Source organism: Bacilliculturomica massiliensis (genome assembly GCF_900605495.1).
Lineage (GTDB): Bacteria > Bacillota > Clostridia > Peptostreptococcales > Anaerovoracaceae > Bacilliculturomica > Bacilliculturomica massiliensis.
Genome location: NZ_LR027598.1, coordinates 1 through 57,671, shown reverse-complemented (window position 1 = coordinate 57,671; position 57,671 = coordinate 1). Strand labels below are relative to the sequence as shown.

General features: G+C 55.2%; 50 protein-coding genes and 1 riboswitch (1 of these 51 running past the window's edge). Of the genes, 25 read left to right on the top strand and 25 right to left on the bottom strand.

Annotated features, from left to right (window positions below):
* Both E0E37_RS02000 and ftsH read left to right on the top strand, forming a co-directional pair.
* Positions 1-426, top strand: partial view of a MarR family winged helix-turn-helix transcriptional regulator gene (locus E0E37_RS02000; RefSeq protein WP_154939488.1) — the 3' portion only. The gene continues 18 nt to the left of window position 1, outside the view; the window shows 426 of its 444 coding nt (coding positions 19-444); the start codon falls outside the window, past its left edge; its stop codon occupies positions 424-426.
* 206 nt (positions 427-632) lie between these two features.
* On the top strand, positions 633-2,678 hold the full coding sequence (ftsH, locus tag E0E37_RS01995) for an ATP-dependent zinc metalloprotease FtsH (RefSeq protein ID WP_130861406.1): 2,046 nt from the start codon (positions 633-635) through the stop codon (positions 2,676-2,678).
* 100 nt (positions 2,679-2,778) lie between these two features.
* On the opposite strand, the gene nhaC is transcribed toward ftsH, so the two are convergent.
* Complete coding sequence (nhaC, locus tag E0E37_RS01990; RefSeq protein ID WP_130861306.1) at positions 2,779-4,230, bottom strand: Na+/H+ antiporter NhaC; 1,452 nt, start codon at positions 4,228-4,230, stop codon at positions 2,779-2,781.
* 30 nt (positions 4,231-4,260) lie between these two features.
* The gene (locus E0E37_RS01985; RefSeq protein WP_165445157.1) at positions 4,261-5,430 is read right to left on the bottom strand and encodes a pyridoxal phosphate-dependent aminotransferase; all 1,170 of its coding nucleotides are present in this window, start codon (positions 5,428-5,430) and stop codon (positions 4,261-4,263) included.
* A gap of 265 nt (positions 5,431-5,695) precedes the next feature.
* Here E0E37_RS01985 and E0E37_RS01980 point away from each other — a divergent pair, with 265 nt between their 5' ends.
* From E0E37_RS01980 to E0E37_RS01965, 4 genes are all read left to right on the top strand, one after another.
* A complete protein-coding gene (locus E0E37_RS01980) occupies positions 5,696-7,771 on the top strand; it encodes a sigma-54 interaction domain-containing protein (RefSeq protein ID WP_130861304.1) in 2,076 nt (691 codons plus the stop codon).
* 77 nt (positions 7,772-7,848) lie between these two features.
* On the top strand, positions 7,849-8,769 hold the full coding sequence (locus E0E37_RS01975; protein WP_165445156.1) for a dihydrodipicolinate synthase family protein: 921 nt from the start codon (positions 7,849-7,851) through the stop codon (positions 8,767-8,769).
* A gap of 56 nt (positions 8,770-8,825) precedes the next feature.
* A complete protein-coding gene (locus E0E37_RS01970; RefSeq protein WP_130861302.1) occupies positions 8,826-9,770 on the top strand; it encodes a hydroxyacid dehydrogenase in 945 nt (314 codons plus the stop codon).
* A 172-nt stretch (positions 9,771-9,942) separates the two neighbouring features.
* Positions 9,943-10,722, top strand: a complete 780-nt coding sequence (locus E0E37_RS01965; RefSeq protein WP_130861301.1) for an SDR family NAD(P)-dependent oxidoreductase — start codon at positions 9,943-9,945, stop codon at positions 10,720-10,722.
* A 24-nt stretch (positions 10,723-10,746) separates the two neighbouring features.
* On the opposite strand, the gene E0E37_RS01960 is transcribed toward E0E37_RS01965, so the two are convergent.
* The 5 genes from E0E37_RS01960 to E0E37_RS01940 all read right to left on the bottom strand — a co-directional run bounded on the left by E0E37_RS01960 (position 10,747) and on the right by E0E37_RS01940 (position 15,493).
* A complete protein-coding gene (locus E0E37_RS01960) occupies positions 10,747-11,784 on the bottom strand; it encodes a lysylphosphatidylglycerol synthase transmembrane domain-containing protein (protein ID WP_130861300.1) in 1,038 nt (345 codons plus the stop codon).
* Positions 11,785-11,872: 88 nt separating this feature from the next.
* A complete protein-coding gene (locus E0E37_RS01955; protein WP_130861299.1) occupies positions 11,873-12,979 on the bottom strand; it encodes an MGDG synthase family glycosyltransferase in 1,107 nt (368 codons plus the stop codon).
* A 555-nt stretch (positions 12,980-13,534) separates the two neighbouring features.
* Entirely contained in the window at positions 13,535-14,467 is a 933-nt protein-coding gene (locus E0E37_RS01950; RefSeq protein WP_130861298.1) for a DUF4097 family beta strand repeat-containing protein, read from the bottom strand.
* Entirely contained in the window at positions 14,460-15,062 is a 603-nt protein-coding gene (locus E0E37_RS01945; protein ID WP_130861297.1) for a DUF1700 domain-containing protein, read from the bottom strand. The genes E0E37_RS01950 and E0E37_RS01945 overlap by 8 nt, the downstream gene beginning before the upstream one ends.
* Positions 15,059-15,493 (bottom strand): PadR family transcriptional regulator, encoded by a 435-nt coding sequence (locus tag E0E37_RS01940; RefSeq protein ID WP_130861296.1) that lies wholly within the window; start codon positions 15,491-15,493, stop codon positions 15,059-15,061. The genes E0E37_RS01945 and E0E37_RS01940 overlap by 4 nt, the downstream gene beginning before the upstream one ends.
* A gap of 272 nt (positions 15,494-15,765) precedes the next feature.
* Here E0E37_RS01940 and E0E37_RS01935 point away from each other — a divergent pair, with 272 nt between their 5' ends.
* Together E0E37_RS01935 and E0E37_RS01930 are read left to right on the top strand one after the other, a co-directional pair.
* Positions 15,766-16,539 carry a nitroreductase family protein gene (locus E0E37_RS01935; RefSeq protein ID WP_130861295.1) on the top strand — a complete coding sequence of 258 codons (774 nt, stop codon included), beginning with the start codon at positions 15,766-15,768 and terminating at the stop codon, positions 16,537-16,539.
* Positions 16,540-16,550: 11 nt separating this feature from the next.
* Positions 16,551-16,901, top strand: a complete 351-nt coding sequence (locus tag E0E37_RS01930; RefSeq protein WP_130861294.1) for an ArsR/SmtB family transcription factor — start codon at positions 16,551-16,553, stop codon at positions 16,899-16,901.
* A gap of 653 nt (positions 16,902-17,554) precedes the next feature.
* Here the strand turns inward: E0E37_RS01930 and E0E37_RS01925 are convergent.
* A complete protein-coding gene (locus E0E37_RS01925) occupies positions 17,555-17,911 on the bottom strand; it encodes a GIY-YIG nuclease family protein (RefSeq protein ID WP_130861293.1) in 357 nt (118 codons plus the stop codon).
* A 46-nt stretch (positions 17,912-17,957) separates the two neighbouring features.
* The gene (locus E0E37_RS01920) at positions 17,958-18,455 is read right to left on the bottom strand and encodes a DUF6530 family protein (protein ID WP_130861292.1); all 498 of its coding nucleotides are present in this window, start codon (positions 18,453-18,455) and stop codon (positions 17,958-17,960) included.
* A 280-nt stretch (positions 18,456-18,735) separates the two neighbouring features.
* On the opposite strand from E0E37_RS01920, the gene E0E37_RS01915 reads away from it, so the two are divergent.
* The 3 genes from E0E37_RS01915 to E0E37_RS01905 are packed head-to-tail and all read left to right on the top strand — an operon-like array spanning position 18,736 to position 20,207.
* Positions 18,736-19,194, top strand: a complete 459-nt coding sequence (locus E0E37_RS01915; protein WP_130861291.1) for a VOC family protein — start codon at positions 18,736-18,738, stop codon at positions 19,192-19,194.
* 21 nt (positions 19,195-19,215) lie between these two features.
* On the top strand, positions 19,216-19,845 hold the full coding sequence (locus E0E37_RS01910; protein WP_130861290.1) for an SET domain-containing protein: 630 nt from the start codon (positions 19,216-19,218) through the stop codon (positions 19,843-19,845).
* A 38-nt stretch (positions 19,846-19,883) separates the two neighbouring features.
* Complete coding sequence (locus tag E0E37_RS01905; protein WP_130861289.1) at positions 19,884-20,207, top strand: hypothetical protein; 324 nt, start codon at positions 19,884-19,886, stop codon at positions 20,205-20,207.
* A gap of 181 nt (positions 20,208-20,388) precedes the next feature.
* Here E0E37_RS01905 and E0E37_RS01900 read toward each other — a convergent pair whose 3' ends face one another.
* A complete protein-coding gene (locus E0E37_RS01900) occupies positions 20,389-21,153 on the bottom strand; it encodes a nucleoside phosphorylase (RefSeq protein WP_130861288.1) in 765 nt (254 codons plus the stop codon).
* Between the two features lie 503 nt (positions 21,154-21,656).
* On the opposite strand from E0E37_RS01900, the gene E0E37_RS01895 reads away from it, so the two are divergent.
* Positions 21,657-22,859 (top strand): PucR family transcriptional regulator, encoded by a 1,203-nt coding sequence (locus tag E0E37_RS01895; RefSeq protein ID WP_130861287.1) that lies wholly within the window; start codon positions 21,657-21,659, stop codon positions 22,857-22,859.
* 85 nt (positions 22,860-22,944) lie between these two features.
* On the top strand, positions 22,945-23,874 hold the full coding sequence (locus E0E37_RS01890) for a DMT family transporter (RefSeq protein ID WP_130861286.1): 930 nt from the start codon (positions 22,945-22,947) through the stop codon (positions 23,872-23,874).
* Between the two features lie 132 nt (positions 23,875-24,006).
* Here E0E37_RS01890 and mgtA read toward each other — a convergent pair whose 3' ends face one another.
* Both mgtA and E0E37_RS01880 read right to left on the bottom strand, forming a co-directional pair.
* Positions 24,007-26,685, bottom strand: coding sequence for a magnesium-translocating P-type ATPase (mgtA, locus tag E0E37_RS01885; RefSeq protein ID WP_408608639.1), 2,679 nt, complete (start codon positions 26,683-26,685; stop codon positions 24,007-24,009).
* Positions 26,686-27,074: 389 nt separating this feature from the next.
* Positions 27,075-27,234, bottom strand: a riboswitch (M-box (ykoK) riboswitch).
* A 70-nt stretch (positions 27,235-27,304) separates the two neighbouring features.
* Positions 27,305-28,081, bottom strand: coding sequence for a hypothetical protein (locus E0E37_RS01880; RefSeq protein WP_130861284.1), 777 nt, complete (start codon positions 28,079-28,081; stop codon positions 27,305-27,307).
* Positions 28,082-28,523: 442 nt separating this feature from the next.
* Here E0E37_RS01880 and E0E37_RS01875 point away from each other — a divergent pair, with 442 nt between their 5' ends.
* Positions 28,524-29,168 (top strand): GNAT family N-acetyltransferase, encoded by a 645-nt coding sequence (locus E0E37_RS01875; protein ID WP_130861283.1) that lies wholly within the window; start codon positions 28,524-28,526, stop codon positions 29,166-29,168.
* A 194-nt stretch (positions 29,169-29,362) separates the two neighbouring features.
* Positions 29,363-30,199 (top strand): hypothetical protein, encoded by an 837-nt coding sequence (locus E0E37_RS01870; protein WP_130861282.1) that lies wholly within the window; start codon positions 29,363-29,365, stop codon positions 30,197-30,199.
* Positions 30,200-30,247: 48 nt separating this feature from the next.
* Here E0E37_RS01870 and E0E37_RS01865 read toward each other — a convergent pair whose 3' ends face one another.
* From E0E37_RS01865 to E0E37_RS01840, 5 genes are all read right to left on the bottom strand, one after another.
* Entirely contained in the window at positions 30,248-30,580 is a 333-nt protein-coding gene (locus E0E37_RS01865) for a CGGC domain-containing protein (RefSeq protein WP_130861281.1), read from the bottom strand.
* 191 nt (positions 30,581-30,771) lie between these two features.
* Positions 30,772-32,163: an MATE family efflux transporter gene (locus E0E37_RS01860; protein ID WP_130861280.1), complete on the bottom strand. Its 1,392-nt coding sequence runs from the start codon at positions 32,161-32,163 to the stop codon at positions 30,772-30,774.
* A gap of 9 nt (positions 32,164-32,172) precedes the next feature.
* On the bottom strand, positions 32,173-32,442 hold the full coding sequence (locus tag E0E37_RS01855; protein WP_130861279.1) for a metal-sensing transcriptional repressor: 270 nt from the start codon (positions 32,440-32,442) through the stop codon (positions 32,173-32,175).
* A gap of 645 nt (positions 32,443-33,087) precedes the next feature.
* Complete coding sequence (locus E0E37_RS01845; protein ID WP_130861278.1) at positions 33,088-33,723, bottom strand: thioester domain-containing protein; 636 nt, start codon at positions 33,721-33,723, stop codon at positions 33,088-33,090.
* Between the two features lie 136 nt (positions 33,724-33,859).
* Positions 33,860-35,695, bottom strand: coding sequence for a glycerophosphodiester phosphodiesterase family protein (locus E0E37_RS01840; protein WP_130861277.1), 1,836 nt, complete (start codon positions 35,693-35,695; stop codon positions 33,860-33,862).
* 227 nt (positions 35,696-35,922) lie between these two features.
* Between E0E37_RS01840 and E0E37_RS01835 the strand changes: the two genes are divergently transcribed.
* The 7 genes from E0E37_RS01835 to mnhG all read left to right on the top strand — a co-directional run bounded on the left by E0E37_RS01835 (position 35,923) and on the right by mnhG (position 43,198).
* On the top strand, positions 35,923-36,945 hold the full coding sequence (locus E0E37_RS01835) for a GGDEF domain-containing protein (RefSeq protein ID WP_130861276.1): 1,023 nt from the start codon (positions 35,923-35,925) through the stop codon (positions 36,943-36,945).
* 129 nt (positions 36,946-37,074) lie between these two features.
* Positions 37,075-39,900, top strand: a complete 2,826-nt coding sequence (mbhE, locus tag E0E37_RS01830) for a hydrogen gas-evolving membrane-bound hydrogenase subunit E (protein ID WP_130861275.1) — start codon at positions 37,075-37,077, stop codon at positions 39,898-39,900.
* A gap of 19 nt (positions 39,901-39,919) precedes the next feature.
* Entirely contained in the window at positions 39,920-40,273 is a 354-nt protein-coding gene (locus E0E37_RS01825; protein ID WP_130861274.1) for a Na(+)/H(+) antiporter subunit C, read from the top strand.
* Positions 40,263-41,789 (top strand): proton-conducting transporter transmembrane domain-containing protein, encoded by a 1,527-nt coding sequence (locus tag E0E37_RS01820; RefSeq protein WP_130861273.1) that lies wholly within the window; start codon positions 40,263-40,265, stop codon positions 41,787-41,789. The genes E0E37_RS01825 and E0E37_RS01820 overlap by 11 nt, the downstream gene beginning before the upstream one ends.
* A gap of 14 nt (positions 41,790-41,803) precedes the next feature.
* Positions 41,804-42,283, top strand: a complete 480-nt coding sequence (locus E0E37_RS01815) for a Na+/H+ antiporter subunit E (RefSeq protein ID WP_130861272.1) — start codon at positions 41,804-41,806, stop codon at positions 42,281-42,283.
* A complete protein-coding gene (locus tag E0E37_RS01810) occupies positions 42,280-42,690 on the top strand; it encodes a monovalent cation/H+ antiporter complex subunit F (RefSeq protein ID WP_130861271.1) in 411 nt (136 codons plus the stop codon). The genes E0E37_RS01815 and E0E37_RS01810 overlap by 4 nt, the downstream gene beginning before the upstream one ends.
* Entirely contained in the window at positions 42,683-43,198 is a 516-nt protein-coding gene (gene mnhG / locus E0E37_RS01805) for a monovalent cation/H(+) antiporter subunit G (RefSeq protein ID WP_130861270.1), read from the top strand. Before E0E37_RS01810 ends, mnhG begins: the two co-directional genes overlap by 8 nt.
* A 49-nt stretch (positions 43,199-43,247) precedes the next feature.
* On the opposite strand, the gene E0E37_RS01800 is transcribed toward mnhG, so the two are convergent.
* Positions 43,248-43,616, bottom strand: a complete 369-nt coding sequence (locus E0E37_RS01800; protein WP_130861269.1) for a VOC family protein — start codon at positions 43,614-43,616, stop codon at positions 43,248-43,250.
* 426 nt (positions 43,617-44,042) lie between these two features.
* Here E0E37_RS01800 and gap point away from each other — a divergent pair, with 426 nt between their 5' ends.
* Entirely contained in the window at positions 44,043-45,062 is a 1,020-nt protein-coding gene (gap, locus tag E0E37_RS01795) for a type I glyceraldehyde-3-phosphate dehydrogenase (protein WP_130861268.1), read from the top strand.
* A gap of 156 nt (positions 45,063-45,218) precedes the next feature.
* On the opposite strand, the gene E0E37_RS01790 is transcribed toward gap, so the two are convergent.
* Entirely contained in the window at positions 45,219-46,157 is a 939-nt protein-coding gene (locus E0E37_RS01790; RefSeq protein ID WP_130861267.1) for a hypothetical protein, read from the bottom strand.
* Positions 46,158-46,384: 227 nt separating this feature from the next.
* Here E0E37_RS01790 and E0E37_RS01785 point away from each other — a divergent pair, with 227 nt between their 5' ends.
* Entirely contained in the window at positions 46,385-48,142 is a 1,758-nt protein-coding gene (locus E0E37_RS01785; protein ID WP_130861266.1) for an ABC-ATPase domain-containing protein, read from the top strand.
* 24 nt (positions 48,143-48,166) lie between these two features.
* On the opposite strand, the gene E0E37_RS01780 is transcribed toward E0E37_RS01785, so the two are convergent.
* The 4 genes from E0E37_RS01780 to E0E37_RS01765 form a co-directional block, all read right to left on the bottom strand.
* On the bottom strand, positions 48,167-49,564 hold the full coding sequence (locus E0E37_RS01780) for a YfcC family protein (RefSeq protein WP_130861265.1): 1,398 nt from the start codon (positions 49,562-49,564) through the stop codon (positions 48,167-48,169).
* Between the two features lies 1 nt (position 49,565).
* The gene (locus E0E37_RS01775; RefSeq protein WP_130861264.1) at positions 49,566-50,561 is read right to left on the bottom strand and encodes a succinylglutamate desuccinylase/aspartoacylase family protein; all 996 of its coding nucleotides are present in this window, start codon (positions 50,559-50,561) and stop codon (positions 49,566-49,568) included.
* Between the two features lie 358 nt (positions 50,562-50,919).
* Positions 50,920-52,950: a sigma-54 interaction domain-containing protein gene (locus E0E37_RS01770; RefSeq protein ID WP_165445155.1), complete on the bottom strand. Its 2,031-nt coding sequence runs from the start codon at positions 52,948-52,950 to the stop codon at positions 50,920-50,922.
* A gap of 110 nt (positions 52,951-53,060) precedes the next feature.
* The gene (locus E0E37_RS01765) at positions 53,061-54,557 is read right to left on the bottom strand and encodes a sigma-54 interaction domain-containing protein (protein ID WP_165445154.1); all 1,497 of its coding nucleotides are present in this window, start codon (positions 54,555-54,557) and stop codon (positions 53,061-53,063) included.
* 413 nt (positions 54,558-54,970) lie between these two features.
* Between E0E37_RS01765 and E0E37_RS01760 the strand changes: the two genes are divergently transcribed.
* Positions 54,971-56,053, top strand: a complete 1,083-nt coding sequence (locus tag E0E37_RS01760) for an Ldh family oxidoreductase (RefSeq protein WP_130861261.1) — start codon at positions 54,971-54,973, stop codon at positions 56,051-56,053.
* Between the two features lie 151 nt (positions 56,054-56,204).
* Here E0E37_RS01760 and rpsI read toward each other — a convergent pair whose 3' ends face one another.
* Both rpsI and rplM read right to left on the bottom strand, forming a co-directional pair.
* Entirely contained in the window at positions 56,205-56,597 is a 393-nt protein-coding gene (rpsI, locus tag E0E37_RS01755; RefSeq protein WP_130861260.1) for a 30S ribosomal protein S9, read from the bottom strand.
* A 20-nt stretch (positions 56,598-56,617) separates the two neighbouring features.
* Complete coding sequence (gene rplM, locus E0E37_RS01750; RefSeq protein WP_130861259.1) at positions 56,618-57,046, bottom strand: 50S ribosomal protein L13; 429 nt, start codon at positions 57,044-57,046, stop codon at positions 56,618-56,620.
* Positions 57,047-57,671: the final 625 nt, after the last annotated feature.

The following is a 57,671-nucleotide window of genomic DNA, read 5'->3' as shown; positions in this document are numbered from 1 at the left end:
AAAAACGAGGTGGAATGTTTGTTCAAAAGCATTTCCGACAAGCTTTCCTGTATTTTGAAGGATTTTTATGAGCCCTACGGTCTCACCGCCCCGCAGGCCATGATCCTCATCGCATTATACCGCGGCGGTCCGGGTAAGATAAGCGATATGGCCAAGGCTCTGAATATGACCAACAGCAATCTTTCCGTCATATGCCGGCGGCTGGAAAAGTCCAACTTTGTCATCCGCAAACGGGATGATCTGGATCAGCGGGTCGTCTACCTCTATCTGACCGAGAGTTCCAAACAACTCATGACGGAAATGGAAGCCCGTATCAGCACCGATTATCTCTGCTCGCTGGGAGGCGCCTCCGACGAGGATAAGGCCCTTATCATAGCCGGCATGACAAAGCTGAATGAGCTTCTCACACAAAATCACGAAAAATAAAGCAAATGCGCAACAGTTTGTATAAACGAAAACAGAAAGGGGTTTTCCATATGACACAGCAGCAATCAGATCAAAACAACAGCGGCCTGGGCCGAAACAGCGCCGGCAGCCAAAGCCGGCCCACCGACCCCGCAGGCGGCAGATCAGGCATGGGTCCGGCGGGCGGCGGCCCCCGGATGGATCCGGGCAACATGCGCCCGGGAGGTATGGGGCCGGGCGTTCCCGGCGGACCAAACGCAGGCCAAAACGGCGCGGGAAACCAGCCGAATAAGCCGAAACGGTCCATCCTGTATTATTATGGCATCATCATGCTGGTGGTCCTGTGTTTCAACGCCTTCATCGTTCCTATGCTCAGCGATCACAGCGACACCATCAAAAAAACGGATTACACCACATTCCTGACGATGGTAGAAAAAGGTCAGGTGGACAAGGTGGAGGTCAACGATACCATGATCGCCTTCACCCCCACGGCCAAAGCCGCGGCCTCCTCGGGAAACAGCATCAAGATCTATACCACCGGAAAACCTGACGATCCGGAACTCTATCCCACGCTGAAGGCCGCTGGCGTCACCATCGACCGGGTCATGCCCAAGGAGACTTCGCCTCTGGCCACGTTCCTGCTGTCCTGGGTGTTCCCCATTCTGCTCTTCGTCTTTATCGGCAATCTGCTGATGCGCAGCATGCAGAAGCGCATGGGCGGTATGGGCGGCATGGGTCCCATGGGAATGGGAAAGAGCAACGCCAAGGTCTACATGGAAACAGAAACCGGAAAGACCTTCGAGGATGTGGCAGGCGAAGACGAGGCCAAGGAATCCCTGCAGGAGATCGTGGACTTTCTCCACAATCCTGAAAAATACAGCGAGATCGGCGCTCAGATGCCCAAGGGCGCTCTGCTGGTAGGGCCTCCCGGAACAGGCAAGACCCTGCTGGCCAAGGCTGTGGCCGGCGAGGCGAAGGTGCCCTTCTTCTCCATCTCCGGCTCCGAATTCGTGGAAATGTTCGTGGGTATGGGCGCCGCCCGGGTCCGCGATCTGTTCAAGCAGGCGGAGGAAAAAGCGCCCTGTATCATCTTTATCGACGAGATCGACACCATCGGCAAAAAGCGGGACAGCGGCAACGGCTTCGGCGGCAACGACGAGCGGGAGCAGACGCTGAATCAGCTGCTGGCGGAGATGGACGGCTTTGACGGCAGCAAGGGCGTGGTCGTTCTGGCGGCCACCAACCGGCCTGAGACCCTGGACAAAGCCCTTCTGCGCCCAGGCCGCTTCGACCGCAGGATCCCCGTAGAACTGCCGGATCTGAAGGGCCGCGAGGCGATCTTACAGGTCCACTCTCAGGATGTAAAGGTCAGTGAAAACGTTGACTATAACGCCGTGGCCAGAGCCACCGCAGGGGCTTCCGGCGCGGAGCTGGCCAACATTATAAACGAAGCCGCCCTGCTGGCGGTCAAATCCGGGCGCAGGGAAGTGGCTCAATGCGATCTGGAGGAGGCGGTGGAGACCGTCATCGCAGGCTACCAGAGAAAGAACGCGGTGGTCTCTGAAAACGAGCGCCGGATCATCGCTTACCACGAGGTCGGACACGCGCTGGTAGCGGCCATGCAGAAGCATTCCGCTCCGGTCCACAAGATCACCATCATTCCCCGCACCTCCGGCGCGCTGGGCTACACCATGCAGGTGGACGAAACGGAAAAGGTCCTCATGTCCAAGGAAGAAGCCTTTGACAAGATAACCACCTTCACCGGAGGACGGGCGGCGGAGGAACTGATCTTCCACACCTGCACCTCCGGCGCTTCCAACGACATCGAGCAGGCCACGAAGATCGCCCGGGCCATGGTCACCCGCTTCGGCATGAGCGACACCTTCGACATGATGGCTCTTGAGACAGTCACCAACCAGTATCTGGGCGGCGACGCCTCCCTGGCCTGCTCTGCGGAGACCGCGGCGAAGATCGACCAGGAGGTCCTGAATCTCATCCGTTCGGCCCACAGCCGCGCCCAGCAGATCCTGCGCGACAACGAAGAGAAGCTGCACGAGATCTCCGGCTATCTGCTGGAAAAGGAGACCATCACCGGCGAGGAATTCATGCGCATCCTCAACGCCAAACCGGCTCTGGAAGGAACGTCTTCCGGGCAGGAACCCGAATCCGCCGCTGCAGACTCAAACGCAGATACGAGCGCAGATGCAAACGCGGATACGGCAGCCGGCGCCGCTCCTTCTGCAGACATTAAAAAGACCGAAGTCTCCCTGTGATCAGGAAAACTCCGGTCCCCTTCTTTCCGAAGGCATCGGCCAGCCGCCGCACCAGTTTAAGAAACCTGGCGCGGCGGCTTTTTATTTGGTTTAAAACGGATCAGCATGCCTTTTTAAAGGGCTTAAATTTATATTCCTCCGTCTCTCCATATTCTTCGCCTTCATCCAGCTTGGCGATGGTGAAGCCTGTAAACGCGTAGATGAGCGTGAAGACCGGCGTTATGAAAGCGAGAAAGATATAGGGAATAAAGGCCCCGGCGCTGATGCCGAGAACGCCGGCCGTATAGACGGCCGCGGTATTCCAGGGAATGATCGGCGCGCTCATGGTGCACACGTCCTCGATGGTCCTGGACAGGTTTTCGGGACGGAGACGCATTTTTCTGTAGAGCGGCTGCATGAGGGTCCCGGTCATGACGATGGCAAAGCTCAGAGTGCCGCCCACCATGTTTGAAATATAACCCACCAGCATGGTGACGATGATCAGATGTCTGGAAGTCTTGATCCTGGCTGCGATCCTCTGCAGGAGCGCTTCCAGTACGCCGATCCCGTTCAGCATGCCGCCCAGACCGCAGGAGAAGATGAAAATTCCCACCGTATCCCACATGCTGGCGATGCCGCCCCGGTTCAGCAGCTTATCGAGAAATTCCATTCCGCTGTCCAATTTGAAGCCGTTGTACAGCGAGACCAGCGACGTGGTAATATCCGCGCCCTGATACAGCATTGCGACTGCCAGACCCGCCAGCGCGCCGATCAGGATCGAAACGACCGGCGGCTTGTTTTTCAGCAGAAGAACGAGAACGATGATGGCGGGGATCAGCGGTATGATACCGATGTGGAACAGGCTGTTCAGCCCGTCGGTCACCTCGTTGATCTGTGTGTAATCAATGTCGGAAGATCCGAATTTGAGACCCATGACGAGGAAAATGGCCAGCGTGATCACGTATGACGGTATGGTCGTCCACAGCATATGCTTGATGTGGTTCATCACTTTCCCGCCGGATACGGCCGGAGATAAATTCGTAGTGTCGGACAGCGGCGAAAGCTTGTCTCCGAAATAGGAGCCGCAGACCACCGCGCCGGCGATCACGCCGCCGTCAAAGCCCATGCTGGTTCCGATCCCCACCATAGCCAGACCCGCCGTGCCGATGGTTCCCCAGGAGGTTCCGGTGAACAGGGAGCAGATGGAGCACAAAAGCACGGTAGTCACCAGAAAGAGCGAGGGCGTGATGATCTTGAGACCGTAAAAGATGAGCGTAGGCACGGTCCCCGACAGGATCCACGCGCCCACCATGGCTCCCACCGCCAGAAGTATCATGATCGGCTGGAGGACCCGGCGGATCATGTCGTAGGCCATGCCTTCTATTTCGCTGAACTTAAAGCCCAGATGCAGGCCGGCGGGAATTACGATCAGCCAGCTTAGAAACAAGAGCGTCTGCAGTTTTCCGCCGAATACCAGCAGACCGAGCGAGAGGAAAATAACGACTAATGCAAAGACCGTTAAGGAGAATGAGAAGGACGGTTTTCTGATGTTGTCTTCAGATATCTGTTTCATAGTCTTTCCTTTCTTGATGCCATTGAGATATCATACGTTTTCGACAAATTCCCTGATGAGCGCCGCCGCGGCTTTCAGGTTTTCCATGGAGCTTGCATAGGATAAACGGATATAACCCGCCCCATTGGCGCCAAAACTTTCACCCGGGACCGTCACTACGCCGTAATCCTGCAGCAGGCGGTGGGCGGCCTCGAATCCGGTAAGGCCCAATTCTCTGACGGACACGAAAAGATAAAAGGCGCCCTGAGGCTTAACGCAGGAAAGCCCTTCGATGCCGTTCAGCTCGTTATAGATGTACTCCTTTCTGGCCTCAAATTCTTTCAGCATATCCGCCACGGGCTGCTGCGTTCCGGATACGGCCTCCAGCGCTCCCCACTGGGCAAAGGTGTTGGTCGAGGTAAGCGTGTACTGATGCAGCCGAAGCATGGCGTTGATATATTCGGCCGGTCCCAGGGCGTAGCCCATTCTCCATCCTGTCATGGAATAGGACTTGCTGAAACCGTTGAGGACGATGGTGCGTTCTTTCAGAGCCTCCAGCGTGGCCATACAGGTAAAAGACGCGGGGGCGTACACGATGTCTTCATATATTTCGTCGGACACGATGACCAGATCGTGTTTGACCGCCAGCTCTCCCAGTTCCTTCAGGATCTCAGCGGGGATCACCATGCCCGTGGGATTGGATGGATTGACGATAAAGATCATTTTTGTTCTGGGCGTGATCAGCTTTTCCAGCTCGGCGGCGTCGGGAAGAAAGTTATTCTCTTTCTTCAGAGAATAACTGACAGGCTCGGCCAGATTCAGCAGAGGAACGATCTCGTAGTTGATCCACGCAGGATCCGGGATGAGGACCTGATCGCCGGGATCGAGCAGCGCTCCCATGGCCAGATAGATCCCTTCCGCAACGCCGTTCGTCACGATGACTTCTTTTGCGTAATCGTAGGAAAGCTGATAGCGTTCCTGGTATTTCCGGGCGATGGCCTTTCGCAGCTCCGGTATACCGGCGTTGGCGGAATAGTGGACCTTGCCGGCCTTTAACGCGTCGATGGCCGCGTTTACGATATTGTCCGGAGTGGTAAAATCCGGTCTTCCGATCTCCAGGTGGATGACCTTGCGGCCCTCGGATTCCATTTTCTGAGCAGCGTCGGACATGACGCGGATCTGAGAATATGGAATGCGTTGTGAAATAATGGATTCTTTCATGTTGCTCTCCTTTAACTGTAACCGCGCCGGCGGCATGCAGGGATTCGCCGGCAGCGGATAAGGGTAATTGAATGTGTTTCATCCGGATGATAATAAAAAAACAAAGCAAATTACGTGCCAATCAGAAAAATGAGTCAATTCGGAACCTTCCCCTCCTCGATCAAAGAAGAAAAGCTAAATTATACGAATTTGGACGAAATATATTAATACAAATTCGTATAATTGTGTTAAACTTATAACAGATACTTACCGAAAGGAGAGCGCAATGGAAAAACCATCTGTTTTTATCCTGGCTTCCACCCACGATACGGCGGAACACACGGAACAGCAGCTGCGGGAGATCTTCCGGGATCACGCGGTCATTTCAAAGGGGATCATATCAGAACAGAAGCAAAAGGTAGGCGATATGACTGTGCTGATCACCAACAAGCTGATCGAGGTGGAAGCGCTGACCGTGCTGAAGCCTGGCACGCCCTATCTGGTGGCTGACCGGGTCATCAACGTAGACACCATCAGCCTGCTGTACGGCATCCCCGAGGGCAGCGACGTGCTCATCATGAACGTGACTCAGTCCATTACCAGCGAGACCATCCGGCAGATAAAAGAATGGGGGATCGATCATATCACCCTGCACCCCTATTATCCGGGGATCGCGTCGTATCAGAAGGGCTGCGAGTACGCCGTGGCCTTCGGCGAAGGGTATCTGAAGCCGGATCCCCAGGCCCGTCTCATCGACCTGGGAACAAGGCCGCTGAACGTCACCACCTGCGTTAAGCTGGCCATGGAGATCGGCATCTACGAGCAGGTCAAAGACACGGTGGCAAATTCCTTTATGCGCCCGGGGATCCAGTTATCTTACAGCTACGCCAGACAGTATAAGGAAAACCGCATTTTGACCAGCAACCTGCGCCGGTTGATCGACCGCGTAAACCGCGGCGCGGTAATGCTGAACGAGGACGGGGAAGTGCTTTTTTCAAATGAAAAAGCCAAGAAGATCCTGAAGCTGCGGGAATCATCTCCGGGGCCGCTGGCTCAGATCCGGGAAAGGATACGCAGCGGCGACAATCAGTTCTTCGAGGAGATAGAGGGAGAAAGCTACTACGTCGAGGCGGCCTCCGACTGGCAGGGCGAGGATCAGCGCGTGATCGTCACCATCGACGATGTGCAGAAGATCAAGCGCATCGAGGATAACTACCGCAAGATGCTGCAGGCAGACGGACTGGTGGCAAAATACACGTTCAAGGATATTATATATCGGTCGCCATCCATGGAAAAGCTGATCATGAAGTGCAGGCAGTTTGCCAAGAGCCATTCCACAGTGGCCATCTACGGCGAGAGCGGCTGCGGAAAGGAACTGCTGGCTCAGGCGATCCACAACGCCTCCGATCGAAAAAACGAGGCCTTCGTGGCCGTCAACTTCGCCGCCCTCTCGTCGTCGCTGTGCGAGGCGGAACTCTTCGGGTATGAGGAAGGCGCCTTCACCGGCGCGAAAAAGGGCGGAAAAAAGGGACTCTTTGAGCTGGCACATAAAGGTACGATCTTCTTAGACGAGATCGGCGACGCGTCCCTGGATATCCAGAAAAAGATCCTGCGCGTCATCCAGGAGCGCCAGGTCATGCGCATCGGCGGCAGCAAGCTCATTTCTGTGGACATCCGTATCGTGGCGGCGACCAATCAGGATCTGCTGGAAATGGTCCGGCGGAAGGAATTTCGGGAGGATCTCTACTATCGGATCAACGTGCTGCCCCTGCGGGTCCCCCCGGTCCGGGACCGGCGGGAAGATATCATACCTCTGTTCCTCTATTTTCTGACCGAAGAGTTCGGAATGTCCATGGACCGCCCGCCGAAGGCGATCGCCGACGCTCTCATGAGACATCCTTTCTTCGGAAATGTGAGAGAACTTCACAATCTGGCCGAATACACCGCCAACTGCATGCAGTCCGGCGCAGACTGGATCGAACAGGTCCTGGAAGTCTTTCTCGACATTGAAAAAAGACCGGCGGAGAGGACGGCTGCAGGACCGGCGGCCCCGGCGCAGCGCACGGCAGAGGATCTGGTCAGACAGATCGAAAACCAGTGCGCTCTGGAGCCGGTGATCGATCTGCTGAAAATATTGGGAAGCCCCCCGGGCATCTGGACAAGGGAAAAAATAATTCGTGCAAGGACCCAGGGAGACTGGAGAGAAAGCCAGGTCAAGCGGTATCTGGCCGTGCTGAAGGATCTGGATCTTATCTGCAGCAAAACGAGAACGGGCACCTTCCTGAAGCAGGAAGGGAAAGAACTTTTGGAATACGTCACGAAACAGGGGCATCAGGATGAAGCAGACAAAAGTGTGTCATGAAGATGGCACACTTTTTGCTTGAATATAAAACTGTCCCAGGACGATCCGATAACACAAGCAGAACAAGGAGGTTAAGTATGTCAAAGAAGTATCACGGTGTGATCCCGCCGATCCTGACTCCCATAGACGAACAGGAACGGGTGGACGAAGAAAGCTTCCGCCGGCTGATCGACAGATGTATCGACGGAGGACTTCACGGAATTTTCGTGGCGGGCACAAACGGAGAGACCATGGCCCTGACTCAGAAGGAGCGGAATCGCGCGATCAAGATCGCCATCGACCAGGCGGCGGGCAGAGTACCGGTGATCAGCGGCGTCATGGACAGCAGCACAAAACGGGTGATCGAAAATATAAAGGAACTGGAGCAGATGGGCGGGACCTGCGCCGCGGTCACTTCCATTTTCTACGACCGGCACACATCTCAGGACGAGACCATCCGCCACTTTGAAAAGATCGCGGGCTCCACGGAACTGGACCTGATGATCTATAATATTCCCCCGTTCACCGGCCTGAAGCTCAGCGCGGCCACCGTGACAGAGATCGCCGGACTGGACCGCGTAGTGGGCTACAAGGACAGTTCCGGATCGTTTACGGAGTTTCTTCAGCTCGTGGATCACTTTGAAGGAAGTGATTTCGTATGCCTGCAGGGGATCACGCCCCACGCCCTCCCCTCTCTGCTGCTGGGCGCCGACGGCTTTGTCCCGGCCCTGGGACCTCTGTTCCCCGAACTGTTCGTCGAGGCTTATGAAGCAGGGATCAGCGGAAATATTCCACTGGCAAAAAAATATAACCGCCTGATCCGGGAATCCTCCCGCATACTTGGAATGACAAAAAACGGCACTGCGGCGGCAAAATACGCCGTATCGCTGACCGGTCTCATGGACAAACGGGTGATCATGCCCCAGGACTTCATCCTGCCGGAGGAGGAAGAACGGGTAAAGGCACAGGTAGAACGCGTGAGCGCACTTCATGAAGAATTGAAAAGATCGCTGTCATAAGAGAGAAAGCATAACCATAGATCTACATCAGATCCAACCCACACGGAGGTAAAAAAATGAAAAAAGTGCTGTATATCCAGCCCATCCACCCTGCAGGGATGGAACGGCTGGCAGAGAGATATGAGGTGATCGTCGCGCCGGATGCATCCAGAGAGACCATAGAAAGTCTGATCCCTGAAGCGGCAGCCATCGTCACCAGGCTGACGACTATCGACGCGGGGCTGATCGAAAAAGGAGTAAAACTTGAGGCCGTCGCCAAACACGGCGTGGGCGTGGACAATATCGACGTGGCTGCGGCAAGCGCCAGAGGGATCCGGGTGCTCACCACAGGAGACGCCAATTCTCTGTCCGTGGCTGAACACGCCTTTTTCGCCATCGGCGCGCTGTGCAAAGGCATCACCGGACTGGACAGCGAGTTTCACCGAGGCAACTGGGCCTGCCGGGATCAGGTGAAAGCCGTGGAGGTGACGGGAAAAACCCTTGGCATCGCCGGGCTGGGCAAGATCGGAAGCAGACTTGCCCACATGGCCAAAAACGGCTTTTCCATGGATGTAGCCGTTTACGATCCCTACCTGACGAAGGAGGAGATCATAAGTCAGGGCTGCCGGCCTGTGGACAGCATCGAAGAACTGTGCCGGTCCGCAGATGTACTGAGCGTGCATGTGCCCCTTTCCGACGCCACGAGAAACCTTATCGACAAGAAACGGCTTGCCCTTATGAAGCCGGGCGCCTTTGTGATCAACTTCGCCAGAGGCGGGATCGTCAATGAGCGGGACCTGTGCGAGGCGCTGAACAGCAAAACGATCGCCGGCGCCGCTGTGGATGTATTTGAACAGGAGCCTCCCGCTCCCGATCACCCCTACTTTTCAACGGAACGACTCATCCTCTCCCCTCACTGCTCTACCTTCACCGAGGAATCCAGAGCAAGAATGTCTCTGAATCTAGCAGAGGGGATCGAAGCCGTGCTGGAAGGCCGCGAGCCGCGCTTTTCAGCCAATTAGCTCCCCGGTCAGCTCGACTGCCGCGCTGCGGCCCGGGAGGAAGCCCGAGACCCGAAAGGCTTGAGAGCGCCGGACCGGCAGCCGGCGGACGGCAGACGCCCCGTTCCCGGTCCGGCGCACAAGACAGATGATCTCACTTGAGGGATGAAAAAGCGAAAAGAAGGAGAATAACATGAAATTAGGATTAAAAGGAAAGGTGGTAGCCATCACAGGCGGAACGACCGGCATCGGAAGGGAAGCCGCGGCGGCATTTCTGGAAGAGGGATGCCGGGTGGCGGTGTGCGGCCGTTCGACGGATAAACTGGAGGAATTTCGTGATCACTTCGCGCAGGCCGGAAACGACGTTCTGGCGGTCCGGGCGGACGTATCGAAAGTGGATGAGATCCGCGGCTTCGCCCGGGAGGTGGAAGACCGATGGCACACGATCCACGTCTGGATCAACAACGCGGGTACCAACGTAAGAAAGCCCTTCGATCAAGTTACGGAGGAGGAGTGGAGCCGACTCATCGACACGAATTTCAAATCGGTCTTTTTTGGAACCGCTGCAGCGGCGGAGATCATGAAGAAAAGAGCAGGCGGCGGAGTCGTACTCAATACCGGTTCCTTTACCTCTGTCATACCCACAGGCGGGATCGCCTTGTACTCCGCTATAAAAGCCGGGGTGGACAGTCTGACCAGAACGACGGCGGCCGAACTGGCCGTTCACGGCATCCGCGTGCTGTCTGTGATCCCCGGCTATATTGAGACGCCGCTGACTTCAAAGAACGTGGCGGCAAATTTTGAAGAACTGGTAAACAATATTCCTTTGAAAAGGCTGGGAAAACCACAGGACCTGGCCTCCGCCTATGTGTTTCTGGCCTCGGAAGCCGCGGATTATATCGACGGAACCAGCCTGATCGTAAGCGGGGCCAAGTTCTCGACGCAAAATCCCATGTGGTGCTGGCAGAAATAAGGAGAAGATCCGGTCCACACCGCTTTACATCAGCTGGGGCTGTTTTCCCTTGTTCGGAAAAAGGGGCGAGGAAAGCAGCACCAGCCCGCTGGTGCCCAGCACGGCGTAGAAACTGATCCCCCTGACCAGCAGCACGGCGGGAAGCAGCAGGCCGGAAGAAAACATCATGCCGAACAGAAGCAGCGACGTTCCCTCGCTGATCCCCACAGAACCCGGGAAGGGCAGAGAAGACACTGCCAGCGTCAGCATGGCCTGCAGTCCGATCATGTGAAAGGCGGTCTGGTCAGACACGCCGAAAGCCAGCGCCACAAAGAAGGGCATCAGGTACAGAATGGTCAGGCGAAGCAGCGTGATGACAAAGAGCCCCGCTACCAGTGCCGGGTTCCTCTTGATGTGCTCCGCTCCCGCCGCATAGTCCTCCGTCAGCGCCCGCACCCGGCTCTCCATGGCGGCAGTCTTCGGACGCAGCCGCCGGAAACGTCCCGCCAGCCTGACACAAAACAGCGCGGTCCTCTCCACCAGCGCCGGCGAGAACATAAGAGCCAGAATACCGCCCACCAGAAGCACGTTCAGTCCCGCTCCCAGAAACAGCAGCTTCTTCACCTGGGACACCGCCTCGTTGAGAAACGAATGCTGGGCGGCGTACACCCCTGCGCCGTAGACCAGCATGCCGATCTGATAAACGCTGCTGATAAGCAGCAGGCACAGCGTGGACTTTGGCAGACTGAACCGGTCCTTTCCCATGCAGTACACTTGAGCCGGCTGTCCCCCGGAGGCAGACGGCGTGATCCCGCTGAAATAAAAACCTACAAAGGCGTACCGCACGCAGTTCCACAGCGAGGGCCGTTCTTCCATCGTCTCCATGGTGATCTTGATGCAGACCCCTTCAAGGGCAACGTACAGCAGCATGAGACTGAAGCCTCCCGCCAGCCAGCGCAGCTTTGCCCCGGCCACCGCCGCGGTCAGCTGGGAGACCGGCATGCCCTTCAGCAGTACGGCCAGAGTAACTGCAGTCAAAAGCGCTGTGATCCCTGTAAATATCATTCCCCTGTTTTTCGTCATCTCTCTACCCTCATCTATCTGTGATCCTGTATCCACAGGTTCTCTCTGCGGCGCAGCCAGTGCCGCTCCCTCACCCGCGGCGGTCCTTCTACGCGACGGCGCCTGCCGTTGTCAGTACCTGTCTCAGACCGTCCTTCCGGTATTGATCTCTCAGCCGCTGCACACAGCACGTCATTTGCTCTACTGCGCGATCATCATTCATGAGCTTCCGGATCTCATCAGCCCAGGAACGCTGTTTCTTCGACAGGACTCGTCCAATATTGTGGTACAGCGCAAAGTGCATGTTGTTGACCTCCTGCTGCAGGAACGGCGTGAACATGAGGATCGGTTTGCCGGAAAAGATCGTCTCGAACAGCGTGATCCCGCCGGGCTTGGTCAGCACCACGTCCGCCCGACGCATGTACAGATCCACTCGCTCCGTATAGGTCACCGCCTCGATATTTTCATAGCGGCCGGAAAGCATCTGAAACAGCTTTTCATTTTTCCCGGTGATCACCGTGGTCTTCATTCCGGGAATCGCGTTGATCTGCTCGTAAAACTCCGGATTTCTGGGCAGCAGGCCCAGACCGCCGCCCATGATGAGCAGGCGCTTTTCCCTGACCGGCGCTTCAGCCCCGGACTCGCCCGCTTCCGTAAAGGCGCGTCTCACCGGAATTCCCGTCACGATGATACGGCTTCCCTCCACTCCCTTGCTCATCAGCTGCCGCTTCACCAGATCGCCGCCCACCAGATAAAAGTCCGTGTTGGGCTGGATCCACTCCGAATGGCTGCTGATGTCTGTGATGCAGGTGGCCAGAGTGATGCTCTCCCCGCCCGGAGTTTTTTTCGCCATTCTCTCTTTATATTTGGAGACCAGCAGAGAGCTCAGCGGAAGGGTGGAGATCACCACATCCGGCCGCGAAGTCTCCATAAGTCCCGTCAGCCTGCTCATGGACAGCGCCGTAAACGCAGTCCACTCGTTTTCGTCCCGCTTCCCCGCCTGCTTATAAAGAAAATTATACAGCGACCGGCCGTGTCTGGCAAGGAAGCCGAAGGCTTTGTAAATGAATCCCGCCGTCTTCGGCGCCGTATACTCCATCAGATCCACCACTTCCACGGACACGTCGCCGTACTCGCTCAGGATCTGTTCCTCCAGAGATCTGGCCACGGAAACGTGGCCCATGCCAAAACGCCCTGTTAAGATCAATACTTTCATGTTTTCATCCCCTGTTCTGATTCTTTCCTTACTATATCCCTGAAATCCCGGCGGCCCCCCGGCCGCCTGCGCACTGTGGTTTCACAGTTCTGCGTCATTTTCGTCTTTTTCTGTCCCCTGCGGCTTCTTCTCTGCTTTCGGTAATTCTATTATGAACGACAAAAGTTACCATAGTATTACCGAATTATTAAGAATTTCTAAACAGAGTCTTTCAGTCCCCTTTCATTGTTCCCTGTCCGTCAAAATTCTCCGCACTGCAGGTGTTTTTCCCCCTTTCTTTTATAAAAACGAATCTGGACCCCGTTTTTCTTCACGCCGGCAAAAGTAATGCGCCCCGTCAGCGGTCCGGCAGCAGGAGATCAGCCGCAGCACCATCCGGCAACTGGCGGCGGCTGACGGAGACTGACGAAGACTGACGGAGTACGACCATGAACTCAAGCAGCCGGGCCGATGCTGCAAAAAAGCCTCCGGCACGCCGGGCTGGATGCCGGGCGTGCCGGAGGCCTGTCAGGTCTCGATCCATGTTCTGATATCCCATGGAGTTCCCCCGCGGCGTTAATCGCCGAAGTTTACTTCAATGTCCCCGGCGCTGGTCCGGATCCTGAGATGATCTTCCCCAGGCCCCTGCGCCGTGGCGCGGCCGCCCATATCGGACCCGTCTACCTCCACTCCGCCCAGGGACGCGTCCAGATCATAGCCGTACTCCGCGGCTTTTCCCGCCAGATCCAAAGAGACGCTGCCCAGATCGCAGTCCAGTATGGTCTCTCCCCGTAGATCCCCGGACAGTTCGATGCTGCCCATATCCGCTTCGCACTCAAATCTGGCGCGGCAGACGAAGTTGTCTGTCTCCACGCTTCCCATTCTGCACGAAAGTTTCACGGTGTCCACGCTGCTGTCCTCCAGATCGATGTTTCCCATGGCCGCGTCCACTTCCAGACTACCCACGGCTGTGTCGGTCAGTTCAACGGAACCCATGGCCGCGTCCACCTTCAGCGACTGGATCTGACCGCGTGTGACGTAGACTCCTGCGGCGTCGCTGTCCACTGAGACCATCGAGAGCTCCGTTCCCTCTGGGAACGTGATCGTCAGCGTCCCCGACTGACGGTTCCGGCGGATCATATCCCAGGGAATTCCCCGGTTTTTGTTCTCCCTGCCCAGGATGGACTCACTCACAGAGAGCACGCCGTCCGTCACTTCCCATGAGATCTGACTATAGCGCTGATCGTATCTGCTGCTGATGTGGAAGGAATCCCCCTTCTCGATGTACACTTCCTGATACTCCACATCTATATCTATCCCTGTAAACGCCCCTACGTCCTCACTTTTTTCCGCCATGTAAGCGGCATCCCGCCGGTCGAAATCGCTGTTCCACGGGCCGTACCCCATGTGAGTCTTCGCTCCCAGCAGCCAGGCGGAACCCGCCATGGCGATCCCCAAAACCATCAGGCACGCGGCGAAGAGGCACAGTCCTTTCGTCACCTTATTCATCTCTCAATCCCTCCTTTTGCCTTTTGCTCAGCCCCCTGCCCAGCAGCCTGGCCAGCAGGCGGAAGAAAGCCGCCATTCCCACCACGGCCAGCACCGCCGCCAGCAGCGTTCCTCCCATCATCGCAAGACCGCTGCCGATGAAAAACATGGCGGTGAGCGGTTCTCCCACGACGAGACCAAAGCCCGCCACCAGAGCCACCGCGCCTGCGCCGAAGACCGCCACCGCCGCGATGACGATAGCCAGCAGCACTGCAGCTGCCGCCACCACCAGACTGAAGACGACGGCTGCCATGGCGATGGCCAGCGGCAGCGCGATGGGCGCCGCGAAAATACCCAATACCACCAGCCAGATGGTCGATATCCCCTTTTTCACAGTGGGAGTCCCCTGCTCCTCCAGATTCCTGACAGCGCACTGCGCTCTGATCTGAGCCGCCAGCCGCTGGGGAGACCCCAGCTCCCGGATGACCTCCTGCTCGCGCTCCGGTCCCGCCTCGTCAAAATATTCATTGTAAAATTCCAGCGCGCTGTTCCGCTCCTCCGCGGCGATCCGGGAAAGCGCCGCGGAAAGCCGTTTCAAATATTCCTGTCTGTTCATTCTTCGCTCCCTCCCCCCAACTCATTATTCCCTTCGCCGGACGCCGGCTGTTCCCCCTGGACGGTCCCGGCGTCCTTCTCGGTCTCCCTGGATCCCTTTCTGGAACTTTCTTCCTGCACTTCCTGCCCGCCGAACATCAGCTCATCCACCTTTGTTTTGTGCCAGATCCATTCTTCCCGATACGCCTCAAATTTTTTCATTCCCTCTTCCGTGATCCGATAATATCGTCTGTTCCGCCCCTGAAACGGGCTGTCATACGTGCTCAGATAACCGCTCTTTTGCAGTCTCCGCAGCACCGGATACAGAGTAGATTCCGAAATATCCACCACCTGGCGCATTTTCTGTGTCAGCACATACCCGTACGTATCTTCTCTCGCCAACACGGCCAGCACGCAGGCATCCAGAAACGCAGAACCAACCTGAAATGCCATCCTGTTTCCCCCTTTCTTCCAACTCTGATCTTACGATCCCACTGTCCCTTTTGTTTTTATCATCATAAACAATATTGTTTCGATATCAATACTATATTTCATATAATATTGTTTGTCAACTAAAAATCTATTTTTTATTCCTGATCACTGCCCGACGCCCGCACAATATCCATCCGTCAGTTTTATGGTAACGAATCTCTTTACCAATATTGTTTTCTGACCGCGTGTTCCGTATAATGGTCAAAGAACTTTAACGAAAGGGGTATAAGAATATGAAACATAACGGGATAATCATCGATACAGAGAAATGCGTCGGATGCGGCCTGTGCGGCAAGGTCTGCGCCGCACATAATATAAGAATAGATAACGAAACGGCGGCCACTGTAATGGACCGCTGTATCATGTGCGGGCAATGTTCCGCAGTTTGCCCGAAAAAAGCAATTTCAGTGTCCGGCGGCGGAAGCGGCCAAATTGAAAAAACAGAGGATCCGCGCCTTGATCCCGACAGCGTTTTAAATGCGATCCGTTTTCGCAGGAGCATCCGCAGTTTTCAGGAAACAGAGATCCCAAAGGAAATCATCCAACAGATTTTAGAGGCGGGCAGATTCACGCATACGGCAAAAAATATGCAGGATGTATCATTTGTCGTACTGGACAGAGAAAAAGACCGTATTGAGAAAATGGCGGTCGATCTATTCAAAAAAATAAAGCCTCTGGCAGACTTGTTCAGTCCTATGGCGAAGAACAATAAGATAGATAAACATTTCTTCTTTTTCAAAGCTCCCGCCGTAATCGTCATCCTGGCAAAAGACAGGGTAAACGGTATTCTTGCCGCACAGAATATGGAATTTGTTGCGGAAGCGCACGGTTTAGGGGTATTATATAGCGGGTTCTTCACGTCGGCGGCCAATGCTTCACGAAAAATAAAAAAAGCGATCGCTGTTCCTAAAGGAAAAAAAGTCGCTATGACGTTGGTGCTCGGCTATCCCAACGTGAAATTTTTACGATCCACACCGCATAAAGAATTAGACGTGCGATATATGTAGGAGATCTCAGAATGGACAGAGAATGCGAAGACAATTTAAAACAGATCATTAAAGGTTTTCGGGAATGTCAAAACGCTTTTACCGCTATAGGCGACGAAACAAGACAACTGATCCTGCTCGCGTTGTTGGAAAGCGACTTGACCGGTATTCGCGTAGGAGAAATCGCTCATAAAACACATCTCACAAGGCCGTCGGTCTCTCACCACCTTCAAATATTAAAAAACGCCGGCATCGTTGCCATGCGCCGTGAAGGTACGAAAAACTACTATTATTTAAGCGCTGATGAAACACAGTGGAAAGAGATCACCGATCTGATCGATCGAGTTTATGCCAGCATCCAACACATCAGTTCAAGATCGTAGGAGCAGCCGCTCCCTCTGCCCATGGATCAGCGCAGGATTAAGAAAACAAAAGTGTGAACGAAGGATCCATTTTTTCTTTTTGCCCTCTATTTACACCCAAAATAGAAAAAAACAGCGGACATAACAGGCATTTCGATCGTTTGTCTTGTCGATTTATGTCGCTTTTTTCTTTTTGATCGCGAATTCGTGGTAAAAACGAAAAATAATTTCCATATTTTTATAAAAAAGATCGCTCATTCCATTTTCTTTTCGTTTTTGTGCTGCTTTTGCCGGCAAAAAGAAAAAATCATGGAAACGGCCCACTCATTTTCCTTTTAGGCCGTCCGCGTCCGCCGGCTCACCCATCTCTCTGCTTTCAGGAGTTGTCCGGCCGCGCATCAGAATAGTTACCGGCATTGGTCTCCGTGTGTCTCCGTGTTTTTCAGTGTTTTTATACAGGAGCCATAAAGCTTCACAATATCATCTTTACAGAAAAGAAGGTTCCTTCGGAGATATAATTCGCGCCGAGGGCTCACGCTTGTCTTCGCCACATTTCCTGCATAATAAAAAAGTTTCCTTCGAAAACTTATTCGCCCGTCGGGCTCGCTTTCACAAGGTAACTTTTTTGAAAGCGGCCGCAGGGCAGATTGGAGCCCCGCGGTCTCTTTTGTCTGTTATTGATCTGAATCTCCATCTTCCCCCGACTGACTGAGTTTTTCCCGCCACAGTTCCTCCATCTTCTTCAGGCGGTCCCGAAAGGCTCCCGGGCTCTCCGTCTCTTTCTGCTTGGTCTCTTCCAGCACGGCAAATTCAAAGGCCTCCGGTCCGTATTGCTCCCACTCCCGTTTCAGCTGTAAATACATACAGCTGGTCTTCTTTGCAAACTCAAAACGATTGCGGGATCCCTCCAGGTTGGAGTCGCCTTTGAGAAAAAAGCTGCCGGTCTCCCGGTTCCTCACGATGTACACGCCGCCGGTGACCTGCTTCATTTTATACTCCGCAGCCGCCTGTCTGCGCTGTTCCTTATCCATTTCTTACCCCTCTTTCTCTTCCGACAGACCTCCCCCCGGATGCCTGTCACTTTTTCGTTCCGTACCCGTATCCCATCTCGTTGAGCATGTTGGCCAGCCGGTGGAGCCGTTCGGCCAGCAGCTCGTCGTCGCGGGCCAGCGCGTCCGAAAACAATTTGATATCCTCGTCGATCATCTCGTTGTCCGTGCAGACCTCCACCGTCATGGCGTCGCCCTGAAGCGCGATCCTGTCGATCCGGGGCTCCGATTCATCGTACAGCTTCGGGTATCGATAAGCGTCGGCGAAGTACTGCCGCGCTCTGCAAACCAGAATAGCCAGATCGATGACCCGATGAACGGGAAGTTCCTCCGACTGCCGGGACCACTTTTCACCCGTATAGCGCCATACCTTTGCGGATATGTCCACCTTGCCTCTGTCGTTCCACTGGGCGAGCCCCAGCGAAAGTCCCTGGGCGTCGGTGTCGTAGGCCTTCCTCCCATCGATGTTTCCATAGTTCTCAACGACGATAACAGGTTTATGTTTCAGCGTTGTTGGTATCTTCATTTCAATTTCCTGCTTTCATTTTTATTTAGTAAATTAGTAAATTTACTAGTTTAGTATATTCCGAGCTGTTTTCTCTGTCAAGGGTCTGTTTCAAAAATATTTTTTCTCCAGTTTTGCCACAGCCATCAAAAAGAACAAAATGCTCATTCATTGTTTTGTAGCGGTATCTGCCGCTCTGTGATATCATGAAAGCGGTCTGAACAATGCCTGCGAGAAATGGCCGGCAGGAAATTTACATGATATCAGCACGATTGAGCGGAAATTTATGGAGGCGGCGAAGATGAAACTGAAAAATCCCATGTTAATAGTAACGGATATAGACAGGTCGGTTGAGTTTTATAAGAAAGTATTTGGACTCCATGTCATTACGGATTTTGGCGCGAATAAAACGTTGACCGGCGGTCTGGCTCTGCAGACGATGGAAACATACAAAGAGTTTATCGGTACGGATGAGATCGCATTTGGCGGCAATAATTTTGAGCTGTATTTTGAGGAAGATGATTTCGACAAATTTGCAGACAGGCTGAAACAATGCGATGTCGAATATGTACACCCTGTCAAGGAACATTCCTGGGGGCAGCGCGCAGTACGTTTTTACGACCCTGATAAGCATATCATCGAAGTTGGGGAAAACATCAAAGCGGTCTGCAAACGTTTCTTAGACAGCGGAATGACGCCGGAGCAAGTTGCAAAACGTATGGATGCACCTGTAAAATTCGTACATGCGTGTATGCGATAAAACGAAATGCGAAAGTTTGATATGAACGCGTTCAAGATACTGGCGGTCTTATGCTTGTTGATTTTACCCGGCTGCGATAATAAAGATGTTTTAGATCCTTCATCATTTTTGAAAGATGCACATTCGGAGGAAACGGCTCTGGCCGCCTATTCATCACTGCTTTCCGGAGACAGAACGCTTATGGACGATGCACAATCGGAAATGTGGATACCTGAATTTCAGTCTGGCATGGAGTATACCTACTTGGATTTAGACGGCGACGGCACCGCGGAGCTGCTTGTTCAAATGGCGGATGATCCATGCAGTTATAATGCTGTATTTCATTTTGAGAATGGCAGAATTTTCTGTTGGAACAGCGACGCGGTGGAAATGACCTGCCGGGATTATCCTCTGATTGATAGTACCATGGTGCGGCAATATGATTATTGCGGCACCCGCTCCTATACTATTTTTCGGTATAAAGAGGGCGGAAAAAAAGAGGATATCGCCTTTCTATTTGCCCGGGATGAATTGTTTCCCGAAAATAGTCCCGCTCCCTGTCCGTATTACGAAATTGATGGAAATGAAGTTAGCCAGACCATATTTGATGAACAGTTAAACGAATCCGTGACAAGCCGGATGCTGGATCGTTCTGATTGGACGATGCTTTAACTTCCCATTTATGGGGCTGATTATAAGCGCACCGCGCCATGGGAAGAACTGAGCCAACCGTCCATGTCAATGATAAAATGAACGGCTGTGCCGTCGATGATGAACTCGCTCTTTTGTTTTTTGCTCACTTTTTTAGGTTTGTTGACGGCGCAAAAGAAGAAAAAAGGAAGGTATATCAAATGATCGAAAAGGTATTTACACATCAAGGCCAAAAAGAAACGGTTGCAAATGCTATGAGAAAACTTGAATTCCTTGATCCCTCAGATAAATACAACAGGAAAAAGGCAGCAGGAGCGCTTGGAGGCGCGTCGCGTTGGAAATTTATAGATTTCGAAAATGGACATTGGGAACGAATAAGATAGTAAACAATGCATCATAGAAGAAAACCCAAGCAGAATGAAATGGTATCAAACAGGGGATAAAGACTGCCCGCTCACGTGAGGATCGTGTTGTTTATAAGTCATTACGAAAAGAGGAATGACGGACGCCTATTACAGGGAAAGGGGTGGAAGCAACGCGTGCTTACACCCTCTCCCACTCCCGTTAAAGCCTTGCGGCACAGGCCGCGGCCGCTCCAAACAGACGGTCCGCTTCCCGGTGAACGCCGCCGGACAATCCCCTGCCGTCCCACACCTCGTCGGCCAGGTTGTCTTCCGCGTAGAAAAACTGAGCCAGCTTAACCCCCCGAAACTGCGCCACCGCGTGCGCGGATGCGCATTCCATGTCCACCGCGATGCAGCCCTGCTCTCTGCGCCGCTGCATCTTTGCCCGCGTTTCCCGGTAGAGGGCGTCGGTGGTCCACACTTTTCCGCAGACATACTCTTCTCCCCACTCCTCAAACACCCGGCAAAGCAGTTCCACGGATCCTGGCTGCATTTCTATCTCCTCTGCAGGGGGCAGATAGTGATAGCTCACGCCTTCGTCCCGGACGGCTGCGGTGGGAACGATGATCTTCCACGTTTCCAGCGAACTGTCCAGCACGCCGCAGGAGCCCATCATCACAAATTTGCGGGCGCCGCGTGAAATGACCTCTTCCATCTGAATAGCGCAGGCCGGCGCTCCCACCCGCGACATATAGAGGGCAAATTCCCTGCCGTTTTCCCGGATGCGGAAGACCGGGGTCCCTCCCTCCTCCGTATTTAATACACAGAGCACATCTTCCTCCCGGCCGTCCATGATCGCTCTCAGCAATTTTTGCGAATAGCATGTGATCGCCGTCTCCGGAAACCCTTCTATGGGCGGCGCCACCATATACGGTTCCAAGATCGCTTCGCTGTTTTCATCGTATTCTCCAAGTATAAAGTCCATTTCCCCCTACACCTCCCGCATTATTTTTTTATGATATTATATCATGATCGGCCGCAGGCCGTCACGGTATGATCCGCGCATGGCGTCCGCCGCGCACAAAATCAGTATAATAGCCGCTCTGCGGCTATTCTGTCATGATCGGCCGCAGGCCGGCAGGACAGAATCCGCGCATGGCGTCCGCCGCGCACAGAATCAGTATAATAGCCGCTCTGCGGCTATTATACCACAAACCAACGGCCCGCCCCCCTTGTAAAATCTATGGCGTTTTGCGTATCTCTTGTAATTCTTCTTTATGCATTGTATAATTTACAAAATATCGTTTTTAATTTTGTAAAACCTACAACAAACATTGATGTATAGTATAGTTGGAAAAAAGTAAATCTTTGTAAGCGGATGTACATTTCGAACCGGCGCCGCCGGTGTCCGCCCATGCCCGACATACCATATGGCCGAGACGATACAGATCACATGCCGGAACTTCCGGCGGACAGGGAGACCAGATCATGTCGATAACAGTCGCGGAAGTCTACAAGCTTCCCACTCTGAAAAACGTGAAGATCCTCACCGGAAAAAGCGGTTTTCAAAATCAGGTGGACCGCATGGGAATACTGGACTATGAATTCATTTCCTATAAAATGCAGGGAGAGTTCATCAAAAATGATTTTGTACTCTCCAGTCTGCTCTTTGCCAAGGACGATATCAACCTGATGTCTGCCGCAGTAAAGACGCTGATCGACAACGGCGTATCGCTCCTGGGGATCAAAGATATTTATTATCAGGAGCTTCCCGCCGACCTGCTGCAGTACGCGGTGGAAAAAGATTTTTCCATTTTCCTGTTTTCTCACGACGCTTATTTTGAGGATATTATCACCGATGTGACCGATACCCTGCGTCTGATCGACCGGGATCAGCTCATCGAGATGAAGGTCGACAATCTCATCGGAAACGAGCTCTCCCGCTCGCTGGTCCGGGAATTGGCGCTGGACATCAATCCGGTATTCCGTGAAAGCTGCTGCGCCATCTTCTGCCGTCCTGGTTCCCACGCGGAAGAGGGCGTCCTCTTTCGGACTCTGGAGCGCCTGCGCAGGCTGGAGTACTTTCGCAGTGAAAACAGTGTATTTCGCTACAAAAATGGCTTTATCGCCGTGCTCACCACCGGAAGCGCCGCCGAGATCCTGGACGATTCCCGTCCGGAGATCAGAAACGCTTCCCAAACGCCCCGGCAGATCCTGACCGCCTTCCTCACCCAGACGGGCCTGCTGCCGGAAGAATACTACATGGGCGTCAGCGACTGCTTCTCCCAGCTGCATTACCTGGATAAGGCCGTACAGCAGAGCCTGTTTTCGTGCAGCGTCTGCCGTCTGGAGAACCGCCATACCGTCTTCTACAGCGAGATCGGTCTCTATCGGGTCATACTGCCCTACCTGCACGACTACTGGCTCAGCGATTACTGCAAAAGTATCGTGGAACCCATCCGTCAGTACGACGAAAAGTATTCCGCAGACCTGTTCCACACGGCGGCGGTCTACGTGCAGAACGACGGCAGCGTCAAGCAGACGGCGGCGGCTCTGTTTCAGCACGAAAATACCGTGCGCTACCGCATCGGCAAGATCCGGGAACTCATGGGCATGGAGAAGGACAGCGCCGGTTTCTATCCCCAGCTGTGCATCGCCGTGCTGACCAGCCAGCTGGAATACTATCTGTGACAGTCAGCCTTCCTTCACGGGACGGCCGCAATATATTCATATCTATTACAAACGTCTATTTCTCAAGAAAAGGAGTGTATCAAACATGAACAAAAAAAAGCTCATCGGCAACCTGATGCTGTTTACCACGGCTTTTATCTGGGGAACCGCTTTCGTTGCCCAGCGAGTTGGAATGGACCACATCGAACCCTTCACGTTCAGCGCCTGCCGCTACCTGCTGGCCACCCTGGTCCTGCTTCCCATCATCTATATACTGGATAAGCGCAGCGAAAAGACTGCCAGAGCCGAGGGAACGTACAGGGAGCTTACCGCGGAGGAAAAGAAGGCGGAAAATAAGAGCATCCTCATCGGCGGCGGGGTCTGCGGCGTCATATTATTTATCGCCTCTTCCTTCCAGCAGGTGGGACTCGTCTACACCACCGCCGGAAAAGCGGGATTTATCACTGCTCTTTATATCGTACTGGTTCCCATTTTCGGGCTGTTCTTACATAAAAAGACCACCTGGCTGGTCTGGGTAGGCGTGGCTCTGGCCACCGTGGGCCTGTATCTGCTGTGCGTGAAAGAAGGATTCACCATCGCCTGGGGTGATTTTCTGGTGTTTATCTGCGCCATCTTCTTTTCCTGGCACATTCTGGCCTGCGACCATTTTACCGCTCTCTCCAATCCGGTAAAGCTGTCCTGCGTCCAGTTCGCCGTCAGCTTTATCCTTGCGACCATCACCGCACTGATCGTTGAGACTCCCTCCTGGACGGGGATCGTGGAATGTACTATCCCCATCATTTACTGCGGTATTTTTTCCGCAGGAGTGGGCTACACCCTGCAGATGGTGGCGCAGAAGGATACGGATCCCACCATCGCTTCCCTGATCCTCAGTCTGGAATCCGTGTTCGGCGCTCTGGGCGGTTTCGTGATCCTGCACGAGATCCTTTCCACGAAGGAACTGCTTGGCTGCATCGTCATGTTCGCCGCGGTCATTCTGGCTCAGGTCCCTCTGCCGTCGAAAAAAGAAGCCTGATCTTTCAGGTCTCTGCATATTTTGATCGTTCAGCGGGGTGCTGCAAGACAAGATTTTGCAGCACCCCGTTTTTCTTTGATATAAGAAGCTCACCGCCTGAGTCTCATGGCGGGCGGCCGTACCCATACTCTTCTACAGCAGTTCGCCCCAGCGTTTTACGTAGCGAGCCTTAAGCGCCGTCGCAAGCAGCATATAGCAGACCACCGTCCCGGCCAGCCATCCAAAGTATGCCGCAGGCGGCGCAGCCAGTCCCAGGGCTGCCCCCGCAGGAGTGAACGGGATCGCCGTAAGCGCTGCGATCCCCGCGAAGGTGAGCAGCGTCACCGGAGCCGACGCCCGGCTCTGGATAAAGGGGAGCTTCGGCGTGCGGATCATGTGGATCACCAGCGTCTGGCTCCACATGGATTCGATGAACCAGCCGGCCTGAAAGGTGGCGATGTACAAGGACTGTACTGCCGGATCAGACACCTGGTGAAACAGCAGGCCCCCGCATACCGCCGGACAGATAACAAAATACATCAGCAAAAAAGTAGTGATGTCAAACACCGAACTGGCGGGACCGATCCACAGCATGAATCTGCCCACGGACGAAGGGTCCCATCTGCGCGGGATCTTCAGATATTCCCTGTCCACATTGTCCCAGGGGATGGCCGTACAGGAAATATCGTAGATCAGGTTCAACAGGATCAGATGGATGGATTCCATCGGCAGAAAGGGGAGAAAGGCGCTGGCCGCCAGCACGGAAAACATGTTTCCGAAATTGGAGGACGCGGTCATCTTGATGTACTTGATCATGTTTGCGTAAGTCCTGCGTCCTTCCAGCACGCCGTCTTCCAGCACCGTCAGGTCCTTTTCCAGCAATATGACATCCGCCGATTCCTTGGCGATATCCACCGCCGTGTCCACGCTGATCCCCACGTCGGCGGCCTTCATCGCGGCCGCATCGTTGATCCCGTCCCCCAGAAATCCTACCACATGGCCGTTCTCACGCAAAATGCGCACGACCCGCGCCTTCTGATCAGGAGAGAGCTTTGCGAACACCGCCGCCGGCTCCGCAAGCCGCGCCAGTTCCCCGTCGTCCACGGCGTCCAGATCTGATCCCAGCAGGATCCGGCCGGTGTCCAGCCCCACCTGGCTGCAGATACAGCTGGTCACCCGCTCATTGTCGCCGGTGAGCACCTTAACGGCCACGCCGTGCTCTCCCAGCGCCTGGACCGCTTCGGCAGCCGTCTTTTTCGGGGGATCGAGAAACGCCAGAAAGCCGATCAGGACCATATCCCTCTCATCCGCCGCGGAAAACTCCCCTATGGGCGAAGGATCAGTCTTCTGGGCCACTGCGATGACACGCATCCCCTCTCCCCCCAGCTCGGAAGAGCGCTTGAGGACGAACGCCTGCATTTCCTCTGTCAACGGCACCACACGGTCGCCGTATTCCGCAAAAGCGCAGCATTTCAGCATTTCTTCCACCGCGCCCTTGGTGATCATCTGTGTTTTTCCGCTCCGGTCGTAGACCACTACGCTCATGCGCCGGCGGTTGAAGTCGAAGGGGACCTCGTCTACCTTCACGTAGTCGTTCACAGACCGCCCGCCTCCGATCTCTTCCTGTTTTTCTATGATCGCCAGATCGATGAGATTTTTCAATCCGGTCTGGTAATAGCTGTTGAGATACGCATGCCGCAGCACCCGCGCATCCTCGTTTCCCCGGATATCCAAGTGACACTCCAAAACCACCTGATCCTGCGTCAGCGTACCCGTCTTGTCCGTGCACAGTATATCCACAGATCCGAGATTCTGGATGGCGTTCAGATTTTTGATAATCACTTTCTTCTGGCCCATGGCCACCGCTCCCCTGGCCAGAGAGGCGGTGACGATCATGGGAAGCATTTCCGGTGTCAGTCCCACGGCCACGGAAATCGCAAAAAGCGCCGCGTTCATCCAGCTGCCCTTCGTAAAACCGTTGACCAGCAATACAATGGGCACCATGGTCAGCATGAAACGGATGAGCACCCACGAGACGGAATTGATCCCCTTCTCAAAGCTGGTCTTTTCCGGCTTAGCCGCCAGTCCCTGCGCCATGCCGCCCAGCAGCGTATCGCCGCCCACCGCCAGCACCGCCGCCCGCGCGCTTCCGCTGACTACATTGCTTCCCATGAACGCCAGATTCGGCATATCCATGACTGAGCCGCCGTCGGACGGACCCGCGGTCTTCTCCACAGGCTCGCTTTCTCCAGTCAGTGCGGACTGGCTGACAAACAGGTCTTTTGCAGACAGAACGCATACGTCTGCCGGTATCATATCTCCTGCCGAAAGCACCACCAGATCCCCAACGACCAGATCCTCCTGGGGGATCTCTTCCAGCTTCCCCTCTCTGATCACGCGGACTTCTGTGCGGATCATTCCCGAAAGGCGGGCGGCCGCGTTTCCGCTTCTGGTCTCCTGCACGAGACGCAGCAGACCGGAGATCATCACCATAACTGCAATGATGATCACCGTGGCAAAATTCTTTTCTCCTTCCTCCGCGAAGATAATATCCGTAAACGCAGATACCACCGCCAGCACGGACAAGATCGCCGTAAACGGATTGATAAAGGCCCCGCAGATACGTCTGGGAAGAGACTGTCCCCCGCCGCGGCTCACTATATTGGCCCCATAGCGCTCCCTGGCGGCGAAGACCTCCCTGGACGCCATGCCGTCTTCGCCGGAGCCCAGCTTCTGAAGCACCGTCTCCGCGCCGTGAGCGGCCGCAGACAAAAGTCTGTCCCGGACTTCTTCCCTCCGTCTCAGATCAGCCTTGTTGTTCTTTTCAAATATCTTTTTCATTGTACCGTACCTCCAAAATTTCATATTTGTGCATTCATATCGTCGTAAAGGCTCCGCACCACAGCTGCTTCCGGCGTCCATTCTCCTCACCTCCCTTTCCTTTCAAACTGTCTATCTGATCGCTTTTCATCGGGTGCCCCTGTAAAAAGGCATAAAAAAACCACCGCTTCACAGAGATGTTCCGTCAGCGATGGTCACAATTTTTTGCACAGCAAAATCAAGCCGCCGGCGGGCCCTGCCTGCCGCGGATCTCATTTGCGACCATTCTGACGACGTCCATCATTCTCCTTCGATCATGACCGTCCATAAAACTGCCTCCTTCCCGAAAAAAAAACTCCCGTATGTTCGGCAGTGAACATACGGGAGCGCAATACAGCTGATCCACATATCCCCGTTTGAGCTTTGACTCTGGAGGGCGATGAAACTGCATTATGCTATACCTTGATTCGATATAGCCTGTTCAAACCTTCTCATGGTGTCTCCACCACTTCGCGGCAGCAGTCCGTATCCCTCTAGTAGCCTCACCTACCGAGCGGTCTTCAGTGTACCACAGAATCATATCGTTGGCAATACCTTCTTGTGATTTTCATTTTGCGGCTTGGGCCGGCCATCAGGGCACGATCTTCTCGATGGCCGTCACGGTGCCCGCCATGCCCAGACAGGACAGATCTCCGCGTCGTCGCGCGTCCCTGCTCATCTGGCCGGTATCCACGATGAACTCGACCATGTTTCCGCTTCCGTCTCCCCTGGGGCAATACTGCCGCGTCTCATTTGTGTGGCGGTTGCTTTTGATGTCGCCCGTCATGACGGTGATCGTCTTCCCCGAAGAAAAGGTGATCCGGAACCGCTCTCCGCTCCCCTTGGCATAGTAGGTCCCCAGAGCTACCAGGTAATCCCCGTCGACTCTGCGGAATCCCTGTTCGTCCGTCACGGCTTTCTGCTGAAGCTTCCACTGCCAGGAACTGCGGTTGGTGATCGCCCGGTAGTCCATGTACGCCTTGAAGGACGTATCCACCGCCGGCACGCTCATTGCCACGGTCTTTACCCGCCGCTCGCCGCCTCTGGAGACCGCGTCCGCCACCTGCACGGGCTTTGGTTTTTCCCTGACCAGACGGATCCCGTTCTCCACCTGGCAGGGGATCGGTCTCAGATCCGCCGCCAGATCCCGCCCGGCAAGTTCTGCTTCTCCTTCCGTCCCCCAGCCCAGCGGCATGCAGATGGCCGCCGGCAGTCCCGCCGTCTCCGGGATCGTTCGAGTATATCCGCGCTGGCCGCCGGCAGCGGCGGCCGCTCCGTGTTCCGCCTGCAGGGACTGCAGGCGGACAGGATTGTCCACAACTCCCTGACAAAACGTCATGGCGGCTGTCAGCGCCAAAATTGTCGCCATTTTATTCTTTCTATTGTTTAAAATAATCTTATCTCCTTTTCCTGTTTTCTTTTTTGATCTGGAGAAATTTATACTTCTACATATTCATTATTATGCAGCAGCTATTAATTTATACTCCGGGTGCAGGAAAAAATTGTCGATCCATAGCGGCGCCCTTCATTTTTTATAAAAAGCTCTGCGGCGCAGGGGGCTCTGCACGCCGGATAATGCGGTTTTCGGCTGTCCGCATCCGCGAAAAAAAAGGCGAACGATTCGTTCTGTTCACCGCGCCGGACCCACGGCCCTTATATGAAAATGGGCGCAACGCTTTACAGACTCGGCGTTTGAAATTAAAATAATAGAATATAATAGCTATATTTAAAAGGAAAAGACAGCCAGAGGCGGTCAGGGCCGGCGCAGCCCCGCAGCGGCGGGCCGTCTCTGCGATCAGGGAGGTATAGGAATGAGCGAAAAGATGAGGATCAGAAATGAATGGGAGACAGATCACAGACGGGTGGAGGAGATCACCAGAAAAGCTTTCTGGAATTTATATGTTCCCGGATGCGCGGAACACTATCTGGCCCATGTTATGCGGGATCACGAAGACTTTCTGCCGGAGCTGGATCTGGTGATCGAAGACGATGGGCAGGTGGTGGGAAATATCATGTATACGAAAACAAAACTGATCGATGAATCTGGCAGGGAAAAGGATATCCTCACCTTCGGTCCGGTCTCTGTCCTGCCGGAATACCAGCGGAAAGGTTACGGCAAAAAGCTCATGGAGCATTCCTTTCAGAAAGCGGCAGCCCTTGGCTACGACGCCATCGTGATCTTTGGAAATCCGGGAAATTATGTGAGCCGCGGTTTTAAAAGCTGCAAAAAATACCACGTCTCCGTCGAGGGCGGAGGGTACCCCACGGCAATGATGGTAAAGGAGCTCAGACCGGGAGCTCTGGACGGGCACAGCTGGATCTATCGCCAAAGTCCCGCCATGGATATAGACGAACGCGCTGTGCATTCTTTTGATGAGGGATTTGAGAGATTAGAAAAAAAATACTGCACAAGTCAGGAAGAATTTTATATCTACAGTCATTCTTCGATCCTGTAAACACGCCCGTTCAGGCCGCCGGCAGGCGCAGCGCCGCAGCGGTGATCCGATCTGCTCAGACGCCTGCGTCCCTGTCATCCAGCGAATCTTCACGAAAACGTCAAAGAAATGTAATTTGACATCCTCCTCCGCAGGGCATACCCTATAGAAAAAGGGGATTGTCAGAGTATTCAGAAGCTATCGGGAGGAAAAAAATGAAACACACACAGTTTATTTTGGGATTTGTGGTCGGCGGACTGGTCTTCGGCGGGGGCGCCGTCTTTGCCGCCAATTACGTAAACGCCTCGCCCTCGGACAATGTGATCAAAGTGGACGGCAAGATCGTCACGCCTCAGGCGTATCTCATCGAAGGCCATAATTATGTACAGCTGAAAGATCTCGCCGAGCTGGTGGATTTCGGCCTCGTCTGGGACGGCCGCAATTCCACTGTCAACATCGACACCACCGTTCATTACACGCCGCAGACCGGAGATCCCAACGGGTCTACAGGATTCGTGCAGGTGCCGCAGACCGGTGAATTGTTCATTCCAGACGTGGGAGATTCCATTGTGGCAAGCGACGGCAGCGGCTATGAGATCAAGGATATGAGCCAGTACAACCGGGAAGCTTTTCTCACCGGTCCCATGGCTTCCCTGCCGGAACCCAGCTGCGACTGGAAACAGTTTCCCAAGGTGGACAAGCCCGCCGTCACGGCAGAGCGGAAGAAAAGCGCCGGCGCCGACTATCTTTACATCACCAATTACCATGAAATGCGCCGGATGCAGTACACGCTCTACAACGCGATCTGTGCAAACCCGGCGACCTGGGAAAACGGCGGTCTGAAGCGCAGCGCAAAGGGCTCGCCGCTGGTCAAAATACAGTTCGGCATACCCGCCGACGCCTCCTCGGTCCAGTCCTTCTGGCCCTGGTACGGGGACCGTCTGACAGACGCATTTAAAAAACATCCCACCGGCACCTATTATCTGGACGTCAAAGATGTTTACAAGGACGGCGCGTTTCTCCGCACCGAATATAAATTTGTGATAATATAGCCGCAAAAAAAGCCGCCGGAAACGGCGGCTTTAAACTGTAGAAAGCTGCTAATGTGTATAGTCTAAAATAGTTACGCTATCTCCCAGATCTTTCACGATCAGTTCCTTCATTCGCTTAGCAAATGGACATGGGTATCCGATCGGGGTTCCCCTTTGAATACAACTTGCAAAAACGATCGTATCGGCGCCTCTTTTTACTAATTCCCTTGCTCTTAATATGGATTTCTTTGCAGGACAGCCTCCGCAATTAGTAAATCCAATGATTTCTATATCCTCAGTGATTCCCTGAAAAACGCCTGTTTTTTCTTTAATTGCAAGAAAATCTGCCGTTCCGGGACAAAAATCCTCTGTCTGCATACATCTGATTATTCCTAACTTCATAACGCAATTCTCCCCCCCCTAAACTCGTTTGTTGTCTGCGTCTTTTACACCAAAGGCAACTTCTAATTTGCCATATTATATAGTATTTCAAAACAAAAGTTCAGCAAAGTATATTTATTCTCAATTATATGCTGCGATCCTGTTTAAACGGGGCTTTTTTCTGCAGTCTGAATCAGCCGCTTCCTGCGGCTTTATATTTGTATGGACTCCCACTTCCCTCTCTGAAAACGGACCGTCAGCAGGACGCCCCGCAGAGTGATGTCCATGGCATAGGCGCACCAGACGCCAAACAGCCCCATTCCAAGTCCTGCCGCCAGCGTGTAGCCCAGACCGATGCGGATCCCCCAGATCCCAACGAGCGTGGCGTACATGGGAAATTTCGTATCTCCCGCTCCCTGCAGGCTGCTTCCCATGATCTGCGTCACGGCTCCCATGGGCTGAAAAAACGCGATCAGCCGCAGCACCGAAGCCGCCATGCGCCGCACCTCCGGCGTCTGTGTAAAGCAGGAGACCAGCTGCGGCGCGAAGACGAAGAAAACAACGCCGAAGATCACCATGAGGCCCATCACCAATTTAGTGGTAAGCGCTGTGATCTCTCTGGCCTTCTGCGGATCTTGTTCACCCAGGCAGATGCCGGTCATGACCGCGGCGGCCATCCCAAATCCGAAATCCGGTATGTACGCGAAGTTTTCTATGGTGCCCGCCACATTGTGAGCCACGTAGGCGCCCGTTCCCAGGGATATGATCATGCCGTTGTAGATGAGCTGGCCTGTGCGCATGATCAGTTTTTCCATGCCGGCGGGTCCTCCGATGGCAGCCACGGTCCGCGCGCTGTCACGGTTGAAATGAAATTCTTTGAAGGACAGCCTCAGCGCCGCATCCCGCCGGCAGAGCTTCGCGGCCAGCAGACAGACGCCCAGAAGACGGGAGACGGTGGTCGCCAGAGCCAGTCCCGTTATTCCAAATCCCAGCCGGATGAACAAACAGTTCAGCGCCACATTCACGAGATTGGAAAATCCGGTGACGTACATAGGCGTTTTCGTATCTTTAGACGCCCGCAGACAGGCGGAGAGGACCAGCGACAGGCAGATCAGCACCGAAGGTACCGCTACGATGAGATAGTAGGGCACGGCAAAGGCCAGCACCTCCTCCTCCGCTCCCGAAAGGCGAAGGATCGGCACGCAGAAACCCAGACTGACGGCGCCGACCACAATGCCCAGCGCCGCGCCCATGACCACCGACTGCCGAGCGGCGTCCTCCGCCGCTTTTCTGTCGCCCCTTCCCATATAACGGGCCGCCACGCTGGAGGTCCCCACGCTGACCGCAGTGTAAAATGCAATGTAAATATTGACGATCAGGCTTGTGACGCCGATCGCCGCAATGGCGTTGTCGTGGATCTGTCCCGCAAAATAAGTATCCACCGTTCCAAGGAGCGTCTGCAGAATATTTTCGATTATGATCGGAACCGCCAGCACCGTGATCTGACCGGCGTATTCCCTTCTGACCTGCCTTCGGTCCTGCCTTCGATCCCGCTTCCCGTACCCGGTCTCCTGTGACGGCGTACGGCCTTCTGCACTTTTCATGGCGGGCCTCTATTTCAAAAACTGGGCGATGGCCTGCTTCAAATCCTCTAAAACCTTTTGATCGTCGGTCTGCACCGCCTCCACAACACAGTGCTCAATGTGATCCTGCAATATGATCTTTCCTATATTATTGACAGCGGAACGGACAGCGGAGAGCTGGATCAATATCTGCGCGCAGTCCCGATCCTCCTCCACCATCCTTTTGATCGCTTCCATATGGCCGGTGACCCGCGAGAGCCGGTTCAGAACCGCTTTTGTGTTTTCGTGATGATGAGCCATGACGTCATCCTCCTTTCATATCCCCCCATGGGGGATATGAAGATTATAACGCTTCTTCCGATGCTCTGCAAGCGCTTTCTCCCCGGAGAATGTACGGCCAGGAAAAAAGAAACACAGGAACAGACAGCGCCCGGATAAGATAGGCAAAATAGCCGTTCTCATCCGGGCGCGCTTCATCTATGGTAATTTACAGTTACAGATAGATCGTCGTTCCTCCGCGCCGCGGCCTTGCGCCTGGGTCCGGCAGACAGAGTGCCGGGCCGGGACGCGTATCCGGCGCGCCGGGATTCTCCGGTCTGCATGCAGGTTCTATTCTGCACGTGAAATTGGGATTTACCCGAGGCTGCGGCCTGGGATGCGGTTCCGGTCCGCAACACGGTTCGGGCCTGCGCCGTGGTTCCGGTCCCGGGCATGGCTCCGGCCTGCAGTCCCGTTCGATCTTACAACAAAAATCAGGCTTCGGCCGGGGGCAGGGCGGCGGACACGGGCACGGAGGACACGGCTCCGGGCAGGGCGGCGGGCACGGACACGGAGGACACGGCTCCGGACAGGGCACCGGGCACGGGCCTCAGCCAGGGCGCTTCGGCTCTCTTCGGTTTTTCCAATATTAAGCTCTCACCCGGAGGCACCTACTCGCTGCCGGTCTCAAAGATGTATAAAAGAGACAGCATCCGCGTAGTTTCCCGCCAGTTCGATCAGCCGCATCACCGCTGTGTGAAGCCGTTCTGATTTGGGATGTTCGGCGTCTGCCCCGCATTCCAGGAAATACGCTTCCGCGGGCGCGATCTGCCCCAGCAGGACCCAGATGGCGACCTGCACCGCCGCATAGGCGTCGTTATCGTCCAGAGCCGGCGAAGCGGACGCGTTCACCCCTGCCAGATCGAAGGTCTGCGCTGCGCTGACCGCGGGATACGCGTTTGCCAGCAGCCAGGCCGTCATCGTTTTCTGGCGAGCGGCAGCGTCGGGGAACGCGGTCTCAAACGCGCCGCTCCGGTAGGATACTCCGTAAGGTCCGTCTTTAAATTTATCCAGACAAAAGGCCTGTCTGGTTCCCCCGCCCGCAGTGAGATAAAACTGAAATATATTGTTGTGATCCGCTCGATTCAGCCTGTAACGAGATGCGGATGTAAATGATAAGTCGCAGTAGTTTTCGGGCCCGCCGGGGCCGCTGTTGCCGTCTGCCGTCCCGGTAATATCAGTCCCCGAATACAGTACAAAGGGTCGGGTGGGAGGGAACTGCGCAGCCCTCGTACCCGATTGCACGGAATCTATAATTAACATGGTCATTCTCCTTTTAACCATAGGAATATTCGTCTGTTTCCCGCAAAGAAAACAAGCAGGCGGAAATTGTTCCACCTGCTTTAGATTATGCCCTGCGGTCCGATTGGGTTCCCAATAGTCAAAGGTTATGCTCCTGTCAACGCAGCGCGGTCTGCAGTTTTGCCATGAGAGAATCCTGCGGCGATCCGGCTGCAATGGTATCTCTCACAAATCCCGCCAGCTTTGGTTCATCCGTCACGATACCGTCCACGCCCAGCCGGATCAGTTCCCTCATGTCCCTCTCTCCGTTTACCGTCCAGGCGTAGAATGCTTTTCCCTGTTCATGTGCGGAGTCCACAATCTCTGCGGTGACGGAGCCCGCGCCCACGCTGAAGGCGTCTGCCGCCTCAAAGCGGCTGAGATTCTCCGGAGCTTCCCGCGTGATATATACTGTACGCAGCGCCGGTTCCAGTTCTTTTACTTTTTTCAGATCGCCGTAATGCATGGACGCCACGGAGCACCACGACTCGCCGCCGTACCGCCGGATGATCTTCACCGCCTCTTCCGCCATCCCTCTGCCATTTTCAGCGGTCTTTCCGTCCCCCGATTTCAGTTCGATCATGAGTTCGATCCGGCCTTTGGCTTCGCTTACCATCTCCCTCAGCTCCGGTATCCGCTCACCCTCCTGATCCAAAGGGCCGTACAGTCCGGCTTCCAGCGCCTTCAGCTCTGCCAGCGTCAGATCCGACACCCGTCGGTCTACGCCCTCCGTCCGGAACAGCGTGTCGTCATGGAGCACCACCAGTTCCCCGTCCTTCGTCTGACGGACGTCGATCTCCGCTGTCTGCGCACCGGTAAACTGCGCTCTGCGAAGGGCCGCCAGCGTATTTTCCCGCTCCGTCTCGGCTCCCGCCCGATGAGCCACGATCAGCGGCTGAGGCGGGGAAGTCCAGCTGTGAAGGCTCGCCACAGACATCCCCATATAAAACAGTATGATCACTGCCAGCACAAACAGCTGCGAAGCGGGCGTCCTTCTCTTTTCTGCGGATCTGCGGCCTGAAAACAGCGGCTTTACGCAGGCGGGCCTCCCTCCGTGGTACTGGTGATACAGGGAGGTCAATATTCCCATCCCGCAGACGATCGTGTAGACAGAGACGAAAATACTGCCCGTATCCTTCAATTTTGCGCATACAAACCAGAAAGCGTAGGACGCCTGCTCTCCGCTGTAAAAAATCTGTGCCCACAAAAAAAGAGCGGCGAGAACGGCGAGGCAAAACAGTGCGGCCGCCGCTACGCAGAAAAAAAAGTACAGGGCCAGACAGACCGCCGCTCCGACTCCATTTCCCGAAAGCATCAGGCGGCTTCTGCGGGCGGCGGCCCGAAAGCCGCCGTTTTCCAGTACGACCTCTGGAACAGCAAAGCTATGTCGCAGGACTGCCAGAGCAAACAGGCAGAACAGAACGGCTGCGGCCCCGCGAAACACAGGCGTCTGTGCGGATCCTCCGGACATGGACTCTAACAGTTCCAGCCGCCGCAGCGGTTCAGACGAAATTGCAAAACCCGTAAATGGGAGGAGCAGGATCAGGTAAGGGATCATGAGCGCCTTATCCGGTCTGAAAAGCAGAAACATTTTGCGCAGCGCGCCGCTAAGAAGCTGCAGCGGCCCTCTTTTGCTTCCGTTCCGGGCCCCTTCAAAGTAAAGCAGCACTCCGGCGATCTCCACGTAAAGGGAGCAGGCCAGGATCAGCAGCCAGACAGCGGCCAGCACCAGAGCGCCTGGATCCATCAGCAGATGCAGTAAGCCCGTACCGGACATTCCCGCCGTCCCAGCCTTTTTCACGATCAGTGACAGTATGCCGTCCTGAAGCGGGATCAGCATGAGGAGAAGGAACTTCCACGAAAGTATAAAAATAAGCAGGGCGCTCCAATCCCAGAATATAAAACGAATGGTGTTTCTGAATATTTCCGCCGTTTCCGCCCGCCTCTTTGCCATCTGATCCTTTTCCTCCCCAGTTGTCCGTTTCGCTTCATCATTACTGTTTTATTCTTCCGCGGCATGGTGGCGGATATGCAGTAAATCCCGGGATTTTTCCCTTCGCGCCAAGAATTTTCTTACTGTTTGACCAACCCAGATAAACAAGCTATAATAGACCATATTCGTCTAAAAATCGACTGGATCGGCAAACGCGGAGTAAGACCCCGGAAGGAGGAAGTCTTAACATGAACCCGGAGTACATCTATGAATTTACTATTTCACCCAATTATCGTTCTCTGGACGATATTTCGGATGAACAGCTGCGCTCTTTTCTCACCGTCCTGCCCCGTATCTTTCCCGGCGGGATCGTCTGCTACGACACTTCCAATTTTGATCTGTTGTTTCTCAGCCAGGGCGCTGCGGATCTCTTCGGTTTTTCGCATATTAAGCTCTCACCCGGAGGCACCTACTCGCTTCCGGTCTCCACGCCCGCAGACGCGGTGCGGGAACTTCTCTACGAGGGAAAGAAACAGATCGACACGGTTGGACAGCTCCACCTGAATATCGCGGTCTCCAGCAATACAGGGGAGACCATTCACATCCGTCTGGACGGCGGTCTGGCGGAAAATGCGGAATGGGGCTCTTATCTTATCTGCATCCTATCGGATGTGACCGGACCCCTGCGGGAGTTTTCCAACCTGCACAACTGCGTGGACAGGGACGAACTGACAGGGCTCTATGTCCGCTCCGCCGTGGAGTGTCAGTGCGGACGCTATCTCCAGTGGGTAGGCAATTATAAAAACCACGCCATATTCCGCATCGAGCTGGACAACTTCCGCGCTGTGGTCAGCGCTTTGGGAGAAGATACGGCCAACGAGATCCTGAAGACCACCGGCGCTCTGCTGACCGGCGCCTTTCGCGCGGACGATCTCCTGGGGCGCCTGGGCGATCATGAATTCTTCGTGCTGATGAAAAATGTCCCTGACCAGAGGATCGTAAAAAACCGGGCCTCGGAGATCTGTCACATGGTCAGCCGTCTCTTTATGGAATACGAATATCCGCCGGGTTCCTGCAGCATCGGCATCACCTACGGAAGACTGGACGCCCTGAGCCTGAAAGAAAATATGGACAATGCGGACCTGTCTCTGTTCCGGGCCAAAGAACGGGGAAAAAACAACTGGAGCATCTGTGAATACGATTACCTCAGCAATACCAGCCGCGAGAGCTGCTTCGGCAGCGCCGGACGGTGCAGCAATCTGGAAGAATAAATCTATTTTTTTTGAACCTTTCGACAGATTATGATACAATACTTTTGTATTGTGTTATGCGGGAACGCCTGACGCCATGGGGGCCTGGGGCTGCGCAGAACGCAAAAGCAGACAGAAAGGAGATCCCAATTGCTTTTTGCCTACGTTCTCACACCTTTTGCAGCCGCGCTGCTGCTTCTTTTATGTCAGAAATGGATCCGCGGGCGCGCGGGGTGGTTTGTGCTTCCTGTACCCGCGGCGCTTTTTGCGCTGTATCTGTTTCAAATGCCTGTTGTCGCCGGGGGCGGGTCTGTCCGCACGGAAGGATCCTGGGTGCCTCTGCTGGATCTGAATCTATCCTTTGAACTCTCAGGGCTCTCGGCGCTTTTTTCGCTTCTCATCACCTTCGTCGGTATGGTGGTGATCTTCTACTCGATCTTTTATCTATCCAAAAAAGAACGCCTGATCCATTTCTACATATATTTACTGATGTTCATGGGGGCCATGCTGGGCGTGGTCACCGCCGACAATCTTCTCATCCTGTATCTGTTCTGGGAACTGACCAGCGTGTCCAGTTTTCTGCTCATCGGATTCTGGTTTGAAAAGGAACGGTCCCGCTACGGCGCTCAAAAAGCCATGCTGATCACCGTCTCCGGCGGTTTCTGCATGCTGGTGGCCTTCGTTCTCATAGGCAGCGTGTGCGGCACCTTTGAGATCAGCGCGATCCTGGCTCAGGGCGAACTGCTGCGGCAGAGCGCTCTCTATCCCGCCGTCGCCGTGCTGATCATGCTGGGCGCTTTTACAAAATCGGCCCAGGTCCCCTTCCACATCTGGCTGCCCTCCGCCATGGAAGCTCCTACTCCGATCAGCTGTTATCTTCACTCCGCCACCATGGTAAAAGCCGGGATTTTTCTGCTGGCCCGTTTTACGCCCCTGCTGGGAGGCACTGTCCTGTGGAATACGACGGTGACCGGCGTGGGGCTGATCTCCCTGCTCTTCGGCTCTTTCATGGCTCTGCGGCAAAAGGACCTGAAGGCGCTGCTGGCCTATTCCACCATCAGCCAGCTGGGTCTGATCATATCCCTGTTCGGTATGGGCACCGAGGCCGCCGTGCTGGGCGGTCTGTTCCATCTGATCAATCACTCCGCCTTCAAGGGAAGCCTGTTTCTCATGACCGGCATCGTGGACCACGAGACCGGGACCCGCGACATGACCCTTCTGCGCGGGCTGGGCAAAGCTATGCCCTTTACCGGCGCTGTGGCTTTCATCGGCTCCTGCGCCATGGCCGGTCTGCCGCCCTTTTCCGGCTTCCTCAGCAAAGAGATGTTCTTTGAGGCGGCGGCGGACGCGCCTTTTTCCGGACTGTCCTACCTGGGCGCCGCCGCCTGGCTGGTACCGGCTGCAGCGGTTCTGGCAAGCCTCTTTACCTTCGTCTATTCCCTGAGCATTTTCGGAAAGGTCTTTCTCGGAAAAGAGCTGACGTCGGATACTCCCAAGCATCCGCACGAAGCGCCTGCCGGCATGCTGCTTCCTGCATTCATGCTGGTCTCTCTGAATCTGGTATTCGCCCTGGCGCCCAATTTCTTCGGCGGAGCGCTGGTGGCTCCCGCGGCGAAACAGGTCCTGGGACTTTCCGCCCCGCCGCATCTGCACATCGCCTTCTGGCACGGGATCACGCCCGCGCTGATGATGACTGCAGCCGTCGTCGCCGCCGGTGCGCTGCTCTACAGCCGGCTTGGGCCCTTCCGCCGGGCCGTCATGCGGTTCTCACTGCCCATCGGCGCGAACAGAGCCTACGACTGGAGTCTCCCTGCTCTCATCGGCGGGACCGGCCGCATTACAGACGCCTACATGACAGGCAACATCTCTCATTACCTGGGCTACATTCTCGCAGCCTGCCTGGCTGTGGTAGGTCTGCCCGTGGTTTTGTTCGGCTTTGCCAGTGAGATCTTTACGGCGGATCTGGCCCGCATCGAACTCATCGAGATCGCAATGACCGCCATCACCGTGGCCGCGGCCATACTGGCCGCCACCATGAAAAAACGTGTCCACGTCATCCTGGCGCTGGGAGCCGCCGGCTACATGGTCTCCATGTTCTTCGTCATGTTCAGCGCCCCGGATCTGGCCCTGACTCAGCTTCTGGTAGAAACGGTGACGTTGATCCTCTACGTCATGGTCCTGCGGCAGTTCCCCTCGGGCATGGACCCCGCCCCGGAACGGCAGGACAAGCCCGCGGCAAAATGCGGCCGGCTGCTGATCTCCGCGGCTGTGGGAGCTTCCATGTTTTTCATCAGCATGTTCGCCCATTCACACCGGCTGTTCGAAACGATCTCCTTCTTTTTCACACACAACAGCCTGCGCCTGGGCGGAGGCAAGAATGTAGTAAATGTAACGCTGGTGGATTTCCGTGGACTGGACACCATGGGCGAGATCTCCGTGCTCTGCATGGCGGCTCTGGGCGTTTACATACTCACCTCCCTGTACACGGACAGCAGCGGAAAGACCCGCGCCGAGGAACGCCATTCGGGCCCCCAGGACAGCTACGTGCCGGGCAATGACAATGATATCGTCATTCTGACGCTGGCCAAGCCCATCTCCTTCGTCATCCTGTTCGTCTCCGTGTATCTGTTCAGCGCCGGACACAACAATCCCGGAGGCGGCTTTATCGCCGGACTGATGACGGCTTCCGCCCTGCTGCTCATGTATATCACCGAGGGCAAACGCTCCATCGAAAGGCTGCCGGCCCATCTGTCCTCCTTTCTTCCCATCGGGCTGTCCGTGGCTGTAGCCTGCGGACTGGGAGGCGTGCTGGCTGGCAGGGCCTTCCTCACCCACACCTTCGGTCACTACACCATTTCCGCTCTCGGAGGGATCCACCTGGAGGTGGCGACGGCCATGATCTTTGATTTCGGCGTCTTCCTCGTGGTGATCGGAGCCGTCATGTCCATCATTTACAATATCGGAAAATCGAAGTAATCAGCACAGGAGAAATTTTATGGAAACATTGATATCAGTTCTGGTCGGAATACTGTTTGCAGCGGGCACCTACATGATCCTGTCCCGCAGACTGCTCCGCATCGTCTTTGGCACCAGCCTGCTTTCCAACGGTACGCTTCTGTTTCTGATGCTTTCCGGCAAGCTGCAGCGAGGCGAGTCTCCCATTCTCACTCCCTTCGCTAAGACCTATGCGGATCCGCTGCCCCAGGCTATGATCCTGACCGCCATCGTGATCAACTTCGCCATCACCGCGTTCTGTCTGGTGCTGTGCTACCGCACTTATCATTCTCATGGCAGCGACGATGTAGATGATCTTACGGGAAAGGAGGACGAGCATAAATATGGGCATTAATACAAACCTTCCGCTCCTGCCCATACTGATCCCCATGATCACGGGAATCCTGCTGTTTTTCGCGAGAAAGCGGGTGCTGTTTCACCGGACGGTGAGCGCTGTCAGCGCCCTGGCCATGGTGGCCGCCGCCGTCTATCTGCTCTGCACTGTCAAAGCGCAGGGCATGCTGGTATTCTGCGCCGGCGGCTGGAGCGCCCCCTACGGCATCACTTTCGCCGTGGACCTGTTCTCCTGCATCATGGTGCTCATGGGTTCCATCCTCTCCTTCACCGGCCTTCTGTTCAGCTACTGCACCATCGACAGGGAGAAGGAGATCCACGATTATTATATTCTGTGGCAATTTCTCATGCTGGGCATCAACGGGACCTTTGTCACAGGGGATCTCTTCAACCTGTACGTATTCTTTGAGATCATGCTCATCGCCTCCTACGGCATTCTGGTCATCGGCGGCTCTAAGCCGCAGCTGCGGGAGACCTTCAAGTATCTGCTCATCAACATCGTCTCCTCCATCATCTTCCTGATCGCGCTGGGGACGCTGTATTCCATGATCGGTTCTGTGAATATGGCCGACGTGGCGGCCAAGATCGCCACCGTGGAGGACCCGCATCTGGCCACAGTATCCGCCATGCTGCTCTTTATCGTCTTCGGCGTCAAGGGCGCTATGTTTCCGCTGTATTTCTGGCTGCCGAAGGTACACACCGTGGCCGCCGCGGCCGTCAGCTCCATCTTTTCCGGCCTTCTCATCAAGGTAGGGGTCTGCTCCATGGTCCGCGCCTTCACGCTGATCTTCGTGGGAGACAGCGCTTACACCCACACCTTTATCATGATCGTCGGCGTCCTCACCATGTTCTTCGGCGTGTTCGGCGCGGTGAGCCAGATGAATTACAAGAGCATTCTCGCCTATCACAGCATATCCCAGGTAGGCTATATGGTTGCGGGACTGGGGCTGTTCACTGTCTCCTCCGTGGCCGGGACCATCTACTTCATCGTACACCACGCCTTTGTAAAGGCCTGTCTCTTCCTGACCGCAGGCGTGGCTGAGGAGATCACTGGAACAAAGGAACTGAAAAAAATGGGCGGCCTGCTAGGGCTGTATCCCGCTCTGGGCTTCCTGTTCTTTCTTGCGGCCATGTCCCTGGCCGGAGTCCCGCCCCTTTCCGGTTTTTTTGGAAAGCTGATGCTGCTCCTGGCCGCCGCCGATCTGAAAAACTACTGGATGATCGCCTGCGCCATGGCCGTGGGCGTGCTGACGCTGTTTTCCATGGTAAAGATCTTCATGTACGCCTACTGGGGAACGCCGGCCCGATCCTACACGCCGGCGGAAGGCTTTCTGCCCTCCGGCGGCAAGCGGTACCTTTGCAGCCTGATCCCCATCGCGGTACTGGGACTGCTGACCGCCTGCATGGGTCTCTTCGCTCAGCCCGTTCTGTCTCTGTGCACGGAAGCAGCAGAGCAGATGATGGATCCCCGTTATTATATCGACGCTGTTTTGTACACTGTCGGCGGCCGTCACTAGAAAGGAGGTTTCCGTTGGCACAACAGTTTCTTCTCAACCTGAGCCTGGCTTTTATCTGGACCTTTTTATCCGACTCCGTTACCATGGCGGGATTCCTCTTCGGTTACGCCCTGGGAGCGCTGTTTCTCTATCTGTTTTATGTGCACGCCGGAAAGACCTTCTACCTGAAAAAGCTGTGGAAGTCTCTGGTCCTGCTGGCTGTGTTTTTCAAAGAGGTCATCAGCGCCAACCTGACAGTGCTGCGCTACGTCCTCTCTCCGCTGGATCACCTGAATCCCGGTATCATCGCCATGCACGTGGACTTCGACACGGATTTCGAGCTGGTGCTGCTGGCCAACATGATCACTCTGACGCCGGGAACGCTGACGCTTGAGATCTCCACGGACAACAAGACTCTGTTTCTCCACGTGCTGGACAGCTCTGACCCGGAAAAGCTGATCGCCCACATCCGCCGGGAATTTGTGGACCGCATCAAGGAGGTGAGCGCGCCGTGATCGATTTTCTCGTATCCTATCCGCTGATCGGCAAGTGCGTAGACCTGATCCTTTTCATGGCGGGTCTGGCCGCCGTGATCAATCTGGTGACCATCGCGCGGGGCAAGACCCTGGCAGACCGGGTCATCGGCCTGGACGCTCTGGGAACGCAGGTTATGGCTCTTATCGTTCTCTATGCTTTTAAGCACGGCACGGATCTCTACATGTCCGCCGTGCTGGTCATATCCATACTGAGCTTTGTGGCCCTGGTGGTTTGGAGCAAATACATCCAGCAGGGCAACGTCGTCTATCCGCTGAAAGCTCCCCACAAAGAAAAAAATTCCCTCCATATAGAAGAAGGGATCTGGGAGCGGACTCAGGCCAAAGACGCGGAGGAAAAACAGAAGGAGGTGCAGAAATATGAGTGAACTGTTTCACGGCACTCAGGGGGCAGACTGGATGTTCGAGCTGATCATCTGCCTGTTTCTGGTGGTAGGCGGGATCTTCTGTCTGGGCGGAAGCATCGGGCTGCTGCGCTTTCCCGATATTTACTGCAAAATGCAGGCCCTCTCCAAGCCGGTGACGCTGGGGATCTTCAACCTCATCATCGCATACATCCTGTTCCTGCTCTACGCCGGGATCGGCCTGTCCATGAAGGGCCTGCTGGCCGTGGTCTTTCTGCTGCTGACCATTCCCATCGGTTCGCACATGATCATCAAAGCCTCTTACCGCAGCGGCGTCCCCATCTGGACGGAAAGCCTTATGGATCAGCTGGCGCCTCTGCACTCCCGCGAAAAGGACAACCCCGGCGCCCAGATCCGGGCCGAGGTCCGCAAAGCCCCAGAGGACAGTCTGGCTCAGGATATTCACAGTGTCCGCGTCTTTACCGACGAAGACGGACAGCATGCCGAACCGGAGGATAAAAAAAAGCCCTGATATATCAGGGCTTTCTGCCAGCGTGCGCGCCGGGACCTGGTTCTATCCCCTATCTCTGGGGAATGATCTCCAGCCAGTATCCGTCCGGGTCTGCAATAAAATAAATACCCATCGCCTCGTTTTCAAAGCAGACCGCGCCCATCTTCCGGTGCTTTTTCAGCGCCCCCTCGAAATCGTCGGTCACGAAAGCGGTGTGAAATTCGTTCTCCCCCAGATCGTAGGGTTCCTTTCTGTCCCGCAGCCAGGTCAGTTCCAGCTGATGGGACGCGCCCTCCGTCTCCAGATAGACCAGAATGAAGCTCCCGTCCTCCGCTTCTTTTCTGCGCGCTTCCTTCATCCCCAACGCCTCGTCGTAAAACTTCAGCGATTTTTCCAGATCAAGCACATTGATATTATTGTGGACCACTTTAAAATTCATCTGTATCCTCCTGTCCTGTCGACTTTTTATCAGTCGGCGCATGAATTTGCTGTAATCAACCATCCTATTACTGTTCCCTCCGTCTCTGCCGCCTGCCAGAAGACGAAGTCCCACATTTTGGGGCTATTTCCCCCATAAGACCTGCTGCCATCATGGGAAAATCCGCGCACGGCGTCTGCCGCGCACAGAATCCGTAAAATAGCCGGTCTGTGGCTATTTTACCACAAAATCAGCTGCAGCTGTATGGACGGCGTGATTTTTTTTAATTTCTTTTGATGTTTTTTGAATAAAAATGATTGATTTTGACTGCAAATATGATATTATCTTATTAGATCACAGAGCGGAGACCGGCGCGGGACGTCCCCGCCGAATAGATATGAAATGCCAAACATAAAGAAGTAGTGAAATTGATATCGGAGGTTAAAAATGAAAACAAAAATAGCGATCAACGGATTCGGCAGAATCGGAAGGCTCACCTTCCGCAAAATCTTTGGCAGCGATGAATTCGACATTGTGGCCATCAACGATCTGAGCCAGCCTGATATGCTGGCCTATCTGCTGAAATACGACAGTGTACAGAAGGCCTACGAAGGCCACACTGTGGAACACGACGAAGCGTCCATCATCGTGGACGGCAAGAAGATCCCGATCTACAAAGAAGCCGATCCCTCTAAGCTGCCCTGGGGCGACCTTGACGTGGACATTGTGCTGGAGTGCACCGGCTTTTTCACCTCCAAGGCCAAATCCCAGGCCCATCTGGACGCGGGCGCGAAGCGGGTCCTGATCTCCGCTCCTGCGGGGAGCGATATTCCCACCATCGTCTACGGCGTAAACCACAGCATCCTTACCAGAGAAGACACGATCGTCTCCGGCGCTTCCTGCACTACCAACTGTCTGGCCCCCATGGCCAAAGCGCTGAACGATTACCGCGAAGTGAGGACCGGTTTCATGACGACTATCCACGCTTACACGGGTGATCAGATGATACTGGACGGACCTCATAAGAAAAACGATTTCCGCCGCGCACGGGCAGGCGCCATCAACATCGTGCCCAACAGCACCGGCGCCGCAAAGGCCATCGGACTGGTCATCCCCGAGCTGGACGGCAAGCTGGTAGGTTCCGCTCAGCGCGTCCCCGTAGCCAGCGGTTCGATCACCATACTTGACGCGGTACTGAAAGATTCTTCTGAGACCGTCACACTGGAAGGGCTGCACGATGCCATGAAAAAGGCCTCCAACGAGTCCTTCGGCTATACTGAAGAGGAACTGGTATCCACCGATATCATCGGCATGTCCTACGGATCCCTGTTCGACGCCACCCAGACGCTGGTGGCCAGAAGCGGAACCGGCGTGTTCCAGGTCCGGATCGTTTCCTGGTACGACAATGAGATGAGCTACGTCTCTCAGCTGATCCGCACGCTGAGACATATGAGCACGCTGATCTGATAGCCGCTGCCGATCACAGTCAGCCGGCAGCGCCGCTGAAAAACTGAGATCAGTCAAAATCGTCGGAAACGTCCAGGCGATGTTTCCCCTACCATAGAAAGACCCCCGGCTTTCTCCTCTGCCGGGGGTTTTGTTCTGCACTTTCTCCGCCGCTTTTCATATGGGCCGGCAGTCCCCTGTCTGTCCGGCTCCGTCTGGTCCGTTCCCGGACTGCCCGCCTTCTTCCTTCTGACCGTCCTGCCCTCCGTCATTTCTCAGGCTCCGCCGCAGGTACTCTTCCAGATTCTTTTTGTAATACAGTTTGTTTCCCTTATCCAGCACGAACTCCACGTGAGGCCGGGCCTTTTCCGCATCTCCCGCCTTCATGTACATCATGCCCAGGGCGTAGTGCATCCCCACCTCCTGAAAGGGGAGCACCGGCGGTATTCTTTTAAAATAGTCTTCCACGAAATCAATATCGCCCATGTCCTGATGCCGCTTCAGCTCCTCCAGCCGTATGACCACGTCCAGCTGCATCGCTTCCCGCTTTCCGGCCCTGTCCCGCATCCGCACCAGCTCCGCCACCGTCTGCGCCCGCTTATCGGTCCACTCGTACTGACCGTAGCTCAAAAGCAGCGTATTGAAGTAGATCGTCTTTTCCCCTGCTTTCAGCTGACGGGGATCCTCAATATTGCTCTGGATGGCGATAGCTGCCTGAGGTTCCCCTGCCAGCGCCATGCACTGAGCCAGAGAGAGGATCTGCCGGATCATCGTGCTCTTTCCCCGGGGCATGGGAAAGCGGGCGTAAGCCCGTATATAGGCGAACTCCAGATAGGGATCGCACATCTCGTATACCGGAGCCTTGGCCTGCCGGGCGGTTTTCCTCATATAACTGAGCACCGCCAACAGGATCACAAATTCCACCGCCAGCCCGATGACTGAATCCAGATACAGCAGACAGAACAGCAGCGCGCCTGCGACCACCGCCAGCAAAACGATCTTGTCCCGCAGAAATTTGTTTGCCAGATACGTTCCCCTCTGCTCTACCTTTTCCAGCTCCCGCTGGATATTTTCATTGGACCAGTCTGCGCCCTTTACATTCCATCTATCATTCATCGCAACCTCCGCCGTTTTATCATCTTCCAGGCCTTTCTCAAAGACCCGGCCGCGGCCCCAGGACCGGAGCCGACTTTGCCATATACAGTAGTATATCACAGCCGGCGGCCGGGAGGAATACCATTTGACGGATCGGCGCGATCCGCGTTATTCTATAAAAGCAGGGAATCCATAACAAAAAAGGGCCGTTTCCTCTGAGACGGCCGATCACATAGGGAGGTAACACTATGAAAACATCATCCGAGCTGCGTCGCCAGCTTCTTTCTATCGACCGCAAGGGTTATCCGGCATACAAATCTCTGGCCGGTCAATACGCATTTGACCGCTACACCCTCTGCATCGACCACGTGCAGGGGGATCCTTTTGCCGCCCCTTCCCGCCTGCGCATCGTCATGGACCGCCGTGTCAGCGGCTTCCCCCCGGAGCTCTTTGACCGCCCCTGGAAGCGGACTGCTCTGGAGGATCACATCAACCGCCTGTTTTACAACGCCATCGGCCGCGCCGGAGACCGGGCCCGCGGTTCCGGAAAAAGCGGTCTCATCTCCATCAGCCGCTGCGGGCAGGAAGTGCTGAAGCGCACGGCGGTGGACGTGGCCGCCGCGGGGGTGACGGTGCGCTTTGAAGTGGGTTTCCCCGCCGCAGGGCGCACGATCCTGGCCGGAGAACTTGAGAAAATACTCTTCTCCATCCTGCCGGAGATCGCAGAGAGATCTCTGATCTACGGCAATCTGAACAAAAAACTGGTCCAGGCCTGCGTGGAATTATCCGAGGATCAGCACGCCATCCGCCAGGAGCTCCGCGCCCGAAATCTGGCCGCTTTTGTAGCCGACGGCGCTGTGCTGCCCAGAGAGAGCGGGGTATCAGAACGGCCCATGAACGGCGGCCTGCCCTTCCGCTCTCCGGAGTCCCTGGCCGTCACGCTGGATCTGCCCCACAGAGGCCGTCTCACCGGCATGGGGATCCCCTGCGGCGTCACGCTCATCGTAGGCGGCGGCTATCACGGCAAATCCACCCTGCTGAAAGCTCTGGAACGGGGCGTCTACGATCACATCGCAGGCGATGGCCGGGAGTATGTGATCTGCGACGGCACTGCTGTAAAAATAAGAGCTGAAGACGGACGGAGCATCTGCCGCACCGATATTTCCTCCTTTATCAATAATCTGCCCAACGGCAAGGATACGAAGGAATTCACCACGGAAAACGCCAGCGGCAGCACATCCCAGGCCGCCAATATGGCAGAAGCGGTGGAAGCCGGCAGCCGCCTTCTCCTCATCGACGAGGACACCTCGGCCACGAACTTTATGATCCGCGACGACGTCATGCAGAAACTGATCACACGGGACAAGGAGCCCATCACGCCCTTTACCGACCTGATCCGCCCCATGCTGGACGAGCTGGGCGTTTCCACCATTTTGGTAGTGGGAAGCTCCGGTTCTTACTTCCGCCTGGCCGACACTGTGATCCAGATGGACGCCTATGAGCCGAAAGACATCACGGAGAAGGTACGCCGGCTGACAGGCCAATGGAATCCGGCGGATCCTTCGCCGGCCAGCCCCGGACCGGCCGGGCCCGCAGAGACGCCTGCGGACCGGTCAAAGACGCTTCCCGAACTGCATATCGACTGCGGGCGAAAGCTGGAGCCGGGCTCCGTGTCCCAGGGCGACCGGGGCGTGAAGATCAAGGTAAACGGTCGTGACAGCCTGATCATCAATAAGGACGTCATCGACCTGCGCTATGTGGAGCAGCTGGTGGATCCCGAGCAGCTCATGGCCCTGGGACGCATCCTGGAATTCGCTGAAGAGCGCCTGGCCGGCCGGGGACTGACGCTGACCCAGGCGGCGGACTCCATCGTGGAAGAGATCAACGCGAAAGGGCTGTCGGCGCTGGCGGGAAGCCACCGTTTTTCCGGATCGCTGGCCATGCCCAGAAAACAGGAGATCATGGCCTGTCTCAACCGGTTCCGCCGGCTGCGGGTCCGGCGGTAGGCCCGCGCCCTTTTCCCGCTGACTTTAGAAAGGACCAAAGCCCACAGCGCCGCAGATCACCAGCAGGACCATAGCGATCCCACTGTTGATGAGAATGATGGGCAGCGCAAACCGAAAGTATTTCTCATAGGGAATTCTGCACACGGAGAGCACGGCCATCAGCACCGCCGAGGTGGGAAACAGCGCGTTGGACAGTCCGTCCCCAAACTGAAACGCCGTTACCGCGGTCTGGCGCGTAATATCCATGATGTCCGCCAGAGGTACCATGATGGGCATGGTGATCATAGCCTGACCGCTGCCGGAGTTGATGAAAAAGTTGATGATCGTCTGGACGATGAACATGCCCACCACCGTCACCTGCTCAGGCAGCAGCGTGATGACGTTGGCCAGTCCGTGAACTACTGTATCGATGACCTGTCCGTCCTCCAGTATGACGATGACCGCCCGGGCCAGGCCGATAAGCAGCGCGCCGTAGGTGGCCGTCTTGGCCCCTTCCACGAACTCCTCGCAGATCCGGTTTACGCCGATCCTGCCCACAAAGCCGCAGAGAATGCCCATGGCCAGAAAAATAGCGCCCATTTCCGTCAGATACCAGCCCCGCACGATGATGCCGTAGATCATCACGCCGATGGCCGCCACCAGGATCAGAAGGATCAGCTTTTGCCGTCCCGACAGCGCCGGTACGTTTTCCAGGTCGATTACCTGATCCCGTTCCCTGATCTCCAGATCCCGGACCAGACTCTTCTCCGGATTTTCTCCGACTTTCCTGGCATAGCGGGTCACGTAAAGGCTCACGGAGATCAGAAAGATCACCAGAAATATCGCCCGCATTCCCAGGCCGGAAAAGGTGGGGAGTTCCGCGACGCTCTGGGCCACGCCCACGGTAAAGGGATTCATGCAGCCGGCCACGAATCCCGCGTTGGCCCCCAGGACGACCATAGCGCAGCCTGTCATGGCGTCGTAACCCAGAGCCCTGGCCAGCATAATGCCGATGGGCGCAAAGATGATCGTTTCCTCCGACATGCCGAAGGACGCTCCCGCCAGGGCGAAAACGCCCATGAACACGGGAATTCCGATCCGTTCCTTGCCCCGCATCAGCTTAGCCAGGCTGGATACTCCCACCACTGTGGCGCCTGTGGCGTTGACCACCTGAAAAGCGCCGCACACGATGAAAATGAAGAAAACGATGGACGCCACGTTGGCCAGCCCCTCCGGAACAGCGGTGAACAGCGCCGCCGGATTGAGAAACGTCTTTTCCACCGTGTGATAAGATCCCGGGTCGGCCATCTCCACGCCCGTCTCCCCCACCACGGTGTCGTAAACTCCGCTGGGGAGCAGGTAGGTCATGACGAAACCCAGCAGAATGATGATCGCAAGGATCACAAAGGTATGAGGCACCTGTAATTTCTTTTTTTCTTCCATCCTACTCCTCCAGTTCCCGTCCCACCATGTAGACCCAGGAGCGCGGCTGCGAAACAGTGTAAGCCCAATAGCCGATCACCCGGCCGTCGATGGGGGACAGCACGCGATCCACTTCCTCCCCGAACAGATTGGTGATAATGGAAAGGGTGTCGCCCTTCTTCACCCTCTGTCCGCCTTTCTTCTGGGGTTTGTGGATGCCGCCGTGCTTTGCATAGATATACTGTACGTCCACGTGATATTGGCTGTCGAAACGCTTCACCTCTCCGTCCAGGATCTTCCACAGGCGCAGTACGTTGAAGACGCCGTCCGCGATACGCGATACGTTCTCCTCCCGATTCGTGGCTCTTGTGGTCTGTCCTCCGATCTCCGGAGTGATGGCGGGGATGCCGGCCGTGTAGGCCAGCTCGTCCAGAATTCCGTTCTGGGGCTCGCATACCTGGTTTCTCCACAGCGCGTCCAGCCCAAAGGCCTCGGCCATGGCCCGTGATCTGGCGCTGATCTCATCGCCGTAGGACTGGTACAGCGTAACCGGCTCCAGATAGAGATAATTTCCGCCTCCGTGGATCGTGATCAGCCCGTCGGCGTGCTTCACGATATTGTTGAAATAGTAGTCCGCCACGCTCTGGGTCAGATAGCCCTTTTCCTGACCCGGATACGTCCGGTTCAGATCAATGGGCACGAAATCCAGCGTGCTGTAGCGCTTCATCTCCGCGAAGGCCTCCGCGTGCACCGCGGGCACGCAGACCAGATTCCCCTTCATGACTGCAGGATCCGCCCGCCGGAAGGCCTCGATGATACCCTCGCAGCCCTCGTACTCATCGCCGTGGGCGCAGGCGTCCACCACGATCGTCGGTCCATCCTCCGCGCCGATGGCCATCATGACAGGCAGATTGACCCAGGTGCCGTTGGGGCGCTGTGCCAGAGGAATAAATCCGTAGACCTTCCTCCCCTTCACCGCAAGCTCTTCTTTTAAATTGAAATTCTCAAATGTGTTCATCGTCTCCGCGACCTCCTTTTCTTATAACACGGGAAACATCGTCGTTGATATCTCCGTTTGATCTAAAGCCTCCCCTTTGGAAGCGAGCCCCGGGGCGGATCATGCTTCCAGAGGAAACTTTTTTATCTGTCTTCTTATAAACGCAACATCCGTGCCAGATCCGCAGCCCCTCCAAAAAAAAAACACTGCAGGCCGCAGTGTTTCAGGCTTTCTAACTGGTATCCTCCCACTCCCTCCTTTTTTCTCAGACCGCGGGTCCAGCTCAAAACAACAAAATCGGTACGATATCCGGATTCATTTTCGCCCGAATATCATACCGATCCATCCCGTTTGCTCTTAAATTTTGATCCGCGCCCTGTCAGGGAAGGAGGTTCTCTTCCCTCAGGTAATCCACGATCCTTTTGATCTTGTATTCGCTGACCTCCACGCCCTGATCCTCCAGCACCCGCTTCAGTCTGCGCCTGCCCAGCTTCCTCCGGCGCAGAATCCCCAGGATCGCTTCCGCCAGAGCCGCCTCCTCAGGCAGCAGGGGCATTCCCGCCGTTTCCCTCGTTCCCCGCTTCTCCTGCCGGCTCTCTTCCGTCTCCCGGTAGTCCGGCGGCAGGTCCTCCAAGGTCAGCGTACCGCCGCCGCACAGCGCTGTCATAAACTCCACGCAGTTTTTCAGTTCCCGCACATTTCCATCCCAGTGGATGCGCTGCAGCCGGTCCGCCAGTTCCCCGCTGATCCCGTAGTCCCCGTGTCCGCAGCCGTCGCAGAACGCCCGGCACAGCAGCGGGATGTCCTCTCTGCGTTCTTTCAGGGAGGGGACCCGGACTCTGGCGTTATTGAGCCGGTAATACAGATCGCGCCGAAACGACCGTTCTCCGAAGAGTCGGTTGAAATCCGCGTTGGATGCGGAGATCACCCGAACGTCCACCGGGATCACGCCCGTCCCGCCTACCCGCATGACCTCCTTCTCCTGCAGCACGCGAAGAAGCTTTGCCTGAGTCTCCACCGGCATATCCCCGATCTCGTCAAGAAAGATCGTGCCCTTGTGGGCCAGCTCGAACAGTCCCTTTTTTCCTCCCTTTCTCGCCCCCGTGAAGGAACCTTCCTCAAAACCGAAAAGTTCGCTTTCCAGCAGATCCCGCGGCAGCGCCGCGCAGTTCACCGCCACGAAGGGATAGGCCTGACGCCGGGAGTGATTGTGGATGGACTGTGCGAACATTTCTTTTCCCACGCCGCTCTCCCCTGTGATGAGGATCGCCAGATCCGTTGCGGCGATCCGCTTGCAGATCTCAATGCACTCCTGCATCCGCGGGCTCACCGTGATAATATCGTCAAAGGAGTATCGCGCTGCAAATCCTTTTCGGGCCATCATGATCCGATAATCGTTTTCTAATTTCTGTATTTCGTTGACGCTTCTGATGACGAATACGTGACCCTGAACTTCGCCGTACAGCGCGATAGGCTTTTTCGTCACCACCACGTTGCGCCCGGTCTCCCTGACCGTCGTGATCTGGTTGGTCACAGATCCGGCGCTCATGAGAAATTCCCTCAGAGACCCGGGGAGTTCTTCCACGCTGCGCAGCTGTCTCCGCGCCGCCTTCCCGCCTCTTTCCTCCGCGCCGCAGAGCGCCGCCGCGGCGCTGTTGCTCTCCACGATCCGGTAATTCAGGTCCGTTACGATAACAGCCTCGTTCATACTCTCCACCACAGCCGCCAGCTGCCGTTCCGTGGTCCACGTGTACTTTATGGAATCCACGATCCCCTGATTGGGCGACGCCACCACCTGCGAATACCGGTTCAGCCTTTCATTGACCGTATCGTCCAGCACGTCCAGACGGCGGGCGATCTCCGCGAAGGTCGTCCAGCTGATCCGGTAGTAGCCGATATTGATCACTTTCTCCACCGCAGCGGGTATGGTCACCACGTTCTCCGTGGTGATCACAGTGCGGATCCCCCTCATGCTCTCCCCATCGCAGCCGGGCACGATCATCTGGTATTCTAGGTGATTGTAACCGCAGGCGTTGAGTATGCCGATGGTCTCGAAGGCCAGGGTCTCCGAATAGTCCGCCAGCCCCACCCTCTCGCCGCCGGCCACTCCGGCCAGGGGCGCCAGCTTATCCTTCTCAAAGCTTCTGGTCATGTACATGATCTGATTTCCGCCGGTCAAAAAAGGCGACACGTAGCCGGTAACGTCCGCAAAGGACAACAGCAGCAGATCAGCCCCGGAAAGCTCCATTTGCCCTTCATCCTCATCCACGCAGTACGTTCCGATCTCGATGAGCCCGTCAAAGAAATCCTCAAGCTGCTCCAGATATCTGTTTTTTGCTTTTCGCTCGTAAGTGACCAGCACCAGTTTTTTCTTCCTCTTTTCTTTTCCCTGCTGTCTACCGGCAGTCATCCTTTTCCTCTCTTTCCCCATCGCGTCCTCTCGCTCCGGCGGCCGGCTCCTTCCCCCGGCCGCCCCGGCTATCTCCCTCCGCCCATCGCCCCGGTCTTCCCCAGCGGCTCTCACAGGTGGATCCCGTGTTTCCTCAGCTTATAATTCAGCGCCTGGCGGGTCATGCCCAGCTGCCTGGCCAGATCCGTGAGGTTGTAGGCGTAAGGGACCCGGGAGAGGATATAATGTTTCTCGTACTGCTCCACGGCTTCCTTAAGAGGCATGACCTGCGCCCTGGCTTCCGGAGGACAGAGCATGGATCCCAGACCGCCGCAAGGCTCCTGCTCGTCTAAAAACACCGGCAGACTGGGATCGATGGGATCGTTCCTGTCGCCTGACGGCTGCCGCATCCTGTTTTTCATATAACCCGGCAGATCCTCGACCTCGATCAGCGGTCCTTTGGCGAAATTGAATGCGCCCTCCAGAGTATTTTTTAACTCCCGCACATTTCCGGGCCAGGAATATGTCCGAAAAAACCAGGCCACCTGCGGCGAGACGTCCTTCACCTGCGGATTGATCTCACGGTGGTAGCGATCCACAAAATGTCTCACCAGTACCGGAATATCTTCCGGCCGCTCGCTGAGCGGCGGCACCTCGATCTGCACCGCGCTAAGCCGGTAGAACAGATCGCTTCTCAGCTTCCCCTGCCGGATACACGTAAGCGGCGGTTCATTGATGGCCGCAATGATCCGCACATCCACCAGTATCGTCTTCGAAGATCCGATCCTGGTCACCTGCTTTTCCTCGATCACCTTCAGCAGCTTAGCCTGCATGGCCAAGTCCATGGAATTGATCTCATCCAGAAAAATGACGCCCCCTTTGGCCTGTTCAAAGATCCCCTCTTTATCCATCGCGCCGGTGTAGCTTCCTCTCACAGTTCCGAAAAACAGACTCTCAAGAAGATTCGCAGGGATCGCGGCGCAGTTCTGAGACAGAAACGGACCCTTGTTTCTCCCGCTCTCGCTGTAGATAGACTGCGCCACCATCTCCTTTCCCGTTCCCGTCTGCCCATAGATCAGCACAGGCGATCCGGTGCGCGCCGTCCGGAGGATCCGTTCCTTCATCTGCCTGACCGCCTCAGACTCTCCGATGATATCCGACAGTTTGAAGCGCTTCGGTTTCCTAGCTGCGGCCGTCTGCGGCGCGGCCTCCTGAACATCCGACGGTTCGCCGCTGAGATCGATCTCACGGATCATGAAATTTGAGTATTTTACAATGCAGATAGCCCCGATGATCTCTCCGTTCCTCTTGATCGGATAATCATTCTCCAGATAAGTGACCTTCTCTCCCCCTGCAAAGTGGCGCTCTGTAAACTGGTTCGTAGTGGCCGTTCCCCGCAGCGCGCGGTACACGTAGCTGCTGTCCTCCGTCAGCTCCGGATAAACTTCCAGTACATTTTTCCCCAGCACCTCTTTTTCCTCAAAGATACCCGGGCAGGAGCGGATGATTTTGCAGTGGCGGATGACCCCCTCCCTGTCCACGATGATGTAGCCGTCGGCGAATATCCCCAGATCGATCAGGACCTCGCTGCCCAGACTGATCAGACTTTCACTATATGTTTTATCCATACTGTTCCCTCTGTTTGACTGTGATAAATCCAAAATGGCCTGCTGTACTTTCATTCTGCCGTGATCGGCCGCAGGCCGTCAGGACAGAATCCGCGCATGGCGTCCGCCGCGCACAGAATCCATATAATAGCCGCTTTGCGGCTATTATATCACAGGAAGGTCTCCCCGAAAAATATTTTTACAGATACGCAACAAATTTTCCTATCCTGTAAAAATAGCAGCGGTCTCTTTCGAGCAGGATACGGCCCCGCCGCTTTCCCTGTCCCGAAAAAGGCCGCTCCATCTACCCGCAAAGCCTGAAAATCCAACGCCGGCGCTTTCTTAATAATAATCGGCAGCACAATAAAACACACTGGCACAGGTCTTGCTCTATCTGTAAATATCTTATTCAGTTAAAAACAGGAGGAACAAACATGAAGCGTTATAACAAGGAGAAGATCAGAAAATTTGTGGAAGCAGTCTTTCTTCAGGCCGGTGTTGCGGCGAAAGATGCGGCTCAGGCTTCTGAGGTGATCATCCAGGCCGACAGCAGCGGGGTGGAGACCCACGGACTGGCCAGACTGAAGCCCTACATGGGGCGCTACCGCAACGGCGGCATGAACCTTACCCCCAACATTCACCAGATCAACGACTCGGACGTGGTGATCGCCCTGGACGGAGACAACGGTTGCGGTCTGCTCAACGGCCCTTACGCCATGAAGCGATGCATTGAAGCCGCAAAAAAATACGGCGCAGGCCTGGTGACCGTAAATCACAGCAGCCACTTTGGCTGCGGCAACTACTACGGCTGGAATTTTGCCAGAGAAGGACTGATCGGCATCATCTTTACAAACACCGCGCCTCTGGTCTCTCCCACCGGAGGAAAAGACCGTCTGTTCGGCACTAATCCACTGACCATCGCCATCCCCGCCGGCAAAAAAGACCCCGTGGTGCTGGATATGGCCACCACAGTCGTCTCTCTGGGCAAGATACAGGTGAAGGCTCTCGCCGGAGAATCCATACCGCCGGAATGGGCAAAGGATAAAGACGGAAATCCCACCACAGACGCCGCTGAAGCGCTTGAGGGAACGCTGCAGCCCATCGCCGGCTACAAGGGCTACGGACTGGCTCTTATCATCGACATCTTCTGTTCCGTCCTCGCCCAGGCTTCTTTTGGAAAAGAACTGATGCAGATGAACGAGATCTATACCACGAAGCCGGAAGGGCTCGGTCAATTTATGATGGCCATCGACCCCTCAAAGCTGATGCCCATGGAATTCTTTGAGAGAAGAATGGAGGAGTATATCGACTTCATAAAGTGCAGCAGCAAAGCCCCCGGCACAGAAGAAATTCTGGTTCCCGGCGAGATCGAGTTCAGGAAATTCAGAGAGATCGAAGAGAATGGCATACCGGTGAGAGACGAACTGGGCGTACAGCTGGTAGAACTCTGCACGGAGATGGGCATGAATCCCAACGGGGCGACAGAGTTCGGCAAACTTCTGGAACAGATCTGCTGAGCCGTCCTGCCTTTATCTTCAGCTCCTTGGCCTGCAGATGACCGCGAGATGACCGCGCGGTCTGAAATTTAATACAAAAAACAAAAAAACCGCCGCAAAATGAGAATTCTGCGACGGTTTCTTGTATGCTTTTTCTTTGTATGGTAAGCGATTAACGCTTGCTGAACTGGGAAGCTCTTCTGGCCTTCTTCAGTCCATACTTCTTTCTTTCCTTCATTCTCGGGTCTCTGGTCAGGAAACCAGCAGCCTTCAGGGCCGGTCTGTTCTCCGGATCAGCAACGCACAGAGCTCTGGAGATACCGTGTCTCAGCGCACCCGCCTGACCGGTAAAACCGCCGCCTCTCACGGTGGCAACTACGTCGAACTTGCCTTCGCTTCCAGCGACCTCCAGCGGTCTTCTGACTTCTCTCTTTACGATCTCCATACCGAAATAGTCTTCCAGCGGCTTCTTATTTACGGTAATGTTGCCTTTACCAGGGATTAATCTGACTCTGGCGACGGATGATTTTCTTCTGCCTGTTCCGCAGTACTGCATTTTTGCCATTTAATGATTCCTCCCTTCGATTAATAGTTCCAGATTTCCGGCTTCTGAGCTTCGTGCTTGTGCTCAGGACCCGCATAAACCTTTAACTTCTTGTACATCTGGCGTCCCAGAGGGCCCTTCGGCATCATGCCCTTAACAGCGTGACGGATGATCTCCTCCGGCTTTCTCGCCTGTAGCTTTTCGAAGGTCAGTTCGCGGAGACCGCCCGGATAACCGGTGTGTCTCTTGTAGATCTTTTCCTGTCTCTTCTTTCCCGTGACTTCAACCTTCTCCGCGTTGATGACGATGACATAATCGCCGGTGTCAACGTGAGGAGTAAAGATCGGCTTTTTCTTGCCTCTCAGAATAGCGGCGGCTTCGGAAGCCAGACGGCCGAGGGTCTTCCCTTCAGCATCCAGAACATACCATTTTCTTTCCACTTCCTGAGGCTTTGCGATAAAAGATTTCATTGTTTACCTCCTTGCCTACTCAGATCGGGCGATGGGGGAATCCGGCGGAACCCTCCGCAGTTCAGATTTCCTACCGCATCTGTCGCATACCTTGTCCAGTACCCAATCGTTTTCAACATTACTGAAATAACGTTTCGGCCGCGGCCGGTCAATCCCAGCCTGTACCTTATGAATATCGTTAAGGCCCCGGTAGAGAGCCAGAACAATCGCTTTCCTGGCTTTTTCCATATCTAACTTCCATCCCCGCAGCAGATCCGGCCGGACCGCCGCAGAAAACGCAGCATTTTGGACAACGAAAAAACCGCACTTTTGCACAGTGCACGCTTATTATATAAAAAAAGGAACGCTCTGTCAAGCATTCCTTTTGTCAATTCTGGCTTGCGCGCAGATTACCGCGTTTTTTGTGGCTGTAAAAATAGTTGTCATTATTTATCTTCTTATGCGCCGTTGTACTGCCCTCAGTTGAAAGCTTTCCCTAGCCTCTGCACTTTTCTAGTCCGCCGGCAGGCTGATCTCGGCGATCTCCCGCAGCAGCGACTTGAACAGCTCCTGCTTTTCTTTCGACATATCCGCCAGCACTGTAGCGTTGACCTCCTCCACCGCATCGAGCACCGGCTCCTGCAGG

Excerpts from the sequence above, each read along its gene's own strand:
- ftsH (WP_130861406.1), top strand. The coding sequence starts at position 633 with ATGGGGCCGGGCGTTCCCGGCGGACCAAACGCAGGCCAAAACGGCGCG.
- nhaC (WP_130861306.1), bottom strand. The coding sequence starts at position 4,230 with ATGAAACAGATATCTGAAGACAACATCAGAAAACCGTCCTTCTCATTC.
- E0E37_RS01985 (WP_165445157.1), bottom strand. The coding sequence starts at position 5,430 with ATGAAAGAATCCATTATTTCACAACGCATTCCATATTCTCAGATCCGC.
- E0E37_RS01980 (WP_130861304.1), top strand. The coding sequence starts at position 5,696 with ATGGAAAAACCATCTGTTTTTATCCTGGCTTCCACCCACGATACGGCG.
- E0E37_RS01975 (WP_165445156.1), top strand. The coding sequence starts at position 7,849 with ATGTCAAAGAAGTATCACGGTGTGATCCCGCCGATCCTGACTCCCATA.
- E0E37_RS01970 (WP_130861302.1), top strand. The coding sequence starts at position 8,826 with ATGAAAAAAGTGCTGTATATCCAGCCCATCCACCCTGCAGGGATGGAA.
- E0E37_RS01965 (WP_130861301.1), top strand. The coding sequence starts at position 9,943 with ATGAAATTAGGATTAAAAGGAAAGGTGGTAGCCATCACAGGCGGAACG.
- E0E37_RS01960 (WP_130861300.1), bottom strand. The coding sequence starts at position 11,784 with ATGACGAAAAACAGGGGAATGATATTTACAGGGATCACAGCGCTTTTG.
- E0E37_RS01955 (WP_130861299.1), bottom strand. The coding sequence starts at position 12,979 with ATGAAAGTATTGATCTTAACAGGGCGTTTTGGCATGGGCCACGTTTCC.
- E0E37_RS01950 (WP_130861298.1), bottom strand. The coding sequence starts at position 14,467 with ATGAATAAGGTGACGAAAGGACTGTGCCTCTTCGCCGCGTGCCTGATG.
- E0E37_RS01945 (WP_130861297.1), bottom strand. The coding sequence starts at position 15,062 with ATGAACAGACAGGAATATTTGAAACGGCTTTCCGCGGCGCTTTCCCGG.
- E0E37_RS01940 (WP_130861296.1), bottom strand. The coding sequence starts at position 15,493 with ATGGCATTTCAGGTTGGTTCTGCGTTTCTGGATGCCTGCGTGCTGGCC.
- E0E37_RS01935 (WP_130861295.1), top strand. The coding sequence starts at position 15,766 with ATGAAACATAACGGGATAATCATCGATACAGAGAAATGCGTCGGATGC.
- E0E37_RS01930 (WP_130861294.1), top strand. The coding sequence starts at position 16,551 with ATGGACAGAGAATGCGAAGACAATTTAAAACAGATCATTAAAGGTTTT.
- E0E37_RS01925 (WP_130861293.1), bottom strand. The coding sequence starts at position 17,911 with ATGGATAAGGAACAGCGCAGACAGGCGGCTGCGGAGTATAAAATGAAG.
- E0E37_RS01920 (WP_130861292.1), bottom strand. The coding sequence starts at position 18,455 with ATGAAGATACCAACAACGCTGAAACATAAACCTGTTATCGTCGTTGAG.
- E0E37_RS01915 (WP_130861291.1), top strand. The coding sequence starts at position 18,736 with ATGAAACTGAAAAATCCCATGTTAATAGTAACGGATATAGACAGGTCG.
- E0E37_RS01910 (WP_130861290.1), top strand. The coding sequence starts at position 19,216 with ATGAACGCGTTCAAGATACTGGCGGTCTTATGCTTGTTGATTTTACCC.
- E0E37_RS01905 (WP_130861289.1), top strand. The coding sequence starts at position 19,884 with ATGGGAAGAACTGAGCCAACCGTCCATGTCAATGATAAAATGAACGGC.
- E0E37_RS01900 (WP_130861288.1), bottom strand. The coding sequence starts at position 21,153 with ATGGACTTTATACTTGGAGAATACGATGAAAACAGCGAAGCGATCTTG.
- E0E37_RS01895 (WP_130861287.1), top strand. The coding sequence starts at position 21,657 with ATGTCGATAACAGTCGCGGAAGTCTACAAGCTTCCCACTCTGAAAAAC.
- E0E37_RS01890 (WP_130861286.1), top strand. The coding sequence starts at position 22,945 with ATGAACAAAAAAAAGCTCATCGGCAACCTGATGCTGTTTACCACGGCT.
- E0E37_RS01880 (WP_130861284.1), bottom strand. The coding sequence starts at position 28,081 with ATGGCGACAATTTTGGCGCTGACAGCCGCCATGACGTTTTGTCAGGGA.
- E0E37_RS01875 (WP_130861283.1), top strand. The coding sequence starts at position 28,524 with ATGAGCGAAAAGATGAGGATCAGAAATGAATGGGAGACAGATCACAGA.
- E0E37_RS01870 (WP_130861282.1), top strand. The coding sequence starts at position 29,363 with ATGAAACACACACAGTTTATTTTGGGATTTGTGGTCGGCGGACTGGTC.
- E0E37_RS01865 (WP_130861281.1), bottom strand. The coding sequence starts at position 30,580 with ATGAAGTTAGGAATAATCAGATGTATGCAGACAGAGGATTTTTGTCCC.
- E0E37_RS01860 (WP_130861280.1), bottom strand. The coding sequence starts at position 32,163 with ATGAAAAGTGCAGAAGGCCGTACGCCGTCACAGGAGACCGGGTACGGG.
- E0E37_RS01855 (WP_130861279.1), bottom strand. The coding sequence starts at position 32,442 with ATGGCTCATCATCACGAAAACACAAAAGCGGTTCTGAACCGGCTCTCG.
- E0E37_RS01845 (WP_130861278.1), bottom strand. The coding sequence starts at position 33,723 with ATGTTAATTATAGATTCCGTGCAATCGGGTACGAGGGCTGCGCAGTTC.
- E0E37_RS01840 (WP_130861277.1), bottom strand. The coding sequence starts at position 35,695 with ATGGCAAAGAGGCGGGCGGAAACGGCGGAAATATTCAGAAACACCATT.
- E0E37_RS01835 (WP_130861276.1), top strand. The coding sequence starts at position 35,923 with ATGAACCCGGAGTACATCTATGAATTTACTATTTCACCCAATTATCGT.
- E0E37_RS01825 (WP_130861274.1), top strand. The coding sequence starts at position 39,920 with ATGGAAACATTGATATCAGTTCTGGTCGGAATACTGTTTGCAGCGGGC.
- E0E37_RS01820 (WP_130861273.1), top strand. The coding sequence starts at position 40,263 with ATGGGCATTAATACAAACCTTCCGCTCCTGCCCATACTGATCCCCATG.
- mnhG (WP_130861270.1), top strand. The coding sequence starts at position 42,683 with ATGAGTGAACTGTTTCACGGCACTCAGGGGGCAGACTGGATGTTCGAG.
- E0E37_RS01800 (WP_130861269.1), bottom strand. The coding sequence starts at position 43,616 with ATGAATTTTAAAGTGGTCCACAATAATATCAATGTGCTTGATCTGGAA.
- gap (WP_130861268.1), top strand. The coding sequence starts at position 44,043 with ATGAAAACAAAAATAGCGATCAACGGATTCGGCAGAATCGGAAGGCTC.
- E0E37_RS01790 (WP_130861267.1), bottom strand. The coding sequence starts at position 46,157 with ATGAATGATAGATGGAATGTAAAGGGCGCAGACTGGTCCAATGAAAAT.
- E0E37_RS01785 (WP_130861266.1), top strand. The coding sequence starts at position 46,385 with ATGAAAACATCATCCGAGCTGCGTCGCCAGCTTCTTTCTATCGACCGC.
- E0E37_RS01780 (WP_130861265.1), bottom strand. The coding sequence starts at position 49,564 with ATGGAAGAAAAAAAGAAATTACAGGTGCCTCATACCTTTGTGATCCTT.
- E0E37_RS01775 (WP_130861264.1), bottom strand. The coding sequence starts at position 50,561 with ATGAACACATTTGAGAATTTCAATTTAAAAGAAGAGCTTGCGGTGAAG.
- E0E37_RS01770 (WP_165445155.1), bottom strand. The coding sequence starts at position 52,950 with ATGACTGCCGGTAGACAGCAGGGAAAAGAAAAGAGGAAGAAAAAACTG.
- E0E37_RS01765 (WP_165445154.1), bottom strand. The coding sequence starts at position 54,557 with ATGGATAAAACATATAGTGAAAGTCTGATCAGTCTGGGCAGCGAGGTC.
- E0E37_RS01760 (WP_130861261.1), top strand. The coding sequence starts at position 54,971 with ATGAAGCGTTATAACAAGGAGAAGATCAGAAAATTTGTGGAAGCAGTC.
- rpsI (WP_130861260.1), bottom strand. The coding sequence starts at position 56,597 with ATGGCAAAAATGCAGTACTGCGGAACAGGCAGAAGAAAATCATCCGTC.
- rplM (WP_130861259.1), bottom strand. The coding sequence starts at position 57,046 with ATGAAATCTTTTATCGCAAAGCCTCAGGAAGTGGAAAGAAAATGGTAT.